The 53,956-nt window shown below is 65.6% G+C and carries 43 protein-coding genes (1 of these 43 only partly in view); 33 read left to right on the top strand and 10 right to left on the bottom strand.

What is annotated here, in order from left to right; genetic code table 11:
* A partial coding sequence (locus HNP55_RS14700; RefSeq protein ID WP_246448417.1) for a thioesterase domain-containing protein occupies positions 1-1,047 on the top strand: 1,047 nt, incomplete at its 5' end.
* A gap of 46 nt (positions 1,048-1,093) precedes the next feature.
* On the opposite strand, the gene HNP55_RS14695 is transcribed toward HNP55_RS14700, so the two are convergent.
* The 4 genes from HNP55_RS14695 to HNP55_RS14680 form a co-directional block, all read right to left on the bottom strand.
* Positions 1,094-3,502: a TonB-dependent siderophore receptor gene (locus HNP55_RS14695; protein ID WP_184300672.1), complete on the bottom strand. Its 2,409-nt coding sequence runs from the start codon at positions 3,500-3,502 to the stop codon at positions 1,094-1,096.
* Positions 3,503-3,628: 126 nt separating this feature from the next.
* A complete protein-coding gene (locus HNP55_RS14690; protein WP_184300669.1) occupies positions 3,629-4,828 on the bottom strand; it encodes a FecR family protein in 1,200 nt (399 codons plus the stop codon).
* 72 nt (positions 4,829-4,900) lie between these two features.
* The gene (locus HNP55_RS14685; protein ID WP_184300812.1) at positions 4,901-5,407 is read right to left on the bottom strand and encodes an RNA polymerase sigma factor; all 507 of its coding nucleotides are present in this window, start codon (positions 5,405-5,407) and stop codon (positions 4,901-4,903) included.
* A 369-nt stretch (positions 5,408-5,776) separates the two neighbouring features.
* Complete coding sequence (locus tag HNP55_RS14680) at positions 5,777-7,078, bottom strand: lysine N(6)-hydroxylase/L-ornithine N(5)-oxygenase family protein (protein WP_184300666.1); 1,302 nt, start codon at positions 7,076-7,078, stop codon at positions 5,777-5,779.
* A 406-nt stretch (positions 7,079-7,484) separates the two neighbouring features.
* Between HNP55_RS14680 and HNP55_RS14675 the strand changes: the two genes are divergently transcribed.
* The 5 genes from HNP55_RS14675 (at position 7,485) to HNP55_RS14655 (ending at position 13,968) form a co-directional block, all read left to right on the top strand.
* Positions 7,485-8,333 (top strand): N(5)-hydroxyornithine transformylase PvdF, encoded by an 849-nt coding sequence (locus HNP55_RS14675; RefSeq protein WP_184300663.1) that lies wholly within the window; start codon positions 7,485-7,487, stop codon positions 8,331-8,333.
* Positions 8,323-10,758, top strand: coding sequence for a penicillin acylase family protein (locus HNP55_RS14670; protein ID WP_246448416.1), 2,436 nt, complete (start codon positions 8,323-8,325; stop codon positions 10,756-10,758). The genes HNP55_RS14675 and HNP55_RS14670 overlap by 11 nt, the downstream gene beginning before the upstream one ends.
* A gap of 25 nt (positions 10,759-10,783) precedes the next feature.
* Positions 10,784-12,502, top strand: coding sequence for a cyclic peptide export ABC transporter (locus HNP55_RS14665; protein ID WP_184300660.1), 1,719 nt, complete (start codon positions 10,784-10,786; stop codon positions 12,500-12,502).
* Positions 12,503-12,530: 28 nt separating this feature from the next.
* Positions 12,531-13,589 (top strand): histone deacetylase family protein, encoded by a 1,059-nt coding sequence (locus tag HNP55_RS14660; protein WP_184300657.1) that lies wholly within the window; start codon positions 12,531-12,533, stop codon positions 13,587-13,589.
* A gap of 148 nt (positions 13,590-13,737) precedes the next feature.
* Positions 13,738-13,968: a helix-turn-helix domain-containing protein gene (locus tag HNP55_RS14655; protein WP_055399713.1), complete on the top strand. Its 231-nt coding sequence runs from the start codon at positions 13,738-13,740 to the stop codon at positions 13,966-13,968.
* Positions 13,969-14,020: 52 nt separating this feature from the next.
* On the opposite strand, the gene fhuF is transcribed toward HNP55_RS14655, so the two are convergent.
* Positions 14,021-14,830 carry a siderophore-iron reductase FhuF gene (gene fhuF / locus HNP55_RS14650; RefSeq protein ID WP_184300654.1) on the bottom strand — a complete coding sequence of 270 codons (810 nt, stop codon included), beginning with the start codon at positions 14,828-14,830 and terminating at the stop codon, positions 14,021-14,023.
* Between the two features lie 230 nt (positions 14,831-15,060).
* Between fhuF and HNP55_RS14645 the strand changes: the two genes are divergently transcribed.
* The 4 genes from HNP55_RS14645 (at position 15,061) to HNP55_RS14630 (ending at position 18,871) form a co-directional block, all read left to right on the top strand.
* Entirely contained in the window at positions 15,061-15,348 is a 288-nt protein-coding gene (locus HNP55_RS14645; protein WP_184300651.1) for a hypothetical protein, read from the top strand.
* Between the two features lie 131 nt (positions 15,349-15,479).
* Positions 15,480-17,684 carry a carbohydrate binding family 9 domain-containing protein gene (locus HNP55_RS14640; RefSeq protein WP_221439599.1) on the top strand — a complete coding sequence of 735 codons (2,205 nt, stop codon included), beginning with the start codon at positions 15,480-15,482 and terminating at the stop codon, positions 17,682-17,684.
* Positions 17,685-17,904: 220 nt separating this feature from the next.
* Positions 17,905-18,351 (top strand): ferric iron uptake transcriptional regulator, encoded by a 447-nt coding sequence (gene fur, locus HNP55_RS14635; RefSeq protein WP_184300649.1) that lies wholly within the window; start codon positions 17,905-17,907, stop codon positions 18,349-18,351.
* A 40-nt stretch (positions 18,352-18,391) separates the two neighbouring features.
* Positions 18,392-18,871 (top strand): pseudoazurin, encoded by a 480-nt coding sequence (locus HNP55_RS14630; protein ID WP_184300646.1) that lies wholly within the window; start codon positions 18,392-18,394, stop codon positions 18,869-18,871.
* A gap of 292 nt (positions 18,872-19,163) precedes the next feature.
* Here HNP55_RS14630 and HNP55_RS14625 read toward each other — a convergent pair whose 3' ends face one another.
* Positions 19,164-20,027 carry a class I SAM-dependent methyltransferase gene (locus HNP55_RS14625; protein ID WP_184300643.1) on the bottom strand — a complete coding sequence of 288 codons (864 nt, stop codon included), beginning with the start codon at positions 20,025-20,027 and terminating at the stop codon, positions 19,164-19,166.
* A gap of 75 nt (positions 20,028-20,102) precedes the next feature.
* Between HNP55_RS14625 and HNP55_RS14620 the strand changes: the two genes are divergently transcribed.
* Positions 20,103-20,534: a helix-turn-helix domain-containing protein gene (locus HNP55_RS14620; RefSeq protein WP_184300640.1), complete on the top strand. Its 432-nt coding sequence runs from the start codon at positions 20,103-20,105 to the stop codon at positions 20,532-20,534.
* Positions 20,535-20,550: 16 nt separating this feature from the next.
* On the opposite strand, the gene HNP55_RS14615 is transcribed toward HNP55_RS14620, so the two are convergent.
* A complete protein-coding gene (locus HNP55_RS14615) occupies positions 20,551-21,480 on the bottom strand; it encodes a helix-turn-helix transcriptional regulator (protein WP_221439598.1) in 930 nt (309 codons plus the stop codon).
* Positions 21,481-21,573: 93 nt separating this feature from the next.
* On the opposite strand from HNP55_RS14615, the gene HNP55_RS14610 reads away from it, so the two are divergent.
* From HNP55_RS14610 to HNP55_RS14595, 4 genes are read left to right on the top strand one after another with little or no spacing between them, the layout of a single operon-like run.
* Positions 21,574-23,595, top strand: a complete 2,022-nt coding sequence (locus HNP55_RS14610; RefSeq protein WP_246448414.1) for a TonB-dependent receptor — start codon at positions 21,574-21,576, stop codon at positions 23,593-23,595.
* A gap of 19 nt (positions 23,596-23,614) precedes the next feature.
* Positions 23,615-24,685: a methyltransferase gene (locus HNP55_RS14605; RefSeq protein WP_184300637.1), complete on the top strand. Its 1,071-nt coding sequence runs from the start codon at positions 23,615-23,617 to the stop codon at positions 24,683-24,685.
* Positions 24,682-25,962 (top strand): MFS transporter, encoded by a 1,281-nt coding sequence (locus HNP55_RS14600; RefSeq protein WP_184300634.1) that lies wholly within the window; start codon positions 24,682-24,684, stop codon positions 25,960-25,962. Before HNP55_RS14605 ends, HNP55_RS14600 begins: the two co-directional genes overlap by 4 nt.
* Entirely contained in the window at positions 25,959-27,059 is a 1,101-nt protein-coding gene (locus HNP55_RS14595) for a saccharopine dehydrogenase NADP-binding domain-containing protein (protein WP_184300630.1), read from the top strand. Before HNP55_RS14600 ends, HNP55_RS14595 begins: the two co-directional genes overlap by 4 nt.
* A 76-nt stretch (positions 27,060-27,135) precedes the next feature.
* Here HNP55_RS14595 and HNP55_RS14590 read toward each other — a convergent pair whose 3' ends face one another.
* Positions 27,136-27,636: a DUF3016 domain-containing protein gene (locus HNP55_RS14590; RefSeq protein ID WP_039920411.1), complete on the bottom strand. Its 501-nt coding sequence runs from the start codon at positions 27,634-27,636 to the stop codon at positions 27,136-27,138.
* 158 nt (positions 27,637-27,794) lie between these two features.
* On the opposite strand from HNP55_RS14590, the gene HNP55_RS14585 reads away from it, so the two are divergent.
* The 4 genes from HNP55_RS14585 to HNP55_RS14570 all read left to right on the top strand — a co-directional run bounded on the left by HNP55_RS14585 (position 27,795) and on the right by HNP55_RS14570 (position 33,483).
* The gene (locus HNP55_RS14585) at positions 27,795-29,000 is read left to right on the top strand and encodes a DUF1173 family protein (protein ID WP_221439597.1); all 1,206 of its coding nucleotides are present in this window, start codon (positions 27,795-27,797) and stop codon (positions 28,998-29,000) included.
* 104 nt (positions 29,001-29,104) lie between these two features.
* Positions 29,105-29,611 carry a hypothetical protein gene (locus tag HNP55_RS14580; RefSeq protein WP_184300625.1) on the top strand — a complete coding sequence of 169 codons (507 nt, stop codon included), beginning with the start codon at positions 29,105-29,107 and terminating at the stop codon, positions 29,609-29,611.
* A 75-nt stretch (positions 29,612-29,686) separates the two neighbouring features.
* On the top strand, positions 29,687-32,779 hold the full coding sequence (locus HNP55_RS14575; protein ID WP_348648708.1) for a class I SAM-dependent DNA methyltransferase: 3,093 nt from the start codon (positions 29,687-29,689) through the stop codon (positions 32,777-32,779).
* Positions 32,779-33,483 (top strand): Fis family transcriptional regulator, encoded by a 705-nt coding sequence (locus HNP55_RS14570; protein ID WP_082437513.1) that lies wholly within the window; start codon positions 32,779-32,781, stop codon positions 33,481-33,483. Before HNP55_RS14575 ends, HNP55_RS14570 begins: the two co-directional genes overlap by 1 nt.
* 19 nt (positions 33,484-33,502) lie before the next feature.
* Here HNP55_RS14570 and HNP55_RS14565 read toward each other — a convergent pair whose 3' ends face one another.
* Positions 33,503-34,432, bottom strand: coding sequence for a helix-turn-helix transcriptional regulator (locus HNP55_RS14565; protein WP_184300621.1), 930 nt, complete (start codon positions 34,430-34,432; stop codon positions 33,503-33,505).
* Positions 34,433-34,668: 236 nt separating this feature from the next.
* On the opposite strand from HNP55_RS14565, the gene HNP55_RS14560 reads away from it, so the two are divergent.
* From HNP55_RS14560 to HNP55_RS14505, 12 genes are all read left to right on the top strand, one after another.
* Complete coding sequence (locus HNP55_RS14560) at positions 34,669-35,514, top strand: class I SAM-dependent methyltransferase (protein ID WP_184300619.1); 846 nt, start codon at positions 34,669-34,671, stop codon at positions 35,512-35,514.
* Between the two features lie 60 nt (positions 35,515-35,574).
* Positions 35,575-37,926: a TonB-dependent receptor gene (locus HNP55_RS14555; protein WP_221439596.1), complete on the top strand. Its 2,352-nt coding sequence runs from the start codon at positions 35,575-35,577 to the stop codon at positions 37,924-37,926.
* Entirely contained in the window at positions 37,926-38,939 is a 1,014-nt protein-coding gene (dmeF, locus tag HNP55_RS14550; RefSeq protein WP_221439595.1) for a CDF family Co(II)/Ni(II) efflux transporter DmeF, read from the top strand. The genes HNP55_RS14555 and dmeF overlap by 1 nt, the downstream gene beginning before the upstream one ends.
* Complete coding sequence (locus HNP55_RS14545; protein ID WP_184300617.1) at positions 38,936-40,207, top strand: MFS transporter; 1,272 nt, start codon at positions 38,936-38,938, stop codon at positions 40,205-40,207. The genes dmeF and HNP55_RS14545 overlap by 4 nt, the downstream gene beginning before the upstream one ends.
* A 116-nt stretch (positions 40,208-40,323) precedes the next feature.
* Complete coding sequence (locus tag HNP55_RS14540) at positions 40,324-42,078, top strand: ABC transporter ATP-binding protein (protein WP_184300615.1); 1,755 nt, start codon at positions 40,324-40,326, stop codon at positions 42,076-42,078.
* Positions 42,075-43,397, top strand: a complete 1,323-nt coding sequence (locus tag HNP55_RS14535) for a hypothetical protein (protein ID WP_184300613.1) — start codon at positions 42,075-42,077, stop codon at positions 43,395-43,397. The genes HNP55_RS14540 and HNP55_RS14535 overlap by 4 nt, the downstream gene beginning before the upstream one ends.
* On the top strand, positions 43,394-45,217 hold the full coding sequence (locus tag HNP55_RS14530; protein WP_184300611.1) for an ABC transporter ATP-binding protein: 1,824 nt from the start codon (positions 43,394-43,396) through the stop codon (positions 45,215-45,217). Before HNP55_RS14535 ends, HNP55_RS14530 begins: the two co-directional genes overlap by 4 nt.
* Before the next feature lie 277 nt (positions 45,218-45,494).
* Complete coding sequence (locus HNP55_RS14525) at positions 45,495-46,781, top strand: hypothetical protein (RefSeq protein WP_184300609.1); 1,287 nt, start codon at positions 45,495-45,497, stop codon at positions 46,779-46,781.
* Positions 46,782-46,783: 2 nt separating this feature from the next.
* The gene (locus tag HNP55_RS14520) at positions 46,784-48,061 is read left to right on the top strand and encodes an exonuclease SbcCD subunit D (RefSeq protein ID WP_184300606.1); all 1,278 of its coding nucleotides are present in this window, start codon (positions 46,784-46,786) and stop codon (positions 48,059-48,061) included.
* A 55-nt stretch (positions 48,062-48,116) separates the two neighbouring features.
* Complete coding sequence (locus HNP55_RS14515; protein WP_083881235.1) at positions 48,117-48,623, top strand: MarR family winged helix-turn-helix transcriptional regulator; 507 nt, start codon at positions 48,117-48,119, stop codon at positions 48,621-48,623.
* Positions 48,614-49,396 (top strand): DNA alkylation repair protein, encoded by a 783-nt coding sequence (locus HNP55_RS14510; protein ID WP_184300603.1) that lies wholly within the window; start codon positions 48,614-48,616, stop codon positions 49,394-49,396. The genes HNP55_RS14515 and HNP55_RS14510 overlap by 10 nt, the downstream gene beginning before the upstream one ends.
* A 12-nt stretch (positions 49,397-49,408) precedes the next feature.
* Positions 49,409-49,747 (top strand): DUF6616 family protein, encoded by a 339-nt coding sequence (locus HNP55_RS14505; RefSeq protein WP_055399660.1) that lies wholly within the window; start codon positions 49,409-49,411, stop codon positions 49,745-49,747.
* A 76-nt stretch (positions 49,748-49,823) separates the two neighbouring features.
* Here HNP55_RS14505 and HNP55_RS14500 read toward each other — a convergent pair whose 3' ends face one another.
* Complete coding sequence (locus tag HNP55_RS14500) at positions 49,824-50,297, bottom strand: hypothetical protein (RefSeq protein WP_184300601.1); 474 nt, start codon at positions 50,295-50,297, stop codon at positions 49,824-49,826.
* A gap of 363 nt (positions 50,298-50,660) precedes the next feature.
* Between HNP55_RS14500 and HNP55_RS14495 the strand changes: the two genes are divergently transcribed.
* Positions 50,661-53,150, top strand: coding sequence for a DNA repair protein (locus HNP55_RS14495; protein ID WP_221439593.1), 2,490 nt, complete (start codon positions 50,661-50,663; stop codon positions 53,148-53,150).
* 148 nt (positions 53,151-53,298) lie between these two features.
* Positions 53,299-53,956 carry the 5' portion of a hypothetical protein gene (locus HNP55_RS14490; protein ID WP_184300598.1) on the top strand. Its footprint extends 26 nt past the window's final position, so 658 of the gene's 684 nt are visible here — the first part of the coding sequence; the start codon lies at positions 53,299-53,301; its stop codon lies off the right edge, out of view.

The following is a 53,956-nucleotide window of genomic DNA, read 5'->3' as shown; positions in this document are numbered from 1 at the left end:
CAGGGCGAGGTGGAAAAGGCGCTGGCCAAGATCTGGGCCGAAGTGCTGGGCGTGGAGCGCGTGGGCCGCCACGACAACTTCTTCGAACTCGGCGGACATTCGATCTCGGCGCTACGTGTCGTAACCATGGCGCGGACCCAAGACATCCCACGCCTGCATTTAAGCCTCAAGGATATACTCGCTAAGCCAACCTTGCACGCTTTGGCGGGGACTGCAGTGAGTCCGATGATCTTGCTCAATCGCAACCTTGCGAAACCCCCTCCATTATTTTGCATTCATTCTGGTATTGGAACCGTGCTGGGTTACCTGTCTCTGGCCAAGCGGTTCAATGGAGTTCGGTCCGTTTATGGAATTGCTTGCAGAACATTGGCCGATCCTCGTCATCGCGACGACACTTTGGAGACGATGGCTAACGATTACGCACAGCTGATTCAAACGTTCCAGCCTCATGGCCCTTATCATTTTGTGGGTTGGTCGCTTGGAGGGATGCTTGCCGCCTTGGTGGCGGCAAAGCTCGAAGAAGTTGGGCATGAGGTGGCTTTCTTGGGCTTAGTCGATCCTCCTGTGCCAAGTCTTCTCCGGAAGAATGCTAATGTGACGAATTGGCAGGTCGGTTTTGCGGGCCTGCTGCAAAAAGTTTGCGAAACGACCGGCAATTTGCCGTCGGTGCCTCTTCGCCTCACTGACCCATTGGAGACCGAGCAACCCTTACTTGAATGGGTACGGTCACAGATGGATTGCGGTTGGATAATTCCGAGTGGGGCGTATGAGGGACTGACAGCTGAAGATTTGACCAGAAGATGCCTGATAGAGCGGGCACTAGATCTGGCGATCGAGCGCTCAGCAAATTCATTGCGTTCCGTGAATGTTAACGTGAATTGCTGGTGGGTAAAGGATCGGTCTTCGGTCGAGATTGAGACGATCTCAAATCAGTTGGGGGCAAGTCGGATCCATCACTGGTTTGTTGATGCTGACCACGAATCTATTATCAATAGTACCGAACTTCTGGACTCACTTTTTCAGGGAGTTAAAAATGCGTGCATCTGAACCGCCCCGAAACCCGGGGCGGTTCATCCTTGCGTATGCAATGTTGTCAGAAATATACTTGCGCACCGATTTTGATGGTGCGCGGCGCTCCCTGAATCAATGTCGTTTGAGCAGGCCATGTGATCCAGTAGGCCTTGTCAGCTAGGTTATCGATATTGAGCCGCAACGTGACCGGGTTGTTCCCCCACTTGGTTTCGTAACGTGCGCCAGCATCAAACAGGGTGACCGACCCGACCTGCCATCGGCCGTTATCGTCTACTGGTCGTTTACCCACATAGCGCGTCCCCGCCGTCAGGGTGAGCGGCAGGCCGGTCACGCGGTATTCGCCGTAAACACTCGCCTGCTCGCGTGCTGTTCCACGAATGCGCTTGCCATCCAGCGCGCCGCCGTCGGTTTTCTGGTTGGTGGCATCCAGCCACATGGCGCTGGCGTTGACCAGCCACTGCTGGCTCAGGCGGAATTTTCCGTTGAGCTCCAGCCCTTGATAGCGTGCCTCGCCATTTTGAGTGAATACGTTGTCGGGCGTAGTGTACGTCAGTCCCTTCTTCAGTTGGAACAACGCTGCTGTGGCTGCCCACTCACGGCCTTCGGCCTTGGCACCCACTTCGTACTGCTTGCTCACCAGTGGCGGGAACAACTCGCCGGCATTGGCGGCAGTGGTCGGCGCGGTGGCACCTTTTTCGAGTGCCTCGATATAGCTGCCGTAGAGCGACAAACCCTGCATCGGGCGGAAGATGGCTGCCAGCGTCGGTGTGGTCGCGCTCTTGTCGAAAGCTGTATCCCAGGAAGAGCTTTGTTGCAAATGGGCGCGTCGCAGGCCAATGATCAGATCCCAATCTGCACCGAGGTGCAGTGTGTCAGATGCAAAAATCTCGTGCCGGCGCGCGAGGTTGAAAGGACTCCTTGCTTCGCCGAGCGATACGTTGTTCGCGAAGGGGTCGGCAAAGTCTGCGGGGCTGGCGAGATTACCGGGCCCCAGAAAGGTCGTCTCATACCTTGAGCTAATCAAGTCGTCACTCTTTGTGCGCGATACGCCGAATGTCAGATCGTGATGCACCGGGCCCGTTGATAACTTGCCGCTGAGCAGGGCCTGCGCATGTTGATCCTCGAATCGTCGCGAAAAGTTCTCTGCAAAGATCTCGTAATTGCCCTGGGCATTTGCAAAGAAGTAGGCGGGGTGCTTGACTTCCTGGCCGAACTCGGTGGTGCGATAGGCCAACGAGAGTTTCCAGTCGGGCGTGATTCGCCAGGACAGGTCGGTACCGTAGGTTTCGTATTCCGTGTACGCGCGCCCCCACTTTGGTGCAATACGCTCGCTGCCATCGATCGGCGCGGGTGGTTCGGCGTTACCTGACCAATCGCTGGCACCCGCCGCACTTGGAGTCACCCCGAAATAGCCTGCGGTCCGCAAATGATGCTCCGCGAGGGCATCGATCCGCCAGACCAGATCGGGCGTGATGCGCCAGTCCAACGCGATCGAGCCTGCGGTGCGACGGGAGTTGTTGTCTTTGACGTAGGATTCTCCATCCTCATGAGCCAGATTGACGCGGTAGCCGAATGCCTTATCGGTTCCAAAGCGCCCACCCACATCGCCATGAATAAGCGCCAAGCCACTATCGGTGACCTGTGTGCTCAGGCTGCGTAAAGGATCGTCGGTCGGTCGCTTCAACACGTAATTTATTATTCCCCCTGGGGCACCGAAACCGTAAAGAAAGCCGCCTGCGCCCTTCAGGACCTCGACGTGCTCCATGAGTTCGAGGGGCAACTCATTAGGACCAAACGGCATGCTGTAATTCATGCCGTCAAGTTTGTTGCCGCTATTGCTGTCTTGTTGCAGTCCGCGGATGTTGACTTGGTGCCGCGCGAAGGTCTTGTCTGGCAAGAGGCCAATGGATGCATCACCCTTGGTGAGGTCAGCTAGCGACCGGGCCTGCTTGTTGTCCATCAATTCCCGGGAGTAAACCTCAATGCTGTAGGGCGTGTCCTTGAGCGACTTTTCGCCCAACGCGCCGACGCTTGCGTTCTCTACGCGGTAGCCGCTGGCTGCGCTGCCGTCAGGGTGAGGCATAGCAGAGGCCTTCACCGTCACCGCCGGCAGCGTTGCGCCTTGCTCGCCAGGTGACCGGGCGGCCTTGATCACCATGGACCCTCCCTCCTGCGTGGCCACAAGTCCGCTACCGGAGAGGAGTTGATTGACGGCCTCGCGCGGTGTCAGGTTGCCTTTGACCGCTGGCGCCTTCTTGCCTGCGACCAGGGTAGGGGAGAAGGCCACGGGAACACCCGTGGCCGCGGCCAGTTCGTTCAGTGCGGCGTCAAGTGGTTGCGCCGCAATGGAGATGGCCACCGGCTTGTCTGTGGCGGCGGCTTGGGCATGAACAAGCCCGGGAGCGCTGATGGCCAGGGCGATGGCGAGGGTGAGTGGTGCGGGGTTGAGGCGGAGGTGCGGGTGGCGCATCGAGGTCTATTCCTTAAGCAGTAGTGTGAATGAAAATAAGTCTCACTACTCTTAAAGACGCGCGACCAGTCCAGATGTACACCCCTTTCCGCAACTTTTTCTTACAGGGGCCGGGTGGTCTTGCGGTCAGCGCGCCTTGACGACCTCGGTGCTGCCGTCGTCCCGCGCGACCAGGCGTACCGGGAGAATCTGCGGCAGCACACGTGCGAAGATGTCCGGGCGGCCGATCTGGTAGCTGCCACCGATGCGCAACGCGGCCACTTCCGGATCCCGGATCACCAGGCGGGTGGCGTGGTATCGCTCCAGTTCGTGCACCGCATCGGATAGCGGGGTGTTCGTGAAGCGCACCAACCCTTGCCGCCAGGGGGCAATGCCGGCAGGGGAGATGGAGGAGACCTGGCTCATCTGACCAGAAAGCGAGACCTGGACGCCTTGGCCTGCAGACAGTTCTACGAGTTGGCGACTGGACTGTTCGCGGGCGTCGATGGTCGCGTCGGCTACCTTGACGCGCCCGTCCTCCACCGCAACGTTCACGGTTCCGGCATCGGCGCCGTCCCTCATGTAGCGGACCGCAAAGCGCGTGCCTACCACCGTGACGCGGGCGGGGCCAGCCAGAACGTCAAAGGGCCTGGCGGTGTCCGGCGCCACGTTGAACATGGCCTGGCCATGCGCCAGGCGGACTTCACGGCGATTGCGGTAGAGCGAGACCTCCAGGTGGGTGTCCGCGTCGAGCGTCAGATGGCTGCCATCGGGCAGCGGCACGTCCAGCCGCTGACCTTGCTCCGCTGCGTAGGTGTTGGCAAAGGTCGGCTGTGTCCACTGATACCAGGCAATGCCGGCGGCCATGGTGCAAACGCCACAAAGCGCTGCAACCCCGGCGCCGAAACCGCGCGGCCACCATGAGCGGGCGCTCGGCGCGGGTGAGCGCCACGGGTCATTGCGCGTGCGCCGCTTTTGCCCGATGGCTGGGGTGTCGATGCTTGCCTGGGGCGGCCTCTCTGTCTGGTGTGGGGGAGACCCGCGACGGGGCGTGCGCAGATGCGCCACCCGCTCTGCCGGCATGCTGCGAAGCAGGCGAATGCTGTCGTCCACCTGTGCCCAGGCTCTTGCGTGGGCAGGGTGGGCAGCACGCCAGGCCTGGAACTCGGCCTCCTCGATGGCGCTGAGCCCTTGCTCCCGGCGCGTGTGCCAGTCCGTCGCGGCGACGTCGACCGGATCCTGGCCGCGGACGAACGCCTCGAGTTCCCGCGAGGCCACTTCATCGAGAGAGGCATCCGCGGACGGTGAGCAACAAGAAGAGCCCGTGGGGGCTGTCGTTCGGATCATCTTATTTGTATAGACGCACGAGGCCGCGCAAAACTACACCCCCGCAGGATCAATCCGGCACGCAAGGGTTCTCTATTCCTTGGCATGGCTGCCCTTCTGCGGCTGCTGGCATGCGGCGCAAGCCAGTTTGCCGCGGCTGATGTACTGGTTGACCATGCTGAGCGAGATGCCCATGCGCTGCGCGATCTCCTTGTTCGGGAGTTCATCGAAAGCGTAGAGGCAGAACGCTTCGCGGCATCGGGTCGGCAAGGCCTCGATGGCCTTGAGATAGGCCTCGGCTGCCTGCGAGGAGGCGTAGATTTCCTCGGGTTGAAGATGTTGCGGCTGGGTCGGCAGGACGGCCTCGTCGAGTTCATCGATGTTGTCGTGCTGCCGGACCTCCGCGCGCCGATCCATGTCGATCTTGGCGTTCAGGGCCACTTGGCGCAGCAGGGCCCGGGGCTCAAGCACCGCTTGCCCGGCCTGCTGCATGGCCAGGACGCGCGCGCAGCTCTCCTGCGCCAGGTCGGCCGCGGTGTCGCGGTCCTTGACCTTGCGCAGGCAGAAGTTCAGGAGTTCCCGGTAGTAGCGAGTGATCACAGTCCAGCCAGCGTCCCAAAGTGACGACGTTTCCTGGCAAGGGCATGCGTCAAGCTGGCTGTGGTGGATCACCGACGCCGCGCCGCCAGGGCTCGAGGCCATTCCCGGACGCACGGCGTGGCTATATGGCTGGCGTAGGCCAAGCGAAGCAGGGCTCGGCGCTTACGAGGGGCGGGTCTCTCCAGGGGATCGGGGGGATTCCAATCCCTGGCAGCGAGGCCTCTGTAGCATCATTCGGAATGACAATCATTCCATTCTACTCGAATGCCCGTCATCTGACCACTATGAGTGCCTGTGTTCGTGTCCCGTGTTCGGTGGGCTTGCTGCGCCAAGGAAGGGATCCATCGATCCTTCCTTGGGGCGTGACGCTCAGGTGGCGGCAGCAGCGAATTTCTCCGTGCTGGCGCCAGGCTTGCGCGCGGTGGATGATCCGAGCGCTTCGATGATCTCCTTCACGCGCACGGCCGTTACGGAGAGCAGGGTGTCGCTCAGCCCATGGCTGCCCTCGCATGCCCCCTGCAGGAAGATGGCCGGCTGGAACTCGGTGGCAGACCTGAGACGGTAGTTGCGGTCCACCTGTAGATCGCCCAGGTGCTTGGCGAGCGGGGTGAGCAGGGGCTTGTGGTTCTCGCGCTCGTACCCCGTTGCCAGCACCACAGCGTCGTAACGCCGCGTGAGTTCCATGTTCTGGTCCAGATCGCGCAGCACGAGTTCAACTCCGTCTGCGCGCGCATTTGCGCTCAGTACCTCGTGCCGCCGCAGCAGGTGATGGCGATCGCCGCGCACGACCCGTTGTTCGTACAAGATCTTGTAGATCTGCTGAATGAGTTCGAGATCCGGGGCCGCGTAGTTGGTACGGTGAAACTCCTGCAGCAGTTTGGCGCGGGTGGCTTCGTCCTGCTGGAACATGTGATCGGTGAAATCCGCGTTGAAGATGCCGTTGACGAACGGGCTGTCGTCGGACGGGTGCAGGGCCCGGCCGCGCATGATCAGGTCGACGTCGGTGGGCTCCGCTCGGTTGTGCAGGTCGACGAAGATCTCCGCCGCGCTCTGGCCGCCTCCGATGACGGCAACCTTGCGCGCCTGGCGGTTGGCCGCGATGCCGGTGAGGTAGCCGTTTGAATGGAAGACGCGGGCCTCGCCCGCCAGCTTCTTGAAGCAGTCCGGTACCTTGGGCGTCCCGCCGACGCTGACCACGAGATTGCGGGCCAGGCGATCCCGCACGGCGCCCCGTTGGTCACGGGATCGCACCCGCAGCAGGGGGACGTGGCCGTCCTTTTGCTCAGGCAGCACCTCGATGACCTCTTCGGCGTATGCGCAGATGTCGTCGAACTGGCGTGCAGCCCACCCGAGGTAGTCGCTGAACTCGTGGCGACTCGGGAAGAAGGACTTGAGGTTGATGAAGTCGGGCAGCCGGCCTTGTTCGTGCAGGTAGTTCACGAAAGTGAAGCGACTGCGCGGGTTGCGCAGCGTCGCCAGATCCTTCAGATAAGAGATCTGCATGTGGGCATGGCCGAGCAGCATGCCTGGGTGCCAGGAGAAGCCGGCTTGCTTTTCGATGAAGAACGCGTCGATGGGGCGGTGCCCTGCCTGCCGTTCTTCCTGGAGGGCAATGGCGAGAGCGATGTTGGATGGCCCGAAGCCGATTCCGATCAGGTCATGGATGTGCATGCGGTGGTCCTCACGAGGTGGTGCTGATGGATGGGGCATCTGTGATCGTCGATGCACATGACATCGATGAAGACGCCGATGACGCACGGCCGCAGATCGGTCGTGAGGGGGCCATCGCGGTCCGGACGGGCTGCGCCATGGCACCGCACCGGGGATGTCCGGCGCAAAGGAGGTCGTGGCGTGATGGCGGTCCCATGCCAACAAGACGGGGGAGAGTTTTGTTTGTTTAGTCCGCCGGGTTCCGCGAGCGCGGCTAAACAGATGAGGGGCTGATGCGTCTTATGAGGCAACACACCTGACCGCGAGCGCAAAGTGGCTGGCTGCGTGTATCGGATCAGGGTGTGGACACCAGGATGCGTGCCGGTTGGCAGGCGTCTTCTCCAGAACATGCCCCTACATACCGACCATGGCTCAGAAACGTCTTGTTTACATCTGGTCCCTCAGGAACGCCGCCGCGGACAAGGCCGGCCAGCACATCAACTACAAGGCCGAGGCGCGGTACATGCCCTCGCCACTCGAGCATCTGGTGACCCTGCTCAACGAGGGTCCCCTGGGCGAGCATCTGGTGCTTGACCGGGTGATCTTCGATGACGACGAGGGGTCTCCCGCGGACCGAGCCAGGTTGGCCGACTACGGCTTCGCGCCCCGACCAGGGGGAACGTGGTTCTACCCGCCGGGGTTGGCCGTCCAAGGGCGTGCGCTCAACGATCTGCTCACGCCCGTGCCCTCGACCTACCGGCGATTGCCGCTGAACGATCCTCGGCGTGCCAGTGGCAAGCATGATTTCGAGGAGCGCCTGCTGGCGGCGCTGAGCGGCGTGCAGGCCGATGTCGTCGTTCTGGATGGCTTGCTGGTCATCCTGGACGAGTTGGTGCGTCCGGGGGCGCCATTCGCCCGGCGCATCTACAACATCCATCCCGGCATCACGCGGGATGGCTCGCCCCACCAGCGGCGCGGCGCCTATGCCACGCTCGACGCCCTGCATGGCGCACGGGGCAAGAAGGTCGTGAACTGGCAGACGATGGAGGACATCGACGTGCCCGTGGTTCGTCAGACCGGCGCGTCTTTCCACTACGTTGACAACGGCATCGACTCCGGAGAAGTCGTGGCCGACGTCTTGGCCACCGACATCGACCCCGAGGACACGATTCTGGAACTGCGCTGGAACAACTTCCATCGAAGTCTTTTCCCGGCGCTGGAACAGGGCCTCGCCAAGGTCGTGGGCGTCGAGCTGGGAGTGGCCCATGCCTGCTGAACCCGCGATCGCGCGGGCGTGGGGGCGGTGGTGTGCCTCGGGCGCGGTGCTGATCGCCGCGCTTTCTCTGCTGATGCCCCATCCGGCGCGCGCCCGTGGGGTGTCGGACGAAGCCATGACCGCAGTCGCGCGATCCATCGAGATACGGCGCACCACCGATGACATCCCGCACATTCGGGCGAACGGATGGCGCGACTTGGGCATTGGCATCGGGTATGTGCAGGCGCAGGACGCGCTGTGCACCCTGGCGGAGTCGTTCGTGACCAATGAGGGGCGACGTTCCCTTTTTTTTGGCGCGGAGCAGCGTCCCTCGGTTGATTCCAATGTGGGGCGATCGAAGAACATCGACTCGGACTTCTTCTTCCGGGCCTTTGTCGATGACGCGGCGGTGGCGCGTTTCCAGGCCGAGCAGCCCCGTGAGTTGAACGACCTCGCCGAGGGTTTTGCTCAGGGCTACAACCGCTGGCTGCGGGAGGCCCAAGCCCACCCGCGCCGCCACGCCCACCGTGCCTGCCTGGGCAAGAAATGGGTTCGCGAGATCTCGGCGCAGGACATCCACCGCCGGATGTACGCCTCGCATCTGACGGCGGGCTATCTGCAGTTTCTCCCCGACATCGTCAACGCCTCGCCCGACAGGGTGCGGGCGACCGATGCTGCGGTTTCGGGTGAGCTGCGGGTGCGTCTGGCCAACAATCTCGGCCCGCGTGCCGAGTTGGGAAGCAACGTGATCGCCTGGGGACAGCGTGCCACTGGCGGCGACGGGGCCGTGCTGCTCGGCAACCCGCATTGGTATTGGGGTGGCCCTGACCGCTTTTACCAGATGCACCTGACCATTCCCGGGAAATTGAACGTGGCGGGGGTGGGGTTCCTGGGGGTGCCGCTGGTGATGATCGGCTTCAACGAGCATGTAGCGTGGAGTCATACGGTTTCCAGCGCGCGCCGCTTTGGCTTGTTCCAGTTGGAGCTCGATCCTTCGGATCCCAGGCGCTATCTGGTCGATGGCGTGTCCGAGCCCATGCAGTCGCGCACCGTCACCGTGGACGTGGCGGACGAGGGCGGGCAGGCTCGCCAGGTGAGCAGGACGCTGTACACATCGCGGTTCGGTCCCGTGGTGGATCTGGGCCGGATGGACTCCGCCCTGGGCTGGTCTGCCCAACGTGCCCTGGCGGTGCGCGATGTCAACGCGGACAACCAGCGCGTCTACCGGAATTTCCTGCGGTGGAATCTGGCGGGCTCGCTCGACGAGTTCATCGCCATCCAGCGCAAGGAGGCGGCCATGCCATGGGTGAATACCGTGGCCATTGGCAAGGGAGATGGGCGGGTCTGGTATGCGGACATCGGTGCGGTACCCGATGTGCCCGATGATCACCGTCAGGCCTGCAATGCGCCTCTTGCCGGCGCCTTCGCCAAGTTCGATCCGCGCACCCCGTTCCTGGATGGCAGCCGATCCGCCTGCATCTGGCATGTCGATCGAGAGGCGGTGCAGTCGGGTGCCATGCCGGCCGAGCGGCTTCCCAGTCTTCTGCGCGAAGACTATGTGGCCAACATGAACGACAGCTACTGGCTCGCCAACGTCGACCAGCCGCTCGACGGATTTCCCTCTTTGCTGGGGGCGGCTCAATCCGCGCTGCATCACCGCGGCCGTCTGGGGCATCAGATTGCGATCGACCTGTTGCAACGGGGTGCGCGGTCGTCCGAGGAACTCGGGCGCTGGGCGATGCAGGAAGCGCTGCGCTCACGCGCCTATTCCGCGGAGCAGTTCAAGCTGACCTTGCTCGATCAGGCCTGCTCTCGGGTGGGCGTGCCGGCAAGCGCAGGGCGTGACGCCTACACGAAGGCCTGCGGCGTTCTGCGCGCCTGGGGGAATACCGGAGAGGCGGGCGACCGTGGGGCGCTGCTGTGGGATGCGTTCTGGGACGAACTGGAGAAGATCCCGGAAGGGAACCTCTACCGGACGTCTTTTTCCATCGATGCGCCGCTGTCTACGCCGGCGGTGCCCATGCCGAACGACGGTGGGGCGGGCAAGGCGCTGACCTCGGCGATCGTTGCGCTGAGTGCCAAAGGGATACCGCTGGACGCGGCGACGGGAAGTCAGCGCTACGTGCGCAGCGGCGGTCGACGCTGGCCGATCTACGGTGGCTGCGGTGGTGCAGGCTACTTCACCGTGGCCTGCCCTGAGGACGGGAAGGACGTTCTGGACGCGAATGCGGTCTCCAACAGCTACTTGCAGGTGGTGCGCTTCGGCGAGACGGGGGTCGAGGCGCACACGCTGCTGGCCCATGGACAGGACGAACTCGCCGTGAGCAACGGCCGGGGCAGCGCGCCGGTTGCGCGCTACTCGCGCAAGGCATGGCTGCGTTTTCCGTTCAACGAGGCGGACATCCAGCGCGATCCGCAGTTGACGCGCGCGGTCTTGCGGCCGTGAAACCCAGATAGGAAGAGGTCTGCGCATGGCGTATTCGATGAGCGAACGCAATCAGGCACGCGAGCTGTTGCAGCTGCTGCGGCCGTTTTTTCCATGGATCCTGCTGTCGGCCATCACCGGCGTTGGCGCGGGTGCCGCCACGGTGGCCTTGCTGGGAGTGGTCAATCAGGTGCTTGCCGGCGGCAGCGGCATGGCCGGCGACGTGCTGCTGTCCTTCGTGGCGTTGTGCCTGGCGGCCTTGCTGGGGCGCGCCGTCTCGCACGTGTCCACCAACTGGGTCGGCCAGCGCCTGGTGGCCGAAGTGCGCAAGAGCCTGGCGCGCAAGATCCTGTCGGCCCCGATCGATGCACTGGAGCGGTACCGAACGCACCGACTGATGCCTGTGCTGTCTCAGGACGTGGACATGATCAGCGACGTGATCTTCGCCCTCGCCACGACCCTGGTCTCGGTGGCCACGGTCCTGGGCTGCCTGGGCTACCTGGCCTATCTGTCGCTGCCGTTGTTCGGCTTTCTGATCGTGGCGCTGGTCGGGGGGACGGTGGCCCAACTGTTTGCGCAGGCGCGCGGGGTGTCGGGTTTCTGGAAGGCGCGGGACCACGAGGAGCAACTGCACAAGACTTACCGTGACATCAGTGCCGGGGCCAAGGAACTTCGCATGCACCGGGAGCGGCGCAGCCGGATGTACAACGGTCAGATCGAACGCATCATCGGGGCGATCCGTGACGTCAACAGCAAGGCGATCAACACCTATGTGCTGGCGACTGCGTTCGGGTCCGCGCTTTACTTCCTCTTGATCGCCTGGATCCTGGGCTGGGCGGCTTTCCGGTCCACGGAGCCCGCCGTGCTCAGCGGGTTCGTGCTGGTGCTGCTGTTCCTGAAAGGGCCGATGGACCAGATCCTGGGGGTGCTGCCAGAGGTCGGGCGGGCCAAGGTGGCGTTTCAGCGAATCGCCGACCTGTCGGCCCACTTCGCCAATCCGGAGCCGCACCTGCACCTGGATCGACCCGAGAGCCGGGTGGCCCTGGAGCAGGCCATCGAGCTGAGGAACGTGGAGTACGCCTTCCAGGCGCCCGACGGCGCGACCGAAGGGTTCGTCCTGGGGCCGCTGGACTTGCGGCTGGACAGCGGAGAACTGGTCTTCGTCGTCGGCGACAACGGGTCGGGCAAGACCACCCTCATCAAGGTTTTGCTGGGGCTGTACCCGCCAAAGGCCGGTGAGATCCTGCTGGACGGGGAGCCGGTGACGGTGGAAACCCGGGACGACTACCGGCAACTGTTCACGACCGTTTTCGCGGACTTCTACCTGTTCGAGGATCTGCTGGCCGGAGGCAAGGTGGAGGGGCGTGAGCAGGGCGTGACGCAAGCGGCCCTGAAATACCTGGAGCGTCTCGAGATCGCCCACAAGGTGAGCGTCAAGGAGGGGGCATTCAACACCCTGGATCTGTCCACCGGGCAACGCAAGCGGTTGGCCTTGGTGCACGCCTATCTGGAGGGCCGGCAGGTGCTGGTGTTCGACGAGTGGGCCGCAGATCAGGACCCGACGTTCCGGCACCTCTTCTACACGGAACTGCTGCCGGAACTGCGGGATCGGGGCCATCTCGTCGTCGTCATTTCCCACGATGATCGCTACTTCCACGTGGCCGATCGGGTGGTGCGCATGGCCAACGGGCGCATCGTCGAGGACCGAAAGACCGGTGCGGACGAGGCAGGGCCGGTGTTGGCAGCAGGATTGGCGGGCGCATGATTCCTCGGTGGGTGCAAGGAATTGGCCGGTGCTGATCGTCTACAACAATGTTCATCCGCGCCATCATGGGCGTGTGGAGATGTTTCGGGGTGCGCTGGTCGAGGGTGTGGAGGTGCCCGCGCGGGTCGAACGTGTGCGACAGGAACTAGTGCGTCGCGGGATGGGGCGCTTCGAGCTGCCGGGTGAAATGGATCTGGCCTTGTTGAACAAGGTCCATGCGCCGTCCTTCGTGGCCTTCCTGCGCGGTGCCTGGGAGGAGTGGGTCGCGCTCGATCCGGGCAATGCAGGGCGGGATGCCCTGCCGTCGTACTGGCCGATCCGCGCCTTTCGCTCCGATGTGGTTCCCGACAGTTTCGTGGCGCGCCTGGGCCAATACACTTTCGATGCGGGCACGCCGCTGACCGCCGGCAGCTGGGACGCGGCCTGCGAGGGCGCCAACTGCGCGATCACGGCAGCCCGGCGCGTTCTCGCTGGCGAGCCGGCGGCTTTCGCACTGACGCGGCCGCCCGGGCACCATGCGGGACGGGACTATTTCGGCGGCTATTGCTTCCTGAACAACGCGGCGCTTGCAGCGCAGGCCTTGCGTGACGGCGGAGCGCAGCGCGTGGCGATCCTCGACGTGGATTACCACCATGGCAACGGGACACAGACGATCTTCTACGACCGTCCTGACGTGTTGTTCGTGAGCATCCACGCCGATCCGCGGACCGATTACCCGTACTACATCGGCTACCCCGAAGAAACCGGTGCCGGTCTCGGCGAAGGGTTCAACGTGAACCTGCCGCTACCGCGGGGGACCGATGGGGCGGCCTGGTGCCGGGCTCTTGAGATGGCCCTGCAGAGAATCCAGGCATTCAAGGCGGACGCATTGGTGGTGTCGCTTGGGGTGGATACCTATGAAGGCGATCCGATCTCGGGCTTCCGGCTGACCCACGACGACTTCCTGAGGGTTGGCAGCCGGTTGGGCCGATTGGCCATGCCGACGGTCCTGGTGTTCGAAGGCGGCTACGCGGTGGACGACATCGGCATCAACACCGCCAACGTGCTCCAGGCTTACTTGAGCGAGGGAGTCGGGTTGGCCCGATGACAGTGACCGGGCCGCAGGCAATGAGCGAGGTGATACATCCCGGCGCATCTGGTTGTGGGAAACCAAATGTGACTCATAAAGCGTGCACTGAAAGGGCGTGGATTCATAGAGCGTGTCCCTATAGCTTTCCTACTGTTTTGGAAATGCTATGGAACTCGACTACGATCCCCGCAAGCGCTTTGGTGCCCATCTTGCCGCCCTTCGGCGCAAGAGGGGTATTTCGCAGGAGCGCCTTGCGCTGGAAAGCGGGCTGGCTCGCAGCTACCTGAGCGGTGTGGAGCGGGGCTTGCGCAACATCGCCCTGGTCAATATTTGCATCCTCGCGCAGGCCCTCGACATGCAGCCCTCGGAACTGCTGGACTTTCGCACCGGCGCGTAGCGAGTTCGCGGCCTGCCGACGGCCGCCCTTCGGGCTCGAGCTCGTCATGCGGCTACAGACCGGGGTCCCAGTCGCCATCGCATATCTCCAGCAGCATATCGTCGCCCGCCCGAAGATGATTGCGGTGCTGCGGGTCGAGTGGGCAGGCGCCGCAGTAGCCGTGGCCGGGGAGCCGGTAGTACAGGCAGCAATGCCGGTGCAGCCGGATGGTGACAGGGGTGCCGTCCTCGATCCGACTGGCTTCCCGTTGTCGGGCATACAGCGGGTTGCGGTGCTGGTCCGGCCAGTGCGGTTCGTGCAGCAGCGCGTGCAGGTCTGCGGCGACATGGGGGGCGTCTCCGGTCAAGGCCAGCGCTTGCTCAAGGATGGTCTGCAGATACCGTGCGGCATTGGCCCACAGGATTTTCTGCGGCAGGCGCGTTTGCCGGGCGATGGCTGCAAACAGCGGTTCGAGGTGATGCCACAGCAGGGGACCATAGCGAACTGCCGTCGGTTCGCCCGCCATTGAACGACCTTCCAGTGCGATGTGGAAGCGCGTCGGCGTGCCGGAGCCGTCCAGCTCGACCGCGACCTGCTCGGCGCGCATCGGAAAACCGTGCTGCAGCACGCTCGCTGCGGCGGCGACCGGCGGCAGCAGGGCCCACAGATAGTCCATGCTCCAGGCGGAGGCTGCAGCCCGCAGATCGTCGCCAGTGACGCCACGGCGGCGTGCATGTTGCCGGATCGCGCTGGCCAGCAGCCGATCGTCCCGAATCAGGTGCGAAACCTGGATGGCATCGGGCGGCCAGCGCGGGGAGCAGGCGAGCGCCTCTCCAAGGGGCGCCCACTCGCCCTGGAACAAGGGGGTGAGCAGAGGAATCACCGTGGGTTCTCTTCAACAAGGGGATGGCATTCGCCGGCCGGGAGAGCGCCTGGCAGGGTCGATGTGGTGAGGGTCACACACCCAAGACGCATGGGCGACCGCAGCGTTTAAACAAATCGGTGGATCGCCCGTCTTCAATGGAGCGGTTCCATCCGCGTCGCGCACCCACCCTGGCAGCAAAGGATCGAATTGAGATACTTTCTGCCGTTTTCATCGGATTCGAACCGTCCATGCTTGCCCATCCTCACCTGCAGCTGTGCCGCTTGTCCCTTGCCGAGGTGCTGACCGACATCGCGAGCGGCGCGCACCGCCTGGCGTCGCTCGTCACCCGGGGCAACGCGGCGGTGGCGGTGGCCGAGGTCGATGGGGACACGCCCGAGTCGACCGCCCCGGACGGCCATCGCCATTTTTTGTTCGCCGATGGCCTGATCCGTGTTCAGGGTACTCGGATCACTAAGACCCCTTCTGGGTTTGCTGCGGGTAGACCGCCGTTCGGCAAACTGACCGCTGCGGCATGACGGTTGGTCGGTCTGGAATCGCCGGCGGCTGGCGCTTGCCGATGTGGATGACAGGGCTGTATGGCCTTGGGCATGGCTGCGCGCGTTGCCGCAGCAGTTTTTTACGTCTTGCACACCTGTATGGAAAGGGCGTGGGCCATGTCCGCCAGGCGGTGGGGCTCACCGTGGCAATGATGGCGTCTTTCGCGACGGCCGCTCCGGATGCAGCGCCTGCGTCGCCGACCCTCATGGCTGCCTTGCGGCTGCCCGCGACAACTGATTTCGCTGGGGCTGTGCCCTCTCTGGTCGATGCCGCACCCATCGGCGGTTTTGTGCAGGTGGCTCCCGTGGCCGGATCGGCGCCCACACGCCGCACTGAGTTGCGCATGGCCCACGACGGCAGGGCCTTGCACATCCAGGTGCGAGCCTACGACCCCGAGCCGTCGGCCATCGTGGCGCAGCAGATGCGTCGGGACGTGGAGGGCATGCTCAAGGAGGATCAGGTGACGCTGGTGTTCGATCCCGATGGCGATGGCCGTAACGGCTACCTTTTCGCGGTCAATGCCAACGGCGCCCAGTTCGACGCGCTGATTTTCGACGGCGGGCAGATGCGTTTCGACTGGGACGCGTTGTGGCGCAGCGAAGCGCGCATCGAGGCCGACGGCTGGCGTGCCGACATCACCATTCCGCTGTCGGTCTTCGGGCGCGGGCGTCCGGTCGGCGAGGACGAGGTGCGCACCTGGCGCGTCAATGCCGAACGTTGGATGCCGCGCGGCAGCGAGCGTGTGCGGCTGGCCGGCATCCAGCCCGACAAGGAGGTGTACTCCCTGGGTGATGCGCTGCCCATGCCGGCCATCGTCGCCGATCAGGACGGCTGGGGGCTGCGCCTGAAGGCCTCGCTGCGCGCCACCAGCGAGTCGTCGGCCGCCTCGGGCGCAGGTCGGGCGCGGCAGCGCCTGGAGCCCGGCCTGGAGGTGTTCCACGAGAGCCCTTCCGGGTTGCGGACCACGGCAGCGCTGAACATCGATTTTGGTGAGGCGGAGGCGGATGAGCGCACCGTCAATCTCACGCGCTTTGAACTCTTCCGCCCGGAGAAGCGCGAGTTCTTCCTGCAGGATGCGGGGCGCTTCACGTTCGGCGGCCTGGTGGAGAGCGCCGTCATTCCGTACTACTCGCGCCGGGTCGGGCTGGATGCGACCGGGCGTGGGCGCAGCCTGGATGCCGGCCTCAAGTTCTCGGGACAACTCGCTGGCACTGATTTCGGCCTTTTTGGCGCTCGCGTGGCTGGCGGGCCGACCGAGCCGGGCGAGCCTGATCAGCGCGCCGCCGATGTGGCCGTCCTGCGGGTCGCGCGTCCGCTGGGCCATCGCAGCCGCGTCGGGCTGACGGCCACCCGCGGCAATCCGGAAGGCACGTCCGGCAGCAGCCTGTGGGGCGTGGACTACCAGTTCCGGGACACCAACTGGGCGCCACCGGGTGGGGCGGGGGGCAAGACCCTGGAGACGCATGCCTGGGTGCTGGAATCGAGCAACGCCGGGTTGGGCAATGGCCGGTCATGGGGGGCGAGCGTGAAGTATCCTAACGTCGGCCTCACGGGCAACGCCGAGGTGCAGCGCATCGATGCGCACTTCAATCCCGCCCTGGGCTACCTCGCCGAAGCGGGCGTGACGCGTGGGAAGGGAGAACTGGGCTGGTGGCATCGCACCCGAACCGGTGAGGACATCATCCCGGGCGTCGATTGGAATTTCCGTCGCAAGCAGGACGGCAGCGAGCGCTCTTGGTTGCTCAACCCGGAGATCGGCTACACCAATGCGGCCGGCGATACGGTGATGGTCGAGGTGTTCTTCGAAGGGGATCGCCTGGCCTCTGCCTACACCCCTGTGCCTGGCGTGACCGTTCAGCCGGGCCGCTATGGCTGGCATTACCTGTTCGGGTACCTGGAAACTGCGCCGTCCCGACCGGTTTCGGCGACAGCGGAGTTGCGCAGCGGCGGGTACTACGACGGGCATCGTGATGACCAGACCTTGCAGCTGGCCTGGAAACCCGGCCCGTACTGGGGCTGGCGGGTGGGCCTCGCGCGTAATGCCATTCGCCTGCCGTCGGGCAGTTTCACCGTCCGCACCGCCTCCTTGCGCCTGGATCACACCCCCAGCACACGTCTGGCTCAAAGCCTGCTGCTGCAGTGGGACAACGTCTCGAAGGAACTGGGCGTCAGTGCCCGCTTGCGATGGCTATGGAGGCCGGACCGGGAAGTGATTTTCTCGCTCGATCGCCTGGGCTACACGGGCGAACAGCGCGACCTGCTGCCCAATCAGACCCGCGCCATGCTCAAGCTGGTGTGGAATCTTGAGCGGTAACGGCGAACCGGGTGGCATGGTTGATGAGAAGTTGCACGCCACACGCAGCGTGTGATCCGTCATTCGGTCAGCCGGAGTGGTGGGGCCGAATGAGAGCTTCGATCTAAACAAACGCACGGGCAACTCGTCTTGGTTGACGGTGGCGGCGCGCTGCATTGGGAGACGACTGCCGGGGGGATGGCCACGGCGGTTGTGGTGTTGAACGTATCAATATCTGCGCATGAAAAACCTCCAAGAGTTGGACAACCAGGATCTGAAACGAACCGGGCTGAAGGCGACGCTGCCGCGTCGTCTCGTGCTGGAGATCATCCGCTCCAGCAGCGAGCGCCACCTGTCCGCCGAAGATGTTTATCGGCGTCTGCTCGCGCATGGGCATGACGTGGGGCTGGCTACGGTGTACCGGGTGCTGTCGCAACTGGAATCGGCGGGCCTGTTGTCTCGCAACGTCTTCGAGGCGGGTAAGGCGCTTTTCGAACTCAATGAGGGTGGCGATCACGACCACCTGATCTGTCTCGGGTGCGGGCGGGTGGACGAGTTCCGCAACCAGGCCGTCGAGGCCTTGCGGCAGGACGTGGCGGTGGCCCACCGCTACCAACTCACGCGCCACCGACTGGCGCTCTACGGCTACTGCCCAGACTGCACCCCAGGGCACCCAGCGGGCCGATGACGTCCCATCGATTTCGATTCACTCTTGAAGGAGTTTTGCCATGTCGTTTGCCGTTTTTCGCCGCTTCTCCACCATGCCTTGCCCGGATGTCGTCCTGGGTGGGCTTCTGCTGCTGGCTGTCGCGTCATCGGCGCAAGCCGCGGACCACACCGTGAAGATGCTCAGCACCGGCAAGGACGGATCCATGGTGTTCGAGCCCGCTTTCGTCAAGGTGGCCGTGGGGGACACGGTCGTGTTCACGCCAACCGAAAAAGCCGCCCACAACAGCGCCTCCCTGCTGGTGCCGCCGGGCGCGAACGGCTGGAAGAGCGACCCGGACAAGGAGTTCAAGGTCAAGGTCGAGAAGGAAGGTGTCTACCTCTACGCCTGCCAGCCGCACAAGATGATGGGCATGGTCGGGGTGATCCAGGCTGGCAAGCCGGGCAACCTGGCCGATGCGAAGGCAGCGGCGGCGAAGGAGCAGGCGGCTTTCGCCATGGGCAAGGACCGCTTCGACAAGGCGCTGGCCCAGGTCAAGTGACCCTGGCTCGGTGACCCCGAAGCCAGTCTGTGAGTTCTGCCCAATCCGCGCCCTGGCCCCATCCCGGTCCGGGGGCGTGCGACATGGAATGGTGCCCTTGCGACTTCTCTGAAGTTGCGCCTCCTGGGTTTACCGTCAAGGGCCATGCGCTGGCACTCTACGGGCGTTGCCGAGGGTGCCAGGAGCGATCCCCAGGAGGAAGTCGACGCAGCGGCTCCGCCAAGGCGAGTGCATAGGCCGCGCAGGCGGACTGTTCGACCGGACATTCCACCGTCTCAGGCGCGAACGGCCTCTATCGGCGCTGCGGAGTGGATGTTGCTCGTGCATTGACCATCCAGCATGCGGCAACGAAGTGGACCGCAGAGCCCGTCACGTAGGAATCGAAGGCCGCACGGACGGTTTCGATGACCTCTTTGCGGCCACCTTCGTCCACCTCTTGGAGCACCCGGCCGACAGGTCCGAGTCGGCTCAGGTAGGGGACCAGTTCTTTCTCGGGAAGGGTGCAGCTGACGTCGATTGGTTGGATATCGATCCCACTCCAGCCGCTGTTCTCCAGGATGTTTAGAACCCGCTGCGCGTTGGCAAAGGCGAACTGCCCTGGTGCATCCGGCCGACGGGCGGGGATGTTCGGCAGGAGAGGGGCCGCGGCCCGTTCGGCTGTCGTCATGAAGGGGTTTTCCGCAGGGCTGCGCCAGGCGATGAAGCGGAGTTCGCCATCGTCCTTCGCGGCGTGCCGCAGATTGGCGAAGGCCTGTACGGGATCCTCGAAGAACATGACGCCGAAACGCGAGACGATCATGTCGAAGCCCGCCGGCTCGAAAGCATGAACCTGCGCGTCCGCAAGGATGAAGCTTGCTGGCACAAGTTCGCTTTCTGCGCGGACCCGGGCTGCGGCGATCATCGGCTCCGAAATGTCGATGCCGGTGCAGTGGCCCCCATCGCCTAGCCGCCTGGCGATCGCGAGCGTCGTGCCGCCCGTGCCGCAGCCGACGTCAAGCACCCGGCCGCCGGACGCGGTGGATGCCGCCGTGGCGAGGAGATTCTCGAACGGTTTGAACATCCGGTCGAGCTCCTCCTGCGCTTCGACCCAGGCCCGGCCGGCAGCGCCGTTCCAGAGGGCAGCCTGCCCGTCATCTGTAGGTTGGGTGATTTCCATGTCGATCTCCTTTTGCTTGCCTGAATGAGGCGGGAGTCATACTGTGCAACTTGAAGTCAACTTGAGGTCAAGAGGATGGAAAGCCTGGACATCACCGAGGTGGCGCGGCGCGCTGGCGTCCCCGCGTCGACGCTGCGCTTCTACGAAGAAAAGGGGCTGATCGCCTCGATCGGCCGACGCGGACTGCATCGTCTTTTCGGCGCGAGCGTGCTGGAGCGGCTGGCGTTGATCGCCTTGGGGCGTGCCGCCGGCTTTTCGCTCGACGACATCGCGCGCATGTTCTCGCCGGACGGCCAGCCCAGCATCGACCGGCAGATGCTCACGGCCAAGGCGGACGAGCTGGACCGGACGATCCGCCAACTGAGCGCCATGCGCGACGGACTGCGCCATGCAGCCGTCTGTCCGGCGCCGTCCCATATGGAATGTCCCACCTTCCGCCGCATCCTGCAGGCGGCTGCATCCGGTGCGCTCGGCCCGAGAAGGAAGACGAGGGTGCGCTCCCCGTAGTGCCGGACGTGTGCCGTCAGACCGGTGTGTTCAGCGACTTGGGCACCTGCCCGAAGTAGCGGCTGAAGGCCGCGCTGAAGCTGGCCGGGTGCCGGTACCCGACCGCGTAGGCCGCCTGAGCCACCTGACATCCGGACTGCAGCAATGCACGTGCGCGCCGCATGCGCAGATCGAGCAGGAACTGGTGCGGCGTGGTGCCGTAAAGCTCACGAAACCCCTGCTTGAATTTACATTCGTTGAGCCCGACGGTGGCGCTGAGGTACGGAATCGTCAGTGCGCGATCCATCTGGGTGTGCATCAGATCGCGGGCTCGGGCGAGTTTTTCCACGTCGGCCGCGCTCAGGCGCAGGGATGAGGCGCTCGGCACCTGCGCCGGCATGAGCAGGCGCAGGTGTTCGGCCGCCAGGGTCAGCGCAGCGATGTGCCGATCCACGGGCGTTGCCACCTCGGGCGACAGCAGGGGATGGAGCAGGGTGCGGCACCAGGCCGTCGTCGCGTGTTCACCCAGCAGGCGGATTCCCCTGCGACTGGCCAGGCGGGCAGCGGCCGCTTCACCCAGATAGCGCGACAGCGCGTTGCCGTTGAGCACCAGCCTGAGCTGGCGAACGGACGTCTCCGCGCGGAAGTGCCGCTCGCCGCGCGTGTGCGCAAAGGCCGCGAGGGTGGTGCGTCCGGCACCGAAGCGCAGGCTGGAGCCGTCCTCGGCCACGAAGCCGGACTCGCCGGACAGGCCGTAGGTGATCACCAGCGTCGGCCCCGTGTCGCTCTGGGTGGATGCCTCGGCGAGGTCCCGCGCCGGTTGATAGTGCGAGCGAACCACCGTCAGCCCGTCGTCCAGCGCGGCGCGTTCAATCCAGCAGCCGTGGCCAGAGACAGGAAGGCGGCCTGTCGTCCCCACGGCGCGCACCTCTTCAACCCTCGTGCCCAGCCTCGCTCCCGTTTGCATACGAAACCCTCCCGATTGCTACCGAAATACTGTGAGAACAATTCTCATTCTTTCTTAGCATGGATGTCATCTGATACTCAAGGAGAACGATCCATGCCCATTCCTCCCTTGCGGGCAATCGGGGTGTTGCCGATGCTGGCAACCGCCCTGTCGGCGCTGGCCCAGCAGACCCAGGAGCCTATGCTGCCGGCCGTCACGGTCACAGCGAACAAACAGGCCCAAGCGCTTGAGCGTGTGCCCGCCAGCGTGACCGTCTTCGATGGCGAGCAGCTCGAAGTCGACGGTGTGCGTGGCCTGGAGGGCGTGGCAGCGATGACGCCGGGTTTCGTGTTCCAGACCTTTGGGCAGTCGGGCGCGCAGCCGCCGGTGATGCGGGGGCTGTCGGCCAACGTCACGTCGTTCTCGTCTTCGACGGCGCTGGTGGTGGATGGCGTGGCGACGCTGCGCGGGCTGGGCTTCGACGATGCCTTGCTGGGGGTGGAACGCGTGGAGGTGCTGCGCGGCCCGCAATCCACCCTTTATGGACGCAATGCCGAGGCCGGTGTGGTGAACATCGTCACCCGCCGCCCGGGCAATGAACCGTACGCCGCCGTCTCGCTCGACCTGGGCAGCCGCAACAAGCAGGCACTGCGCTTCGATGCGAGCCGGGCCCTGGTGGACAACACGCTCTTCCTGGGCGTGGCCGGCGAATTCGCCCGGCAGGACGGGTTCATCGACAACACCACCACCGGCCGCAAGGAGGACGACCGGCAGCGCAAGGGCGGCCGTGTGGCCCTGCGCTGGACGCCGAGTGCCCGCACCGATGCCACGCTGCGGCTGAACCAGCGCGAGCACGACGACGGCGGCTCCCTGTGGGGGCCGACGGGAGGTCCACGCGAGACCGTGCGTTCCGGCACCGAGAGCTGGAACCGATCCAAGGCCCGTTCGGCGTCGCTGGATGTCTCCCATGAACTGGCCGACGACCTGCGCCTGCGCTCGATCACGGCGCGCAACGAGTACTTCGACCGCATTCTTCAGGATACCGATTTCCAGCCGGCCGACCTCGTGCACCTGGGGCGCGACTACCACTTCAAGACCGTGTCGCAGGAGCTGCGCCTGGAGGGCAAGGCCGGCGAGGCGCGCTGGGTCGCCGGTGTCTATCTCGACCGCGAAGACAACGCCTTGAACTTCGAGCAGAAGACGCCGTTTGCGCTGGCGCGCACGCGCTCGACGCAGCAAGGGAATTCCACGGCCGCGTTCACCCACTGGGACGTGCCGCTGACGGTGCTGGGGTCGGCGTTTGGGTCGGCACTTTGGTCCATCCAGGCCGGCCTGCGCGTCGAACGCGACGAGATGCGCTTTGCACTGGCCGGCGGCAGCGAGCAGTCGCGCAGCTGGACCCATGCCAGCCCCAAGCTCGCGCTGCAATACCAATGGCAGCCTGCGGCGCAGCTCTACGCCAGCGTGTCCGACGGCTTCCGTGCGGGGGGATTCAACACCTTCGCGCCGGAAACGCATCGCCGCTACGAGCCCGAGAAGGTGCGCGCCTTCGAGCTGGGCGCCAAGGGCCACCTCTTGAACCGCCGCCTGCGCTACAGCGCGGCCGTCTACCGCATGGACATCGACGACATGCAGGTGCAGCAGATGGGCTCGGCCGCCGGGCAGGTGTTCATGACCAACGCGGCGTCGGCCCGCTCGACCGGCGCCGAGGCCGAACTGCGCTGGCTGATCGGCACCGGCTGGCAGGTGCAGACGGGGTTCGGGCTCAACCACACGCGTTTCCGCGAGTTTCGTGACGGCGCCAACGACCACACCGGCAAGCGCAACCCCTTTGCGCCCGACATCAACGGCCATCTCGGCGTGCGCTACGACGCGCCCACGGGCTGGTTTGCGCAGGCCCAGGCGGTCGGTGCCGGCAAGGTCTACGTCGATGCGGCCAACACGGCGGCGAACAAGCGGTCGGGCTATGCCGTCATCAACCTGTCGGCTGGTTATGCGTGGGGCCGCACCGAACTGACGGCCTACGTCAACAACGCTGCCAACAAGCACTATGACGTGATCGGCTTTCCCGCCAGCACGATCACGATCTACAGCCCACCTCGCGAAGCCGGGCTGCGCCTGAGCTTCCGTCTCTGATCGACAGGACGCCGACGCCATGAATCTCGAACAAACACATGAGTTGCGCCGCTGGTGGGATCTGGCGGCCGCGCCCGTGCAGGCCGAGGGCCTGCGGCTTGCCGTCGAACTCGGCGTGCTGGATGCGCTCGTCGAGCCGGCCGGCGCCGCGGCGCTGGCACAGCGCCTGCAACTGCACCCCGTCGGCACCGCCCATCTGCTGGAGCTGCTGTGGAGCATGGGTGTGCTGGAGCGCCAGGGCCATGGCCGCCATGACGGCGATGCCGACGCCGACGGGATCTATCGTCTCGACGCAGGTGCGCGCGCCTACCTCACGCAGGGGGCCGAGCTGTCCTGCGCCAAGGCCTGGTTGTTCCGGCTGCGGTCCATGCGCGGGTTCGTCGACAGCCTGGGGGAGCATGTCCGCCATGGTCCGGGCGTGTCGAAGCCCCCGCTTTCGGCTGACCACGGCCCCTCCGGTGGCGCAGCGCAGTGGGCGGCCGCGGCGCGGGTGCAGATCGCGCAGGAGCAGCGTGCGGTGACCGCGCCGGCCGCCGTCGAGGTGATGAGGCGCCTGCCGGAGTTCCAGCAGGCGCAGCGGCTGCTGGACCTGGGGGGCGGCCCGGGCCTGGTGGCCATCGCGCTGGCCCAGCAGCGCCCCCAGCTTCAGGGCGTCGTGTTCGACTTCCCCGAGACGGTCGAAGTGGCGGCCGAGAACATCCTGGCGCGGGGGCTCGGCGCCCGCCTGTCCACGCGGGGCGGCAGCCTGGCCACGGACGACATCGGGTCGGACCACGACCTGATCTGGTGTTCGTCGGTGCTGCACTTCGTGCCGGACATCGAAGCCGCCCTGCGCAAGATCCTCGCCGCCCTGCGGCCGGGTGGCGTGCTGGTGGCGGTGCACGCGGAACTGCCCAGGGAGCAGGGTGAGGCATGCAGCGTGGTGCCGTGGTACCTGCCGCTGCGCATGCTCGGGCGGCACGTGACCCATGAGGGGGAACTGGCTGCGGCCATGGCGCGTGCCGGCTTCGTGCGCATCGAGCAGTTCGCCTGCGGCCAGTTCCCGATGGCGGTGCAGCAGGTCGTCGTGGCGCGGCGGGACGTGCCATGAACGGCGCGCTGCGTCCCGGCGTCCAGCAGCTGCTGTTCGGCTGGGTGAACTTCGCGTTGACGGCCCCGGCCATCTACCTCTGGCTGGGGCTGCCGCTGGTCATGCGGCAACAAGGGTGGTCGGGCACGGAGATCGGCGTCTTTCAACTTGCCGGCCTGCCTGCGGTCTTCAAGGCGCTGCTGGCGATTCCGGTGGAACGCTGGCCGTTGCAGCGGCGCTCTGCCGTGTTGCCGGATCCGGCGTTCAGCCCGTCGTCCAGGGTCTTGGCCGCGCAGCGCTGGGCGTGGCTGACGGGCGGCGGCTTTGCGCTGTGCCTGCTGGCTCTGGCGGCAGTGGGTGAGGGTGCCGGCAAGGGCATGCTCTTTGCGCTGGCCTTGCTGGCGGCCCTGCTGTCCACCTGGGCCGACATCCCGGTGCAGGCACTGGCCATCGGGCTGCTGCCACCGCAGGCCAGGCCGCTGGCCGGCGGCATCCGCGCGGCGGCCACGTTTGCGGGCGCGGTCGTGGGCGGGGGGCTCATGTTGTTGGTCCAGCAGGCCAGGGGTTGGACGCTTCCTTTCCTGATTCTGGCCATGGGTGTGTTGAGCACCTTGGTGATCGTCGCCGTGCTGGGCCGCGGATCCGCTCCATTGCAACAGGCGATGTTTTCAGGGGCCGTCGTGTCGCGGCAGGCGCCCTGGCGTGTCTGGAGAGGCTTTTTTCAGCAACCGGGGGCGCCGGCCTGGACGCTGTTGCTGATCGGGCAGTTTCCCTTTGTTGCGGCCGCCTGGGTGTTCCTCAAGCCGCTGCTGCTGGACCACGGACTGCCCGCCGCGCAGGTGGCGCTGGTCGCCGGTGTGGGGGGCGGGGCCCTGGGGGCAGGCGCCAGCCTGGCTGCAGGCTGGGTGCGGCGCGAGCGCCTGATGGCGGTGGCGTGGCGGTCGGCGTGGGCCAATGTGCTGGCCCTCGGGGTGTTTGCCGCTGTCCTGGGTTTTCAGCTTGGGGTGGAGGCGCGTTGGGGGCTGTTGGCGGGCAGCGCCGCGCTGGCCCTGGCGATGGGGCTGGCGTCATCGCTCGCCTTCGCCTTGATGATGGAGTTCTCCCGCGATGCCTGCCGGGCCGCCGACTACGGCCTGCAGGCCGGGCTGTTCGCGCTGAGCCGTGTGCTGGTGCCGCCTGTGGCGGGCCTGCTGCTTGACCGCTTTGGGGACGCGGCGATGTTGGGAACACTGGCGGCGTTCGCCCTGTGCACGGTGCTGGGCGGGCGCTGTCTGCGGCGGGGGGAGCCCACGCCATGACGAACGCGAGACCTGAGGCGATGGTGAGTGCCGACCAGGCGGTGCTGGTTGTCGGCGGCTATGGTGCGGTGGGAGGCGGCATCGTCCGCGCCCTTTTGCGCGACAGTCCCTGTCATGTGCTGGTTGCCGGGCGCAGCCTGGAGCGGGCTCGCGCGTTCTGCCAGGTCCAGGGCCCCCGGGTGACGGCGGTTGCCTTGGGTGACGGGTATCTCCCGGTGATCGAGGAGTTGCCGCACCGGATCACCGTGGTGGTCAACTGCGTCGAGGAAGCGAGCCTGTGGATTGCCCTGCAGTGCCAGGCCGCGGGCATTCACTACGTCGACGTCTCGGCCACGGCCTCGGTGTTGGACGCTGTGCGGACCCGATGGGCGTCAGGTGAAAGTCAGCGTTCCAGCGCGGTCCTGAGCGTCGGCGTCGCGCCGGGGCTCACCAATTTGCTGGTGCGCAAGGCCTGCGATCAACTGGGGCCGCTGCAGCATGCCGACATCACGGTGCTGCTGGGCGCAGGTGAGGTCCATGGACTGGCTGCCATCCGCTGGACGCTGGACCGTTTGGGTGCCACGTTCACGCTGCAGACCCCTGCCGGGGCAAGGGAGGTTCGCGCCTTTGGCGAGTCGCGGCCGGTGCGGCTCGCGGAGCCCTACGGCCGAAGAACCGCCTACCGCTTCGACTTCTCGGAGCAGCACACGTTGCCGCGTACCCTGGCGCTGCAGTCGGCGGCCACCTGGCTGTGTTTCGATTCGCGGCTGGTGACACAGGCATTTGCCTGGATGGCGCGCTGGCGCGTCCGGCAGTGGCTGCCGCCGGACGGTTTGGCGAAGTCGCTGGCATGGACAGCGGCCCATGCGCCGATCGGCGGAAATGGATTCATGGTCCAGGTCGATGCCCTCAGCCAGTCTGGCGATCGCGCGAGTTGGGTCGTTGCCGGGGATGGGGAGGCGGCATGCACGGCTGCAGTGGCAGTCTGGGTGGCGCGCACGTTGCTGGTTGGCCGTCTGGCACCGGGCGCCCATCACATCGAGGAGGTGCTGACGTTGGACGAGGCGTTGGCGGGCTGTGCGCCAGTCCTTCGGCGCGTGGAGTTCAACCCGATGTAGGCGCTTCTCGCCGGCTCAACAAGGCTCGGGTTCGCCTGGATGGGCGGGCCGTCTGACCGTGCCTTTTCGCGGGTGCTCAGCCACGGTGTTGCGGACAGAATCGCCGCTCGAACCACTCGGTGAGCATGGCCTTGTCGTACACCAGCGGATCGCCGTCGGAGCGGACAAACGCACTGCGAGACAGGTAGTCCATGTCCGAAACACGCTCCTGCCGTTCGGCGAGTACCTTGCCCTGTGCGTCCTTCCAGAGGTACTCGAGGTCCGCCCGCGGCCACGTGACACCGCGCATGATGCGCACATCGTACGTGCCAGGGCGCCACCACTCGTGTCGGCCCGCCAGGTCGAGGTCGATGATTCGGATGTCCAGCGTATGGCCCGCCGGCAGGCAGCGATCTCCCAGGGCCTGCAGGTGCCGCTTGATGGACTCGAGGTTGCGCTGGGAGCGCACGCCGTAGTCGCCCGCGTCGGCATAGTGCTCGGGATGGATGAATTGCACCGCGACGTCGGCTGCAGCATGCAGCACGGGCGCCGACATGGCTGCGACACAGCACAGCGCACGGAACGTTCTGATGGTCATGGTGAACCCTCGACTTGCTACATGGTATTCGACTCCGTCGACCTTCATCTGGTTGCACCGAGCACATGGAGGCCGACATCGAAATCGGGCCGATTGGGCGGTGATTTTGGATGGCGTTCCGGTCTAGCCGCCAGCACGATGGGCTTTTCGAGACCTCCATGGACGCTCAGCGCTATTCCATCGCCGGACAGGTGTATGACGCTCTGGATCCTCGCTTGCAGGAGGTTCTGGCGCGCGTGCGCGAGGGGGTGGATCGGCCGCGTTGCCTGTGCGTGCCTGACGGAGTCGAGATGTACGTGGCGCGCCACCGGCAGTACGTCGTCAAGCGCATGCCGGGCACTGGTGGGCAGCATCATCCGCAGTGCCCGTCCTATGAGCCGGATGCCCAGCAGTCCGGGCTCGGCGAACTGATGGGGGAGGCCATCATCGAGACCCTGGCGGGCAGCGTCGAGTTGCGCGTGGATTTTCCGTGGGTGCGCGTCCTCGGCCGGGGTGTCGCGCCGGGCGAGCCCCATGATCCGGGTGAGATCAACGTCCCGCGTCGCCGGATGAGCCTGCGCGCCTTGACGCACTTCCTTTTCGAACGGGCGGGCTTCAATCGCTGGTTGCCCGCCATGGCGGGCAAGCGCAACCAGGGTGTCATCTGCAAGCACTTGCTGGAGGCCGCGGCGGAGATGATCGTCAAGGGACAGCCACTGGCTCAACGCCTCCATGTCCCCGAGCCCTTCAGCGAGGCTTCGAAAGCTGCGGCCGCCCAGCGCCGCCGCGACAAGCTCGCGATCCTGCAACCACGTGACGGTCAGTCGCCGCTGGCGGTGGTTCTGGGTGAGTTCAAGACCTGCGAGGCGACGGCGTTTGGGCGCCGCTTGTGGATCAAGCACATGCCCGATGCGCCGCTGCTCATCGCTGACAAGACCTGGGAACGAGCGCGCAGGACCTATGCGGCCTACTTCGAGGTTCAGGACGCCGATGCGGCCTACCGGCCGCGCCTGGTGTTGACGGCCTTGATTCGCGCCAAGCGTGAGCACGTCTATGAAGTGGACGCGTTGAGCTTGATGTTGACGACCGAACACTGGATTCCGGTGGAGGGCGCGCACGAGATTGAACTCATCCACGCCCTGGTGGAACAACAGCGGCGTTTCATCAAGCCCTTGCGCTACGACGCGAAGAGCACGGCGGGATTTCCGAACGCACTGCTGACTGACACCGGCGCCGAGCCAGTCGCCCTTCACGTGGTCAGCGCGTTCGCCGAGGCAAAGGAACGTGCGGCCAAAATGCAGGTGATTGCGCGGATATCGCCGCCGCTCTGGACCTGGTGGACCGATCAGCCGATGCCGACATTGCCTGCTTGTGCGGTGTGCTGAACACGGTGTCCTCCGAGGGAGGAAAAGTTCGGGTACGGTACCCTACCTTTGGAGGAAATCGGGTACCATACCCGACGTTGGCGAACTCTGTTGAAAGGATGGCTATGCGACTGGTTCCGACCCCGGTGGCATCGAAGCTGACGGGCCTTTCGATAGAGAAGCTTCGCGAGTGGACCAGTCGACGTGCGCTGGTGTCGGCGGACGTGCGTCCGAAGACGAAGGGATCGCCTGCACAGTTCAGTTGGCAAACCATCCTCGTCCTTCGGCTGGCCGTGCTTCTTCGCGACCAGTTTGCTGTTGAGCTGCAGACGCATCAAGGCGCGTTCGCCCAGTTGCGCAAGGCACTGCGATCAACCTCTTTCATTGCGCTTTGGGGCCGGCGCTTGGCGTTGGCTCCCGGAGGCACATGGTTCTTTCTGGATGATGGGTCGCTGCCGTCCGAAGCCGATGCCATCGTTGTTCGTCTCGATCCGCACCTTGCTGTCCTGCGGGACGGCTTTGCCTTGCCTGATGTGGCTGCTGGTCAACTTGATCTTTTCTCCTTGCCTGCCACGCGCGATACCCCGACGGTCAAGGCGGTGAGTCGCCCCCGCCAGAGGAGATCGGCATGAGCCGCCAAGCTTGGAGCGTCGCAGTGCGTGGTAGGCACGGTTTGATGCGCAGAGGGGTGTAGCGTGGCGGACGCAGTGCTGAAGCAGTGGCTGGACAGGCTCGGCTATGCCGCCGAGCCTGCGGCGCTTCACGTCCGCGGTGCGGCGATCTCCGAAGCGCACCCTTATGCGTTGGAGATCAAGTCGCTGCTCAAGCCGGACGGGGCCGTTCGGGCTCAGGCGGTCTTCGTGGTGGAAGGCGTGCCAACCGTTGTCTTCATGGCGGATGACCAGCCTTTGTCGGCTTCTGCGCTCGACGATGTCCGCAAACGCATTTGGAATCAGAACCTGGCAACGGTGGTGATCGAGCTGCGCGACCGCGAAGCGGTTGCGCTTCCGGTCCGAAAGCTCCAGAAGGCTGAGCAGCGTTTCAGTTTGCAAGAAGCCAGGCCGGATGGTCCGTTTTCCGCCCTCGATGTCGCCACTGCGAATCTGTCGCGAAGGCTGCCGGCTTGGTTCGACGTCAAGGCTCGGGTGGACAGCAAGCTGCTTGCGAACTTGTCGGTGACAGTGTCGAAACTTGCGGGTACTGGTTTTCGTGGCGCAGCAAAGACCAGTGACCGCAAGCGATGGGCAGAGCTGCTCATGGGGCAGGTGCTCTTCGTCTCCTATCTGGAGCATCGGGAGATTGTTGGAGTGACCTATCGCGGGCGTCGCGACGTCGGTGAGCTTCATGACCTCGTTGCGCGAATGGACCGCGAGGGCGTGCGCGTGCTGGTCGATCGTCTGCGGGGAGATTTCAATGGCGATTTCCTGGGTGACGACCGGCACGATCCCTGGACTGCCCTCACAGATGACGGATTCGATTTCCTGAACCAGTTTCTGCGTCGAACCGACATGGAGACGGGGCAGGGCGATTTCTGGAATTACGATTTCAGCTACATACCCGTCGAACTGCTCTCCGGTCTGTATGAGAAGTTTCTGACGCCAGAGCAGCAGGCCAAGGATGGCGCCTACTACACGCCCCGCAACCTGGCAATGCTGGCGGTTGAACAGGCGCTCATGGCCTCGCCCGATCCGTTGGCGGAGACGATTTTTGATGGGGCCTGCGGTTCAGGCATCCTGCTGACCACAGCCTATCGTCGCCTGATTGCACTGTGCGAGGCGCGGCAGGGGAGGCAACTCGGATTCGCCGAGCGGGGCGAGCTCCTCAAGCGCAGCATCTTTGGCGGCGACATCAATTTCATGGCGTGCCGCGTGACGGCCTTCAGCCTGTACCTGTCACTCCTTGAGGGGCTGGCCCCAGCGGACATCTTGGCGGCACAGGAGCGCGATGGAACGAAGCTGCCCTCCCTCAACGGGAGCAACCTTGCCCATGGCAGCCAACGGGCCGACTTCTTCCGGACTTCCCACACGTTCCACACCCGCCGATTTTCATTGGTTATCTCCAATCCTCCCTGGGCAGAACCTGAGGGTGAGAGCCGAACGTCGGCGGATGACTGGGCGGATCGCGCTGGTGTTCCTTTCGCACGGCGGCAGATCGCCGGTGCCTACGCGCTGCGCGCGCTTGAATTTCTCTCGGAGGGCGGTCGAGCTTGCCTGATCCTTCCCATCGGCCAATTTCTCGGCGCTTCCAGCGCGGACTTTGTCGCTCACCTTCTCAAGGGATACCGACCGTCACGCCTGATCAACTTTGGCGATCTGCAGGGGCTGCTGTTTCCTACGGCTGAAAACACGTGCCATGTCTTCCTGGGGGAGAGGCGTCCGGATGGCTTGTTGAGTCACATTCCGTTTGGGGAGACGTTCGACTATTTGGTGCCGAAAGCCGACCTTAGTCTTGCCCTCGGTCGGCTGACCATGCAGTCCGCCGATCGCCACACGCTGCAGACCCGCTCGGTTGCCGAGGATCCGCAACTGCTTGTCGCCATGATGTGGGGAGATGCCAGTGACCTGTCCATCTGGACGCGGTTGACCTTGCGCGGTACGTTTGCCGATTTCTGGCGTGGGCCCCGCGAGTTTCGGCGCTGGGTATATCGCAAGGGGATCCATCTCCATGACAAGAGCCGTGAGGCGGTCGATCCCGGCGAGCTGCGCCAGATGCCATTCGTGCCCATTGCGGCGCTGCGTGCGGGCTCGCCTGTTCTTCATCCCGAACTGCTGGCCAAGTGGCCTGAGGCTCAGGACACTGTCGTGGGTTTGAACGAAGGTGTGCGTGCCGTTTTCGATGGACCGCGGGTGCTTTTTCCGGATGGTTTCTCCAAGGGTGAGCAGAACATTCGCGCGGTCTACTACGATGGGCAGGCCTCCTTCACCCACAGCATCGGCGTGATCGCTGGCCGCGAGGAGGACGCTGCCCTGCTTCAGTTCACTGCGGCGTATCTGCGCTCGACGCTCGCCCGCTACTTTCTCATGATGCGTGGCTGGAAGATGCTGTGCGAGCGCAACGGCGTGCATCTGGCAGACGTCGAAACCTTCCCGTTCTTTGTGCCAGAGGATGCGCCGGATCCGGCGGCGGCACGGGACGCGCTCTTGACGGTTCAGGCTTGCATGGCGGAACTGATGGCCTTGCCCGAACTTGAGCAAGCATCCCGCTACGATGAGTTGCGTGACGAGTTGGACGAGGCGGTTTTTTCCTATTTCGGACTCTCCGGTGAAGAGCAGACGCTGATCCGTGAATCGGTTCGCGTCCTCATGCCCTCTGTGCGGCCGCGCAGTTTCAAAAGTTTGGATACCCCAGCTCAGCATAGGGCCAGCTCCGAGGACTTCGGCATTTATGCCCAGACCCTCGCCAATGCCTTGACCGCGTGGAGAACGAAGGCACGCGGCCAAGGCCGATTCCGTGTCGATGTGGTTGCGAACGACCCGAGTCGCGCCGGGCCGTCAGGCATCGTGCGGATTTCGTATCTGGGAGATTCCACTGACAGGCCCGAGGTCAGCGCGTCGATGAATGACGAGTTGGTGCTTGCGACACTCGCCGAGTTGAGAAATGCGGGGCTTTGCGCGATTCCATCGGGAGACTTCCTCTGCCTAGTGCCGGATGTGCATCTCTGGGTTGATGGCGCGCTGTACCTTGTGCGGCCGCTTACCAAGCGCAACTGGACAGTGCGAAAGGCTCTTCGAGATGCCGAGCATATCGTCCGTGGTGTGCAAGTGCGCCAATCCGTCGAGAAGGGGGAGGCGACAGCATGATGTCTCCAGTCGACTGGTTTGCTGCCTTTCCGATCCAGCCGGCCACGGAGGCCGTGGAGGCGCTGCGTCAGGGCTGGACAGAATTGGCGGGACGGCCGCGCCCGGATTTCAATCCCAAGACGAAGGAAGATGGGCTGACCAAACGGCTGAAGGTGTACGTTGAGAACCACGTCGCACGGGAACGCGGCTTGCTCGGTATGTGGGCTGCCGAAGACATCATCGGGGACGTTGATCCGAACACTGGCGCGATGCTTGAGGAGCGGCGGACCGATATTGTCTACGGCTGGAACGATGACGTCCGCGGCATGAAGCTGGTCTTCGAGTTCAAACGCCTGGGTCGCCAGAAGAAACACCGTGACCACTATTTACAAGACCAGGGATTGGGGCGATTCGTCACGGGCATCTATAGCCGAAAGGAGGCCGTTGCGGCCATGGTGGGAGTTCTGCTGGATCCGGAGCCTGAGGTGGTGCCACCCATCAGGGAGGCACTCCAGGACGCCGCGCTTGCCACGTTTCTGCGTTTGCGGCGCTTGCCTTCGGGCCTCCCTTATGCCCGGCCTTCTGCGATGTTCACTGGGGCGGATTTCGATACGGAACACGAGCGGGATGCCGCGCTTGCTCCCACGCACGGGACGATTCGCGTATCTCATTTCTTCTTCGCATTCGGCTATCCGACTACCACTCGGAAGCAGAAATCCGCATAGGAGCCCATTGCCAGCCGGATCATCGGCCGCGCCGTCTGGCCTCTCCCGGATTGACGCCGAACTGCTTGCGAAATGCCGCTGAGAAGTGGCTCATGTTCGAGTAGCCCAGATCGCACGCCACTGCCGACACACTGGTGTCCTCCCGCAGCAGGCGGCGCCGGGCCTCGTTCATGCGCTCGTGCTGGAACAGGCCGTACACACTGAAGCCGTACAGCGCGCGAAACCCGCGCTTCAGTTTCGCCGGGCTCAGCCCGTTCTCGCGCGCCACATCCAGGATCAGCGGAGGCTGCGACAGATCGGACAGGAGATGCGTGCGCGCACGGGCCAGACGCATTTGATCTGCTCGGTCCAATCCGCCTGCGCCACCCGTATCGGCCCGCGCCTCCAGAAGCAGGCTCACCAGCGTCAGTCCTTGCGCCTGCAGCCATAAAGGGTGCCGCTCTCCTGAAGCTTCGCTGTCGCCCGGACGGTGTCGCATCGCATGCGCCAATGCTTGGGCCGTGGCATGCAATTCCGTGCCGCGGTGCCCAGTCTCAAAACACAGTCCATTTGACAGCGCACGGCGCAGCGTCGGCTCGGCGTCGCCCACCAACTGCTCGAATGCGTCATGTCGCAGCATGACGCCAACGCTCTCGTAAACGCCGTGCTGGTGAAATCGCCAGCACTGACCGGGGCCAAACGCGATGTTGCCGCTGGCTGCGTGCACTTGGCGCTCGTCGATCTTCCGACCGACACCGTGTCCTTTCCTGCCGTTCAGCACCGCGAGGGATTCGCCCAGCAATACGTAGCTGAAATGGATGAACCCGCTGTCATCGAGCACGCTGAGCTCGATCGGGTTGGCCAGACGCGTGGACCAGTGCATCAGCTGCACACCCTCTCGGGTCGCCACCCGCCGATGACTGGACGAGACAAGGTCCAGCCCCAAGGCTTCGCTGGGGTCTCTGATCATCTCCGTAGCCAGGAGATGGGGTACCGATGTGGCTGCGTCCGACCTGGGCATCAATGCATCGCTTCCTCTTGCCTTTGTTGATCCGATGCGAGCAGCAATGAGCCCGTTCCGGGTAGCAATCGTAATACGAATCATTATTATTGAACAGAGTTTGCAACTGTTCCTTGCGTGGGTCCTAGGGGCTGGGCGTTTGCCTTCGCACCACCACGGATCCATCGAATCTCCTTGATCAATTCATGTCCCCAGCACCGCTCAATCCCGTTTCCACAGTTGACGCCGCGCCGGTGCTGTGCGGCGTACCGCAGACCATGCTGTGGACGCTGCACAACCGCGCCACCGAATCCCTGCGCCCCGATGCTTGGTTTCGTGATCCGGAGGCCGAGCGCATCTTCCAATCCATCGCTTTTGACTACCGGGCCCATTTCGGTCGTCCCGACAGTTCGCATGCCACCCGCTCGCAGATGTTTGATGAGGCACTGCGTCCGTGGCTTGCTGCGCATCCCGGCGGCATGGTGGTCGAGCTCGGCTGCGGGCTGGAGACGCAGTTCCAGCGCTGCGACGATGGACGTGTGCGCTGGTTGTGCGTGGATGTGCCAGACGCAATTGCCGTGCGCGAGCGCTACCTGGCACCCAGCGAGCGATGCCGCCATATTGTGCGCTCCGCGCTCGACTTGAGCTGGATGGACGAGGTCGAGGCGAGCAAGGGTGTCTTCGTCACCGCCCAGGGCCTGTTCATGTATTTCCCCGAAGACGAGGTTGGGCGTCTGATCTCGGCGATGGCGAAGCGCTTCGAAGGGGGGGAACTCATGTTCGACACCATCCCGCGCTGGTTCTCGCGCAAGACCATGGACGGCTTCGATGTCACGCGCCACTACCGCGCCCCGCCCATGCCCTGGGGCATCAATCGCGACGAAATCGAGGCCGCGTTGCGGGCGTGGAGTCCACACATCGCCTCGGTGCAGCACGAGCCCTACCGCCGTTTCAGAACCTTCCCTGCGCGGCTGGGGCTCTGGATGGCGCACATACCGCCACTTGCCAAATTCCTCCCCGCGATCGTGCGCGTGCGCTTCGCCCGTGAATGACCGCCCTCCGGCGTCCGCCACAAGCTCCTGTTCATCCATGCCCGCCTCCCATCTTTCCTCATGACATCCTTTCAAGCCCGCCCGAACAAAGCCCACCGCATCGCAGCACTTGTCGCACTCGCATCGTTTCATTGGACCTGCCTGGCCGCCGAGCTGCCTTTCGACATCCCAACCCAGCCGCTCGAGGCCGCGCTGAGGCTGTTCGAAGCACAGGCCGGCGTTGCGGTTCAGCGTCCGCTGCAGTGGCCCCAAGGGCTGGCTGAAACCCCGGCCTCTGCACTGAGCGGCCGCTTCGAGCCAGTGCGGGCGCTGCATCGCCTGCTTGCGGGACATCCGCTCCAGATCGCGGAACGCGATGGACGCTTCGTGATCGCGGTGGTCGAGCAAGCCCAGCCCGCCACCGAGCCAGACAAGACCTTGCCCGCGGTGACGGTCACTGCCCGGCGCGGCGCCGAGCGCGCCAAGGACGTGCCGTTCAGCGTCAGCACGGTTCAGGGGTTTGAGCTGGAGCAGCGGCGCCTCACCACGCTCGAAGAAGCCCTGCGCGACACCCCAGGAGTCGAGGTCAACGCCTGGGGCGGCTTCGGCGACGCCAATGTGCGCATGCGCGGCGTGGGATCGCTGTACCAAGTCAGCAGCGAGGACAGCTCGGTGGTCGTCAACCTGGACGGCACGCCGCTGTCGGCACGCAACGCCTCGCTGCCCATGCTGGACGTGGAACGCGTCGAGGTGCTCAAGGGGCCGCAGGGCACGCTCTTCGGCCGCAACAGCGAGGCTGGCGCCATCAACATCGTCACACGCAGGCCCAGCCGCGAGCCCGATGGCTATGCGCGCATCGAGGCCGGACAGGAAGGACAGCGGCTGATCGAGGGCGCCGTGGGCGGCGCCCTCGCTGAGGACTGGAGCGCGCGCATCGCGCTGCGCAGCCAGCAGTCGGATGACGTGGTCCACAACATCCAGACCGGCGAGCCGATCATGAAAGCCAAGGAACTCGGCTTGCGCGCCAGCGTGCTGTGGCAGCCGCGGGCGGCGACGTCGGTGCTGCTGACCACCGAGCATCAGGACCAGAAGGACAAGGTCGGCCTGATGCTGCTGCGGCCCTACGGCGACCCGCCCAGCCTGGATGCCACGCCCGGCCTTTTCGGTGCCGACGTGAAGAGCCATCGGCACGCGCTGGAAGTCAATCACGACCTGGCCAATGCACGCCTCACGTCTCACACTTCATTCCAGCAGCGCCGCGAAGACCAGACCTCGGGGGCCGATCGCATCGTGGCGGCCACCGTGTTCGGGATGCCCACCGAGTACCTCAAGCAATATCACCGCGACGAATCCGCGTGGAACCAGGATCTGCGCTTGTCCTCGCTGCCCGGTGCCGCGACGTTCTGGGTGGCGGGCGTCAATCTGTACGGCTCCAAGCGCGAGTACGACACCACCGTCGGCGGGATGACCGACAACCTGCGCGACTTCGAGACGCGCAGCGAGGCGGCCTACGGCGAAGTCACGGTGCCGCTCGCGGCCGCGCTCAAGCTCACCGGCGGCCTGCGCTACACGCAAGAGCGCAAGAAATACGACGCCAGCTTCGTCACCACCGGCTATCCGGCTACTCAGGACAGCCGCTCGCTCGACGACCGGTATGCGACCGGGCGGGTGGCGCTGTCCTGGGCGCTGGACACCCAGACCAACCTGTACGGCGTGCTCGCCCACGGGCACAAGGCCAAGGGCTTCCAGGACGAGACCTCGCAGGTCGCCGACGGCGATCCCTTCAAGGCCGCCAAGGTCGACAGCCTGGAACTGGGCCTCAAGTTCGAGAGCGCCGACCGCCGTCTCGCATGGACCACTGCCGCCTTCTTCAATCGCGTGCGCGACGATCACATGCTGGGCTACGACTACACCACCTTCGCGACCAAGGCGATCAACGCCGACACGCGAGCCCGGGGCCTGGAAGTCGAAGGCCAGTGGCGCGCGGCGCCCGGCCTCACCCTCAAGGGCGGCGCCGTCTACACGGACGCCACCATCACCCAGTCGGTGATGGGCGTATCGGGCGGCGATGTGGCCGCCGGCAACCGCGTGCCGGACGTGCCACGCTGGAGCGGCAAGCTGTCCGTGAACTACACCCGGCCGCTGCCCGGTTTCATGGGGCTGGCCTCGCCGCAGCTCACAACGCTGCTGGCCTACCGGGTCATGAGCACGCGTGCCAACGATCCGCAGAACCACATCTTCCTGCCGCGCTTGCAGAAGATCGACGCGCGCATCGGCATCGCCTCGGGTGCCGGAGAGCTTTACCTCTGGGTGGACAACCTGCAGGACAAGCGTTACGACCAGTACGTCTACTACTTCACCCCGAATGCCAACGTGGGCATGCCGACGCGCGGCCGGACGGTGGGGCTGGGCTTCACCTGGCAGTTCTTCTGATGCGCGACGCCATCATGAGTACTCTGCCCGTCGGGACCCGTACCTGCCCGCAAGCCGATGCCTCGGCGCATACCCATGACTTCGGCCAGGAGGGCATACGCCCGGCCGAGCGCCGGGTCACCACGGTGGCCATGCTGACCGTCGCGGTGATGGGCCTGGAGATCGCCGCCGGGTGGTGGACGGGCTCCATGGCGCTGCTGGCCGACGGGGTGCACATGGGGGGACACGCCGTTGCACTGGGCCTTGCGGCTGGCGCCTATGCCATGTCGCGGCGCTACGCCCGGGACCGGCGCCTGAGCCTGGGCAGCGGCAAGATCAACGATCTGGCGGCCTACACCAGCGCCCTGATCCTGGCGGCATCCACGGTGTGGACCGCCATCGAGTCAGCGCAGCGCCTGCTGAGTCCCGAACCGCTGCGCCCGACGGAAGCCCTGGTCGTGGCCGTGCTGGGGTTGGCGGTGAACCTGCTGTCCGCTTGGCTCCTGGGTGGTGCGCACGATCATGCTCATGAACACGACCACGGACACGACGATCCTCAAGATCGCCCCGGCCACGTGCATGACCACAACCTCGGTGCCGCACTGGCGCATGTGCTTGCCGATGCCGCCACGTCGGTGGCCGCCATCGCCGGTCTGCTCGCAGCCTGGGCCTGGGGCTGGACCTGGCTGGACCCTCTGATCGCATTGCTGGCGCTGGGCGTGGTGGCGCGCTGGGCCGTCGGGCTGCTGCGCCAGACCGGTGCTGTGCTGCTCGATGCCGAGGGCCCGGCCGAATTGCGGCGCCAGGTGCGCGCTCGGCTCGAAGCGGTGGCGGACAGCCGCGTGACCGATCTGCACTTGTGGTCGGTGGGCCAGGGCGCCTGGACACTCGCAGCCTCGGTGGTCAGTCACGGCCCCGCCGCACCCGATGCGTACAAGGCCGCGCTCGCCGGCCTGCCCGGCATCCATCACCCGCTGGTCGAGATCCATGCCTGCCGCCATTGCCCGAGTCCCCATGGGGCGGAGTCGCCATGACCGAAGTTGCGACGACGACACGCCTGCGCACTCCGGCCGGCACCTGGTGGCTACTGGGTAGCCTCTACACCACCCAGTTCCTCGCCCTCGGCTTCCTGTCGGTGGCGCTGGTCGCGCTGTTGCAGGAGCAGGGCGCCTCCATGTCGCGCCTGAGCCTGATCTACCTGCTCGGCACGGTGTGGGCCTTCAAGCTGCTGTGGGCGCCGCTGCTCGACCATTTCAGCTGGGCCCGGCTGGGACATTACCGCGGCTGGCTGCTGCTCACGCAGGCCGGCTTGGTGGTCGCGCCGCTGGCCATGATGGCGTTCGATCCGGTCGCGGACTTTGCCGCCGTCTATGCGCTGGCCGTGCTCGTCGCCGTGCTGTCGGCGACGCAGGACGTGGCCACCGACGCCATTGCCTGCCGCACGCTGCCCGAGGCCGAACGGGGCCTGGGCAACGGCATCCAGACGGCCGGCGGCCTGCTGGGGAATCTGCTCGGCGGCGGCGTGCTGGTGATGGCCTATCCGAGCATCGGCTGGGGCGCCTGCATGGGGTGGCTCGCCGCAGGCACGGCCGTGTCGCTCGTACAGCTTGTCTGGCTGCGCGAGCCCGGACAGCGCCTGACGCCCCTGTCCGCGCGCACCCTGTACGGGCGCCTGCGCACCTTCTGGCCCGATGCCGGGGGCGTCGGCTGGCTGTTCGTGCTGCTCCTGTTTCCCTTCGCGGCCGGACTGGCCTACGGCCTGGTGACGCCGCTGCTGGTGACGGCGGGCTGGAGCATGGAGCGCATCGGCCTGGTGACCAACGTCGCTGGTTCGCTGCTCTCGGCGGCCTCGGCGCTGGCGGTCGGCTGGCTGCTGCCGCGCTGGGGGCGGCGGCGCGCACTGATCATGGCCGCGGCCATCAATCTCTTCGGCAGTGCGGCGCTGCTGGCCCCCTGGGCCGGCTGGGGCGGCGCTGGCGGGAGCGACGCCGCCCTGACGCTGGCCGTGTGCCTCTACTTCCTGTGCTACACGCCGCTGCACGTGGTGCTGGCCACGCTGATGATGGACCGCGTCCACCCCGCCAGCGCGGGAACCGACTACAGCCTGCAGTTCAGCGTGTTCATGCTGTCCAGCATGGGCTCGGCCACGCTGGCGCCGCTGCTGATCGACGCGCTGGGCATGCGCGACACGCTGCTCGTCGGCGCGCTCGCCGCCCTCGCGTCGGTGGTGCTGGCCTGGCGCCCCCGCCTGTCGACCCCGCCGGCTCCCGCAACGCCCCCCACACCGGCCCGTCCGTCATGAACACGTCCAACACCGCGACAGCCGATCGCTCGGCACTGCCTCCCCCAGCCGATCCGCAGGCGGGTGATACCGCAGCACCAACGCCTCGATCGGTGCATGCCTCCCCGTGGCGGATCATGCAACCGGTGCGCAGGCGCATCCAGTTCGCTATGGCCCTGTCTGCGCTGGCCACACTGTGCCAATTCGTCGTGCTCGGGGCGCTGGCCTGGATGGTGCGCGCGCTGCTCACAGAGACCGCCCCAGATCCATGGCCTTGGCTGGCGCTGGCTGCGCTCGGCACGGTGCTGTTCCTCGTGCTGCGCATCACGGCCTTCAACCAGTCCCACTACGCTGCCTTCCGGCTGGAGACGATCCTGCGCACGCGGGTGGCCGAGCATGCGGCCCGCGTGTCCATGGGTGAGGTCCAGCGCCTGGGCTCGGGGGCGCTGGCCAAGGTCATGCAGGACGACGTGAATGCGCTGCATGTCTTCGTGGCCGACAGCACACCGCTGTTTGCTCGCGCCGCCGTGGCGCCTCTCGCAAGCCTGGCGCTGATGTTCGCGCTTGACTGGCGTCTGGCGCTGGCCGCGCTGGGTGTGGTGCTGGCAGGCCTGGCCGTGCTGAGCCTGGCCATGCGCGACCGGACCGTGATGGTGCGTCGGTACAACGAGGCGCGCGAACAGGTCAGCGCCGCTGTGGTGGAGTTCGTCCAGGCCATGCCGGTGGTCCGCACCTTCGACACCGGTCAGTCCACCTTCGGCCGCTACCAGCGCGCACTCGACAGTTACCTGGACGTGCTCCTGCGCTGGTACGCGGGCGCAGCGTTCAGCGCGCGTTTCGGCATGGCGGCCATGAGTGCGCTACCCACGCTGGCCGTGCTGCTGGCGATGGGCGGCTGGCAGTTCCAGGCCGGCCGGCTCGACTTCGGCACCTGGCTGGCCGTGCTGCTGCTGGGCGCCGGCGTGGCCGAGGCCATGCTGCCGTTGATGACGCTGATGCATCTGGTGGACAAGACCATGTTGTCGGTGCGTCGCATCCAGCAGGTGCTGGAGTTGCCCGTGCTGCCGCAGCCCGCGGCGGCGCAAGAGCGCGCGCCTGCCGACGCCAGCGTGCGCTTCGAACACGTCTGCTTCAGCTACGGTGCCGATGCCGCCGAGCCCGCGTTGAGCAACGTGAGCTTTTGCGCGGCGCCGGGCACCGTCACCGCGCTGGTGGGGCCATCGGGGGCGGGCAAGACGACCGTGGCGCGCCTGATCCCGCGCTTCTGGGACGTGAACGCCGGCCGCGTGCTCGTCGGCGGCGTGGACGTGCGCGAGATGAGCGCCGACACCTTGATGCGGCACGTGGCCTTCGTCTTCCAGGACACCTTCCTGTTCGCCAGCAGCATCGCCGACAACATCCGCCTGGGCCTGCCCGAGGCGACGATGGACGAGGTGGTCGCCGCGGCCACCGCGGCGCAGGCGCACGAGTTCATCAGCGCGCTGCCGCGAGGCTATGACACCCCGGCCGGCGAGCGCGGCGTGTTCCTCTCGGGCGGGCAGCGCCAGCGCATCACCATCGCCCGCGCCATCCTGCAGAACCGGCCCATCCTCGTGCTCGATGAGGCCACCGCCTTCGCCGACCCGGAGAACGAGGCCGCACTGGTGCAGGCGCTGTCGGCCCTGATGCGAGGCAAGACGGTGCTCATGGTCGCACACCGCCTGGCCACCATCCGCGACGCTGACCAGATCTTGGTGTTCGACCGCGGCCACCTGACCGAGTTCGGCACGCACGAGGCGCTGCTGGCAGGCCAAGGCGCAGCACAAGGCGTTTATGCGCGCCTGTGGGCCGGCTACGAGCGCGCCCAGCACTGGACCTTGCACACCACTCCCGGCACAAAGACCCCCGTATGACCACTCCCGCCCCTCAGACCAATCGCCGCGACGACGCATTGCTGGCCGTTCTGTTCTTCGCCCAGGGCCTGCCCACCGGGCTGGCCTGGCTCGGCTTGCCGGCGTGGCTGCGCAGCCATGGCGCCGCGCTGGACACCATCGGCTTGGTGAGCCTGACCTTCCTGCCCTGGGCGTTGAAATTCCTGTGGGCCGCGCCGGTCGAGCGCCTGGCGGTACGGCTGGGTTGCGGCCGCGTCATCGCCGCCACGCAACTCGCCGCGGCCCTGGCCTACGCCGTCCTGGCGGCGGTGGACCTGCGCACGCACTTCCTGCCCGGGCTGGCGTTGCTGACCCTGCTGGCCGCCGCCTGCGCGACGCAGGATGTCGCCACCGATCGCCATGCCATCGTCCGCCGAGGGGCCATCGGCGCTGCACGCATCAACACCCTGCGTTTCGCCGGTTTCACGGGCGGCATGTTGGCTGGCGGCGCCGGTCTGCTGCTGGCCGGTGCCACGGCGGGCTGGGCCGCCTTCATGCTCGCCTGCGCGTCGGCCATGATCGTCGCGGCCGCCATGGCGATTCGGATGATGCCGGCGGCGCGGACACCCAGCGGTGCACTCGAACCTCGAGCCCGGGACGACGCGGCGCGGGTGCGGCTGCGCGGCTTCTTCGAGCGTGCCCATCCGTGGACGCTGCTCGCGCTGGCCCTGCTGTTCAAGAGCGCCAGCGCCGCCAGCGAATCCATGGTCAAGAGCTTCTGGGTGGACCACGGCGTCACGCTGGAGCAGGTGGGCATCATGACCGCGGTGAACCTGGGGTTGTGGGGACTGGTGGGTGCTCCGCTGGGCGCCTGGCTGCTTGGCCGCAAGGGGCTGTCCGCGCGCGGTGTGGCAGCCGGGGCGGGTCTGTGTGTGGCGCTGCTGCTGGGTCTGCTGGCCGCATGCATCCACGGCGGCCTTGGCATCACCTGGCTGCCGACATCGGGCATCGAGTGGGATTGGGTCTACGTACTGCTGCCAGCGCTGCAGGCGGTGGCCGACGGCGTGGCGTCGATGGGCTTCTTCACCGTATTCACCCGTGCTGTCATCGGCCGCCAGCCAGGCACCGACCTCACGCTGGTGATGTGCGCCGAGAGCCTCGGGGGCCTCGCGCTCGGCGCGCTGGCCGGCGTCTCGACGGCGCGCCTGGGCTACGCGGCACATTTCGCTCTGGCCGGTGCGGCCTACGCCACCTACATCGCCTGGGCCTGGCGGGCACTTCCGCGCGTGGATGTCCACGCCGCGGTGGACGAGCGCGCCAGCCGAGCCTTCACCGCCACACCGGCCCGAGCCCTGCCATGAGTACCGCAACCATTGCCCACGTCGCCCCCCTCGCCACCTGGCGCCAACTGCTGCAGCGCCTGCTGCGCAGCACCGGCGGCGAGGCGCAGGCGTTGCGCGCCAGCCTCGCCGGTCTGGCGGCCGCCGCCGCCGTGCAGGGCTTGGCCTTGGCCTGCGTGTTTCCGATGCTTGCCGCGCTGGTGGGCACCGCGAACCGCGAACCCGATGGCTCCGCCGCATCGCGCTGGCTGCTCGCCTTCGTGGCGCTGGCGCTGATTGCCTCCGCGCTGCGCTGGCGCGCCCAGGGCTTCGACTTCCATGGCCACATGGCGCGCGCCACCCATGCCCTGCGCACGCGGCTGGGCGAGCAGTTGCGCCGCATGCCGCTGGAAGCCATCCAGGACAAGCGCGCCGGCGAAATGAACGCCGCACTGCTGGGCAACGTGGACGAGAACTTCAACTACACCCTGACCGTCGCCAACCTGATCGCGCAGGTCGTCGTGATGCCGCCGGTGCTGGCGCTGGCGCTCTTGGCCGTGGACTGGCGCCTGGGGCTCGCGCTGCTGCTGGTCTACCCGCCCGTCGTCGCGTTGTATCGCTGGCGCCGCCCCTACCAGGCACGCGGCATGCGCGCGCTGGAAGACGCCCATCGACGCGCCAACGCCGACATCGTCGAATACGCGCAGGGCCTGCCGGTTCTGCGCGCCGCGCGCTGCGAGGGCGAAAAGGCCGTTGCGCTGCAAGCCTCGTTCGCGCAGGTCGAGCGCGTGCAGACCATCGGCCAGCGCAAGGCCGCCGGGCCGAAGATCATCTTCGCCAGCGTGGTCGAGCTGGGCCTGCTCGCCACGGCCGCAGCGGGCGCCGGTTGGGTGGCAGCGGGCACGCTGGAGCCGGCCCTGCTGGCCGCGTGGCTGGTCGTACTGGTGCGGTTCTCCGAGCCGCTGGCCAACTTCCTCAGCTACACCAACATCGTCGAGCTGGTCGAGGCGGCCCTGGACCGTATCGAGGCACTGCTGGCCGTGCCGCCGTTGCCGCAGCGCGAGCCGGCGCACATGCCCGCGGCGTTTAGCGTACGCTTCGAAGACGTGTGCTTCCATTACGCGGGTCAGGACGCGGCGCGCGACGCGCCGGTGCTCGCCGACTTCAGCGTTGATCTGCCCGAGCGCGGCATGACGGCGCTGGTCGGCCCCTCGGGCTCGGGCAAGACCACCATCACCCGCCTGCTGATGCGCCACGCCGATCCGCAGGCGGGCCGCATCCTGATCGGCGGCATCGACCTGCGCGAGATGACGCCCGATGTACTCAATGGCCTCGTCTCCACCGTGTTCCAGGACGTCTACCTGTTCGACGACACGGTCATCGCCAACATCCGCATGGCCCGCCCCGATGCGGGCGACGAGGCAGTGCGCGAGGCCGCCCGCGCCGCGCAGTGCCTGGACTTCATCGAACGCCTGCCGCAGGGCTGGGACACGCGCCTGGGCGACATCGGCGCGCGCCTGTCCGGCGGCGAACGCCAGCGCATCTCCATCGCCCGCGCCCTGCTCAAGGACGCACCCATCGTCATCCTCGACGAGCCGACCGCGGCGCTCGACACCGAGAGCGAGCTGGCCGTGCAGCGGGCCATCGACGCGCTGGTGGAGAGCCGCACCGTCATCGTCATCGCCCACCGGCTTTCCACCATCGCGGCGGCCGACCGGATTCTGGTCATCGATGGCGGCCGGCTCGTGCAGCAAGGCCGGCACGACGAACTCCTTGCCCAGGAAGGGCGTTACCGCGCGATGTGGGCAGCGCAGCTGCTTGCCAAGGCCTGGCATGTCCGGCAGGCAGCTTCGACCGAATAGTGGCTTTCCGGTCCACCGGGAACCCGTCCATCCCGCCAGCGCTCGCCAGCGCCAGCGAGGTCAGACGACGCGCACGGTCGTGCTGAGATGCCATGAGCGGCGCTTCAGCCTCGGCGTTCGGTTGACCTTGCATTTCACGCAGGGGGAAATCGCGAGGGCAGGGACGGGCAGACGCTTGTTCCGGTCGGGAGGCGAGGACGTTTGCGGACTTGAAAGGTGGCGGCGCGCTGAGAGCATGAATTGTCGGCATCTGCCGAGGTTCATGAAGGAGCGAAACATGGCGAACGCCATCGTCACCATTCAGGACGGTTCCGTCGCGCAGCCGACACTGCTGGGCCAGGGGCCTGCACGCATCCCGACCGGCGGCAAGATTCGTCCGGGCATCATGGTGCTCACCAAGCGCGCGGCCGAGGTGCCGCAAGCGAAGGAAATCTACAAGCAGGGCGTGGCCGACGGCCATTCGTTCGAGCAGATCGAGCGGGCCCTGAAGGAGGCCTTGCCGCAGTTGAAGTCGCCACTGGTGCCGCGGAACCTGCCATGGTTCACTGTTCGGGCACAGGACTTCCCCAACCCGGAGGTCGCGCAACAGATCCTCGACGCCTACGGCGAGGAGCGGGGCCAGGGGCATCGCCTCTACCGCTTCCCCGTGGTGTTCCCGGCCGATCACTGGCAGAGCGTCATGCCCCACGAGCTGGCCGCCTGGGGTACCCACGATAAGCGCTTCTGGTCGCAGTATTCGGCCGATGGCGTGACGCGCCATTGCATGTGCCACGCGCCGGTTCCGATGGATCATACCGGCCGGCGCACGATCCGCATCTTCGGTGGACGCAAGACCATGCTGCGCGAGGACAACGGCGGGGTCTGCGATCCTGAATCCTGCCCGGAATACCAAGCGCGTGAGTGCAACCTGACCGGCCGCTTTCTTTTCTTCATACCGGGCATCCGCACCATCAGCGCGCTGGAGCTGCCGACGACGAGCTTCTATGCGATGAGCAATGCGATCCAGCGCTTCCAGGCCATCGGCCACATGCGGGGTGGCCGGATCTCAGGCTTCCTTGGCCGGGCGCGCGAGACCTTCTATCTCACCAAGGTGCTGCGCGAGGTGCCGCACATCGACGAGAACGGGCGCGCCGTGCGCGTGCCGCAGTGGATCATCGAACTGGAGGCACCTATCGACGTGACCGCGCTCTTGCGCGACGGCGAGGATACGGAGGCAGCCATCATGCAGGCGAGCATGGCCGAGCAGGTGCTCGAAGGCGTGCCGGCGGGGCATCCGGCTGCAGCCGACAAGGCCATTGAGGGCGATGCGAAGCCGGTGGACGTGGCCGCGCCCATGCGCCCAGGCCATCCCACGCTTGAACAGTTGCTGGGGCGCGCCGAGGCGATGGGTCTGGATGCTGGGCGCTTCCAGCAGTACGCCGACCGGCGCTGGGGTCGGGGCTGGAAGATCAACCCCCATGGCCGCGGCCGCGCCTGGGACGAGTTGGAGCGCTACGCCAATGATCCGGAAGGCTACGCCGACAAGGTCGACTGTGTCCTGGGCGCGATGGCAGGGAGGGCTTGACCATGCGCATCGCTCACTTTTCCGATCTGCACTACGGCGCTGCGACGCTGGAGGAGGCGGATCGGTGCTTTGGGGCTGCGGTCGATCGGGCGATCGCCGAACGGGTCGAGGCGGCGATCCTCTCGGGGGATGCCACCGACCACGGCCTGGACCTGCATGAGCCGGCCACCCTCAAGCTTCTGGCGCAGGTGCGCCGGCTGGCCGACCATTGCCCGGTGCTGATGCTGCAGGGGACGTTTTCGCACGAGCCGCCGGGGACGCTTTCGGTGTTCCGGCTGCTGGGAGCGCGCCATCCGGTGCATGTCGCCGACCGCATCGAGCAGGTTGCGCTGACGCGGGAGGGCTTTTGGCAGGCCTCCAGCAGCTGGCGCTTCGAGGACGTGCCGATGGGCGCGCGGCTGCTGCTGTCATGCGTGCCGACCATCAACAAGGCCGTAGTCGCAGCCACCGTCGGCGCGGTCGATGCGCCCCAGGCGGTGGGAGAGCACCTGGCGCTGCTGCTCGCGGGCTTTGCGCCCACCAACCGGCGGGCGAAGGCACAAGGCACTCCGACTGTCGCCGTTTCGCATGGAACGGTGTTCGGCAGCCTCTCCGAGCATGGCGTGCCGATGGCGGGTTTCGACCACGAATTCAGCACCGGCGTGCTGTTCAGCGCCGAAACCCAGGCCGTGATGCTGGGCCACATCCACCGCCATCAATCCTGGGAACAGAACGGGCCGGCTGGCCGCCAGTGCATCGCCTATGCCGGCTCCATCGGGCGCTTCCACTTCGGGGAAGAGGGCGAGAAGGGTTTTCTGCTTTGGGAGGTGAGCGCCGATGCCGGGGCGTGCATGCTGGTGCCGACGCCGGCGCGGCGCACTATCGACATCGTGTTCGAAGGGCAACCGGATCTGGAGGCGCTGCGCGAGGCCATCGCCAGTCACGGGGTGGAGGGGGCGCATGTGCGCGTACGCTGGACAGTCGCGGACGAGGATCGCCACGCGGTCGATCGCGCCGCAATCAGCCGATTGCTGGCAGGCGCTGCGCAGGCCAAGCTGGAAGGGCGGATCGTCCCAGTCGTGCGGACCCGGGCGCCGGGCATCAGCCAGCTTGGCACCCTGGCCGACAAGGTGCGGCGCTGGGCGGAGCTCACTGGCGTGGAGCCTGCTTGTGTGCTGAAGTGCCTGGAAGCACTGAGCGAAGAGGGGCCGACTGAGATCGTGGAGCATCTGCTCCAATCGATTGGGATGAGAGCGCTGGTGAAGGAATATGCCTCGACATGTGCGCGCGTGTTTGTTTGAATCGTGGAAGGCGGAATGCCTATATAATTAGGCACCATATGATATGGTGGCTAATGTGAAGTTCGATCAAAAATATCAAGCCCTACTTCAAGAGGCGCAGCGGCGGGGGCTCCCTGATGTGGAGGGAATCCGGCTGTGCTTTCAAGTGCTGTCGCTCGCGTCTTCTATTGATCGTGACTGTGCGCGCTTGCTGGCGCCCCACGGCCTCTCTGAGGGCCGCTTTGTGCTGATGTTCCTTCTAGAAGCCGCCAGCGATGGATTGGCTCCCAATGAACTCGCCAAACAGGCAGGCGTAACACGTGCTACGGTCACGGGACTCCTTGATGGCCTGGAACGTGAGGCGTTGATCGAGCGTCGGGTCGATAGCCATGATCGCCGGGCTTTGCGCATCTATTTGACCCGTAAAGGCAAACAGGTGGCAGTGAGGGTTTTTGATTCGCATGGGCGTTGGATTGCAGGCTTGTTCAGCAACCTGACTATCCATGAGCGTGGCCACCTTGCGCTGCTGCTCGATAAGGCTGCTGGCAACCTTTGCGTTGGTGGCGTAAAGACATGCAGGTGAGTCGGTCTGCCGCTCACAAGGGGGCTACGCGTGGGACCGACATCCCTCCTGACATCCTTGACGGATTGTCGCGCGGCGTGTTGCAGAGCGCGACGCTCGTAGAGTGCCTCGCAGTAGATCAGGCTCGCCTGCTGCGTGCAACCTTTCCTGAATTGCCTCAGCGGTTACTGGCTGAGGCAGACGAGGTGTGCCGACTTGGCATCCTGAAGCGGATGGCGGGGATCGGCGCTGTGCTGCTGAATGCTCTGGGGGCGGCAGGTATCGATCGCTGCCGTACTAGCGAATCGGACACAGTGCGTGGCTGGGCCTGTTTCATGATTGGTGCGCAGGTTCAGCTGGATCTATTGGCGCGTCTCACCGCCATCCAACCGCTTGCTGACGACGCGCATTTTGGTGTTCGCGAGTGGGCCTGGATGGCACTACGACCACACCTGACAGAGCAGTTGGAAGTGTCTGTCCAGCAACTGTCGGTCTGGACAGCCTCCTCTTCCTGCCGTCTGCGACGCTTCGCCAGCGAAGCTTTGCGGCCGCGTGGCGTGTGGTGCGCGCACATCTCTTTGTTCAAGGACGAACCGAACCGTGGCTTGCCCATTCTGTCGCCGTTGCGTGCCGATCCGTCTGCGTATGTGCAGGACTCCGTAGCCAACTGGCTTAACGATGTCGCCAAGGATCAACCCGACTGGGTGCGCAGCCTTTGCGCACAGTGGCTTCAAGGCAAGCCCGCCGATGCCACACGCCGAATATGCCAGCGGGCTCTGCGTAATTTGAAATGAAAGGAACAACTTATGTCGCACTATCTCATCGAACTCTACACTCCCAATGCCGCGTGGCAGGTATTGTCAGCCGATCAGCGCAAAAAATTCTTGGATGGTATTCAATCTGCCATGAGTGAGCTGTCTAAGCTGGGAATTGAAGTGCTGGCACTGGGCGAAAATGATCGCAGCATTGCGCAGGCTAGCGAGCACCGCTTCGTGGGAATCTGGCGCTTTCCAGATCAGCAGGCGCGAAATGTACTTTTGGGGGGAATTTTGGCTAGCGGCTGGTACAACTACTTTGACCATGTGAATGCCGCCAGTGATGCGGGCGGCTTCGAGGGGCACTTGGTTGCCTTGGCGAGGGACTGAGCTTTGCGGTTCATGGGGTTGTCTCCAGAGACGGGAAATAACCTGACGAGGCTTGACCTGGAACGGCAGACCCGGCCTACGCGGAAAACCAAAGCGGGAAGGCCGCGAGGAGCTGGCTGAACGTGTGCTCGGCAGGCAGTGCGGGCAATTGCCCGGTACGGAAGGCCGCCGGAATGTCGTCCTGGCTCATCTCGCCCTTGCGCACGGCGCAGTTCAGAACCTCCAGGCGTTCGAGCCAGATCAGCTCGTAGCGCGCGATGGCGTCCCATTCGGCCGGCGTATTGCTCTCCAGGTCGAAGGCGTAACCGGTGGCGATCGGGTCGGTGTCCTCATAGCGCACGCACACCTCGCGGTAACTGCCGAAGTCGTGCGGGAAGGACTTGATGACCAGGCCGGCCTGGCAGTCGGCCGGGACGGGATGCAGGCGTTCCAGCATGCGCTTGAACACCTGGCATTCGCGCCGGGAGCGTTCTTCGTAGTCGGGGCGGCCCACCTGGGCCGCGTTTTCTTCGCATGGTACGGGGCCGATGTTCATGATCTGGCTGGGCATCGAGGTGTCTCCAAGAAGAACGGGAACACCTCCCCGCGCCGGGAACGTGTTCCCGGGATTGCGGGGTCCGCGAGGTGCGGAAATCAAAGGCAGGTAACGGCTGCGCCGCCCGGCACGCGGCCGGGTTCCCCGTCCGGGGCTGGAAGGGGGGGGCGATCATCCGATCGCAAAGGATGAGGGAGGTCTGCTGGGGCTGGGTGAATCGGGCAACGGGGTGCGCGGCAAGGCGATGCGCACAGGTTCGAAGGCGCGTGATTTCCGGGTGCCGTGTGGACGTTTCTCGACAAGGCGCCACTCGCTCGCCCCTTGAAGCGGTGCGCGCCGGTGGGAAGCTGAAGGCTCTGACCTTTGGAGCCCGATGCGATGTATCCCCTCTCGCTCACCTTGAAGGGCTTTCGCGGCATCCGCGATGGCCTTGGACTCGACGTCCTGACCCTCGACCTGGAGCGGCTGGCGGGCGATGCCGAACTGGTGGCGCTTTCCGGGGCTAACGGCCGCGGCAAGAGCACCATCCTCGACAACCTGCAGCCTTTCCAGACCCTGCCGTCCCGCGCGAGCCTGGCGGGGCCGGGCGGCTTCTCCTACTACGATCACGTGGTGCTGCCGGAAAGCGAGAAGGACCTGGTATGGCTGCACGAGGGGCGGCGCTTTCGCTCGCAGATCGTGATCCGCAACAACGGCCGGCGGGCGACCGATGCCTTCCTCTTCGAGGCCGATGCAGAGGGGCGTTGGCGTCCGGTGGTGCTGCCGGATGGCACCCTGTCCGATGGCAAGACCGGCACCTACAACCGCTGTGTCGAACACTTGCTGGGTAGCGCCGAGACCTTCTTCACCTCTGCCTTCAGTGCCCAGGGCAAGCGCCAGCTGAGCGCCTACCAGAACAGCGAGATCAAAACCCTGCTCGCCGACCTGCTGGGGCAGGAGCACATCCGGAACGAAGGGAAGAAGGCTGCGCAGGTGGTCGACCTGCTGAAGGCTGGTCTGGTCGCCATGCGCCAGCAACAGGCGAGCCTGGACGAACAGCTCCTGCGCCTGCAGGATGAGTACCAGTCCTTGGGAGACACCGGCACGCGCATCGCCACACAGGCGCGTGCCCGGGTGGAGGCCCTGCGTGTGCAGGAAGCTGCCCACACGCATCTGGCCCGCCAGCAAGCGGTCTTCGAGCAGGCGCGGGGCCTCGAAGCCCGGCGCACCCAGTTGAATGGCGAGCGCAGTGCCCTGATCGGCACGGGCAAACAGGTGATCGAGGTCATCGCCGACCAGGCGCAAGCTCAGCGACAACGCTTGGTGCGCCTCGAACAGCGCATCGCCCACCGCAAGGCGCAACGGTCGGCACAACTCCAGACCCTCGACCGCCAGCGTCGGCAATGCGACACGGTGCTGCTGGGCGAGGCGGCAGTGCGGCGCGCAGGCCGTCGGCTGTCGCTGGCAGAATCCGTGGCGGCCCGCCGCGCCGAGCGGTTGCAGTCTGCACGCCATCAGGTGCAGGAACTCAGCCGATGCACGGCCGCATGGGAGTCGGCCAGGCAGTGCCTGAAGGCGATCGAGCGTGAGGCGGGGCAGGCCGCTCTGAGGGCGGAGGATCTGGCGCGCCGGTTCGGGCTCGCACGGGAGGTGCCTTGCGCCGGGACCGACCTGCAGGGGCGGTGCAAGCTCCTGGGCGACGCCCGCGAGGCGCAGGGGTTGATGCCCAGCGCCCAGGAGGCGATCCGGCGCTTGTCCGCCGACAAGGCGGATGTCCAGCGGCAACTGAGCGAGCACGAGACGCAGCGTCGGGCCCTGACGCAGGCGCCCCAGGTGTTGGCGCATGCCGAGCGGCGGGAAGCCATCGCCCGCGATCGGGCAACCCGAAACGGCAGGTTGGCCGCCCGGATGGGCGAGATTCAGCAGACACTGACCCGACGCAACGACATCGAGCGGGAACTGGCAGCGCTGACGCAAGCCGGAAGCCAGGACGGCGAGACCGATGAGGAACATGCCGAGCGCCTCGACATCAGGGCGACGCTAAAGGCGCTGGAAGCACAGCACGAGCAGCAGGCCAAGCACTACCGACAGGGGCTCGATCGGCTGGATGAGGCACTGGCAGCCTTGCCGCCGGCCTTCGACGGACGGGTTCTGTCCGAGGCGGAGCGAACCCTGGCCGCAGCGCAGGCTGCATTCGCCGAGGCCGAGCGCGCCCACCTGCAAGCGGTGCGGGATGCCGAAAGGCGGACCGCCCTGGACCGCCAGCTCCGGGACAGGAAGCGGGAGCGGGCGGATGCAGCGGCACGCATCGCCCAGGTGGAGGCGCAGCTGGGCAACTGGAGCCTGCTGGTCAAGTGCCTGGGCAACGATGGCCTGATCGCGCTGGCGATCGACGATGCGGGGCCCGCCCTCGCGGGCCTTGCCAACGACCTGCTGTTGGCGAGCTACGGCCCGAGGTTCACGGTCTCACTGCTGACCCAGGTGGAGAACCGCAAGGGCGAGCAGCGAGAGGGCTTCGTCATCGAAGTCCACGACGGGGAGTCCGGGCAGAGCAAGCGGGTCGAGCAGATGAGCGGTGGGGAGAGGATCTGGGTGAACGAGTGCCTGGTGCGTGCGGTCGCCCTGTACCTGTCGCAGAACAGTGGCCGCTGTTACGGCACGCTCTTCAGCGACGAGGTCGATGGCGCTCTGGACCCGGCGCGCAAGCGCATGTTCATGGCGATGAAGCGCGAGGTGCTGCGCCTGGGTGGGTATGCGCGGGAGATCTTCATCTCCCAGACGCCGGAACTGACGTCCATGGCCGACGCGGTGATCAATCTGGACGCCTGGGGGCCTCCCACGATGAAAGCGTCGGCCCCGCCAGCTGAGCCGGAGTATCAAGGGGCATGATGGGCGTCACGGCTGGTTACAGAATGGACAACTGATGCCGGTTTTCCGGCAAATTGTGAACATGTAAGTTATTGTCACTGCGTGGAAAAATGGAATTTCTATGGGTGAGTGTTAAAATTGAATTTGTGACCTTGCAAGGGGTGTTCGTATGAAGCTGGAGGATCGGATGCGCCAGTCGATCAGGCGTCGATCAGGCTCCGTCGTGCTTCGCTCGGAAGTTGCTGCTCTAGGGAGTCGGACGCAGGTGACGCATGCTCTGGGAGCTCTGTTGCGCGATGGGGAGTTGCTCCGTCTTGCAAATGGCGTCTATGCCAAGGCAAAGCGCGAAAGCCCGAGCGGGCGAGTACGTCCCCTTGGAAATCTGGAGGAAATCGTTCGCGAGACGGCCCAGAAGTGGGGATTGGTTCTGCGAGGGATGGTGTCCTGCAATGAAGCTGGCGGAACCGAAGATGGTGCAGTGGCTCTCTTGGCGGAGACCGATTCGCCGAGGATCTCGCGCAGGCTGGTGATTGATGGACAGCTCGTCAAATTCCGAAGCCGTCGTCGAAAGCATCGTGATGTCGAGGCGCATCGGTCGCTGGCGATCCCGGCGTCGGGCGTCGCGCGCTTCGTTCAAGACCTCGCGCGTCGACTCAAGGTGGCCTACGTCCCGAGCTCGATGGATCAGTGGGCGGAGACAGTCACGCATCTGGCTGGCGATGAGGTCAGGTCAGACAGTACTCAGGATTTGCTCGTTGCACTCAAGCGGGCTGGAAAGTTGTCCAAGGAGGAGGTGGCAGCGCTGACGATCAGGCACCTTCGGGAGC

It is taken from the genome of Roseateles oligotrophus, from assembly GCF_014204525.1.
Classification (GTDB): Bacteria; Pseudomonadota; Gammaproteobacteria; order Burkholderiales; family Burkholderiaceae_C; genus Paucibacter_A; species Paucibacter_A oligotrophus_A.
Note: the sequence above shows the minus strand (reverse complement) of the source record. Positions and strands in the feature narration are given on the sequence as shown.

Excerpts from the sequence above, each read along its gene's own strand:
- HNP55_RS14695 (WP_184300672.1), bottom strand. The coding sequence starts at position 3,502 with ATGCGCCACCCGCACCTCCGCCTCAACCCCGCACCACTCACCCTCGCC.
- HNP55_RS14690 (WP_184300669.1), bottom strand. The coding sequence starts at position 4,828 with ATGATCCGAACGACAGCCCCCACGGGCTCTTCTTGTTGCTCACCGTCC.
- HNP55_RS14680 (WP_184300666.1), bottom strand. The coding sequence starts at position 7,078 with ATGCACATCCATGACCTGATCGGAATCGGCTTCGGGCCATCCAACATC.
- HNP55_RS14675 (WP_184300663.1), top strand. The coding sequence starts at position 7,485 with ATGGCTCAGAAACGTCTTGTTTACATCTGGTCCCTCAGGAACGCCGCC.
- HNP55_RS14670 (WP_246448416.1), top strand. The coding sequence starts at position 8,323 with ATGCCTGCTGAACCCGCGATCGCGCGGGCGTGGGGGCGGTGGTGTGCC.
- HNP55_RS14665 (WP_184300660.1), top strand. The coding sequence starts at position 10,784 with ATGGCGTATTCGATGAGCGAACGCAATCAGGCACGCGAGCTGTTGCAG.
- HNP55_RS14655 (WP_055399713.1), top strand. The coding sequence starts at position 13,738 with ATGGAACTCGACTACGATCCCCGCAAGCGCTTTGGTGCCCATCTTGCC.
- HNP55_RS14645 (WP_184300651.1), top strand. The coding sequence starts at position 15,061 with ATGCTTGCCCATCCTCACCTGCAGCTGTGCCGCTTGTCCCTTGCCGAG.
- fur (WP_184300649.1), top strand. The coding sequence starts at position 17,905 with ATGAAAAACCTCCAAGAGTTGGACAACCAGGATCTGAAACGAACCGGG.
- HNP55_RS14630 (WP_184300646.1), top strand. The coding sequence starts at position 18,392 with ATGTCGTTTGCCGTTTTTCGCCGCTTCTCCACCATGCCTTGCCCGGAT.
- HNP55_RS14625 (WP_184300643.1), bottom strand. The coding sequence starts at position 20,027 with ATGGAAATCACCCAACCTACAGATGACGGGCAGGCTGCCCTCTGGAAC.
- HNP55_RS14620 (WP_184300640.1), top strand. The coding sequence starts at position 20,103 with ATGGAAAGCCTGGACATCACCGAGGTGGCGCGGCGCGCTGGCGTCCCC.
- HNP55_RS14615 (WP_221439598.1), bottom strand. The coding sequence starts at position 21,480 with ATGCAAACGGGAGCGAGGCTGGGCACGAGGGTTGAAGAGGTGCGCGCC.
- HNP55_RS14610 (WP_246448414.1), top strand. The coding sequence starts at position 21,574 with ATGCCCATTCCTCCCTTGCGGGCAATCGGGGTGTTGCCGATGCTGGCA.
- HNP55_RS14605 (WP_184300637.1), top strand. The coding sequence starts at position 23,615 with ATGAATCTCGAACAAACACATGAGTTGCGCCGCTGGTGGGATCTGGCG.
- HNP55_RS14600 (WP_184300634.1), top strand. The coding sequence starts at position 24,682 with ATGAACGGCGCGCTGCGTCCCGGCGTCCAGCAGCTGCTGTTCGGCTGG.
- HNP55_RS14595 (WP_184300630.1), top strand. The coding sequence starts at position 25,959 with ATGACGAACGCGAGACCTGAGGCGATGGTGAGTGCCGACCAGGCGGTG.
- HNP55_RS14590 (WP_039920411.1), bottom strand. The coding sequence starts at position 27,636 with ATGACCATCAGAACGTTCCGTGCGCTGTGCTGTGTCGCAGCCATGTCG.
- HNP55_RS14585 (WP_221439597.1), top strand. The coding sequence starts at position 27,795 with ATGGACGCTCAGCGCTATTCCATCGCCGGACAGGTGTATGACGCTCTG.
- HNP55_RS14580 (WP_184300625.1), top strand. The coding sequence starts at position 29,105 with ATGCGACTGGTTCCGACCCCGGTGGCATCGAAGCTGACGGGCCTTTCG.
- HNP55_RS14570 (WP_082437513.1), top strand. The coding sequence starts at position 32,779 with ATGTCTCCAGTCGACTGGTTTGCTGCCTTTCCGATCCAGCCGGCCACG.
- HNP55_RS14565 (WP_184300621.1), bottom strand. The coding sequence starts at position 34,432 with ATGATCAGAGACCCCAGCGAAGCCTTGGGGCTGGACCTTGTCTCGTCC.
- HNP55_RS14560 (WP_184300619.1), top strand. The coding sequence starts at position 34,669 with ATGTCCCCAGCACCGCTCAATCCCGTTTCCACAGTTGACGCCGCGCCG.
- HNP55_RS14555 (WP_221439596.1), top strand. The coding sequence starts at position 35,575 with ATGACATCCTTTCAAGCCCGCCCGAACAAAGCCCACCGCATCGCAGCA.
- dmeF (WP_221439595.1), top strand. The coding sequence starts at position 37,926 with ATGCGCGACGCCATCATGAGTACTCTGCCCGTCGGGACCCGTACCTGC.
- HNP55_RS14545 (WP_184300617.1), top strand. The coding sequence starts at position 38,936 with ATGACCGAAGTTGCGACGACGACACGCCTGCGCACTCCGGCCGGCACC.
- HNP55_RS14540 (WP_184300615.1), top strand. The coding sequence starts at position 40,324 with ATGCAACCGGTGCGCAGGCGCATCCAGTTCGCTATGGCCCTGTCTGCG.
- HNP55_RS14535 (WP_184300613.1), top strand. The coding sequence starts at position 42,075 with ATGACCACTCCCGCCCCTCAGACCAATCGCCGCGACGACGCATTGCTG.
- HNP55_RS14530 (WP_184300611.1), top strand. The coding sequence starts at position 43,394 with ATGAGTACCGCAACCATTGCCCACGTCGCCCCCCTCGCCACCTGGCGC.
- HNP55_RS14525 (WP_184300609.1), top strand. The coding sequence starts at position 45,495 with ATGGCGAACGCCATCGTCACCATTCAGGACGGTTCCGTCGCGCAGCCG.
- HNP55_RS14520 (WP_184300606.1), top strand. The coding sequence starts at position 46,784 with ATGCGCATCGCTCACTTTTCCGATCTGCACTACGGCGCTGCGACGCTG.
- HNP55_RS14510 (WP_184300603.1), top strand. The coding sequence starts at position 48,614 with ATGCAGGTGAGTCGGTCTGCCGCTCACAAGGGGGCTACGCGTGGGACC.
- HNP55_RS14505 (WP_055399660.1), top strand. The coding sequence starts at position 49,409 with ATGTCGCACTATCTCATCGAACTCTACACTCCCAATGCCGCGTGGCAG.
- HNP55_RS14500 (WP_184300601.1), bottom strand. The coding sequence starts at position 50,297 with ATGCCCAGCCAGATCATGAACATCGGCCCCGTACCATGCGAAGAAAAC.
- HNP55_RS14495 (WP_221439593.1), top strand. The coding sequence starts at position 50,661 with ATGTATCCCCTCTCGCTCACCTTGAAGGGCTTTCGCGGCATCCGCGAT.